52 protein-coding genes (1 of these 52 cut by a window edge) are annotated in these 57,671 nt (G+C 40.0%); 34 read left to right on the top strand and 18 right to left on the bottom strand.

Annotation, left to right across the window (positions count from 1 at the left end; translation table 11 throughout):
- From ABE099_RS18265 to ABE099_RS18225, 9 genes are all read left to right on the top strand, one after another.
- On the top strand, nucleotides 1-623 hold the 3' portion of the coding sequence (locus ABE099_RS18265; RefSeq protein ID WP_430032613.1) for a beta-glucosidase. The gene continues 1,420 nt to the left of window position 1, outside the view; the window shows 623 of its 2,043 coding nt (coding positions 1,421-2,043); its start codon lies off the left edge, out of view; its stop codon occupies nucleotides 621-623.
- A 53-nt stretch (nucleotides 624-676) separates the two neighbouring features.
- The gene (locus tag ABE099_RS18260; RefSeq protein ID WP_430032611.1) at nucleotides 677-2,035 is read left to right on the top strand and encodes a glycoside-pentoside-hexuronide (GPH):cation symporter; all 1,359 of its coding nucleotides are present in this window, start codon (nucleotides 677-679) and stop codon (nucleotides 2,033-2,035) included.
- A 74-nt stretch (nucleotides 2,036-2,109) separates the two neighbouring features.
- Nucleotides 2,110-2,616 (top strand): hypothetical protein, encoded by a 507-nt coding sequence (locus tag ABE099_RS18255; protein WP_430032609.1) that lies wholly within the window; start codon nucleotides 2,110-2,112, stop codon nucleotides 2,614-2,616.
- Between the two features lie 225 nt (nucleotides 2,617-2,841).
- Nucleotides 2,842-3,555, top strand: coding sequence for a beta-glucanase (gene bglS, locus ABE099_RS18250; RefSeq protein WP_430032607.1), 714 nt, complete (start codon nucleotides 2,842-2,844; stop codon nucleotides 3,553-3,555).
- Nucleotides 3,556-3,725: 170 nt separating this feature from the next.
- Complete coding sequence (locus tag ABE099_RS18245; RefSeq protein ID WP_430032606.1) at nucleotides 3,726-4,508, top strand: nitroreductase family protein; 783 nt, start codon at nucleotides 3,726-3,728, stop codon at nucleotides 4,506-4,508.
- Between the two features lie 498 nt (nucleotides 4,509-5,006).
- Nucleotides 5,007-5,555, top strand: a complete 549-nt coding sequence (locus ABE099_RS18240; RefSeq protein ID WP_430032604.1) for a pyridoxamine 5'-phosphate oxidase family protein — start codon at nucleotides 5,007-5,009, stop codon at nucleotides 5,553-5,555.
- A gap of 263 nt (nucleotides 5,556-5,818) precedes the next feature.
- Complete coding sequence (locus ABE099_RS18235; RefSeq protein ID WP_430032602.1) at nucleotides 5,819-6,088, top strand: CD3324 family protein; 270 nt, start codon at nucleotides 5,819-5,821, stop codon at nucleotides 6,086-6,088.
- Nucleotides 6,089-6,261: 173 nt separating this feature from the next.
- Entirely contained in the window at nucleotides 6,262-7,296 is a 1,035-nt protein-coding gene (locus ABE099_RS18230; protein ID WP_430032600.1) for a phosphotransferase enzyme family protein, read from the top strand.
- A gap of 24 nt (nucleotides 7,297-7,320) precedes the next feature.
- Entirely contained in the window at nucleotides 7,321-7,530 is a 210-nt protein-coding gene (locus tag ABE099_RS18225; RefSeq protein WP_430032598.1) for a hypothetical protein, read from the top strand.
- Between the two features lie 38 nt (nucleotides 7,531-7,568).
- Here the strand turns inward: ABE099_RS18225 and ABE099_RS18220 are convergent, their stop codons facing one another.
- Both ABE099_RS18220 and ABE099_RS18215 read right to left on the bottom strand, forming a co-directional pair.
- Nucleotides 7,569-8,645 carry a glycosyltransferase family 4 protein gene (locus tag ABE099_RS18220; protein ID WP_430032596.1) on the bottom strand — a complete coding sequence of 359 codons (1,077 nt, stop codon included), beginning with the start codon at nucleotides 8,643-8,645 and terminating at the stop codon, nucleotides 7,569-7,571.
- The gene (locus tag ABE099_RS18215) at nucleotides 8,642-9,868 is read right to left on the bottom strand and encodes a glycosyltransferase family 2 protein (RefSeq protein WP_430032594.1); all 1,227 of its coding nucleotides are present in this window, start codon (nucleotides 9,866-9,868) and stop codon (nucleotides 8,642-8,644) included. Before ABE099_RS18215 ends, ABE099_RS18220 begins: the two co-directional genes overlap by 4 nt.
- A 165-nt stretch (nucleotides 9,869-10,033) precedes the next feature.
- On the opposite strand from ABE099_RS18215, the gene ABE099_RS18210 reads away from it, so the two are divergent.
- Nucleotides 10,034-10,414, top strand: coding sequence for a hypothetical protein (locus ABE099_RS18210; RefSeq protein WP_430032592.1), 381 nt, complete (start codon nucleotides 10,034-10,036; stop codon nucleotides 10,412-10,414).
- Between the two features lie 72 nt (nucleotides 10,415-10,486).
- Here ABE099_RS18210 and ABE099_RS18205 read toward each other — a convergent pair whose 3' ends face one another.
- A complete protein-coding gene (locus ABE099_RS18205) occupies nucleotides 10,487-11,737 on the bottom strand; it encodes a sialidase family protein (RefSeq protein ID WP_430032590.1) in 1,251 nt (416 codons plus the stop codon).
- Nucleotides 11,738-11,914: 177 nt separating this feature from the next.
- On the opposite strand from ABE099_RS18205, the gene ABE099_RS18200 reads away from it, so the two are divergent.
- The 3 genes from ABE099_RS18200 (at nucleotide 11,915) to ABE099_RS18190 (ending at nucleotide 16,890) form a co-directional block, all read left to right on the top strand.
- Entirely contained in the window at nucleotides 11,915-12,682 is a 768-nt protein-coding gene (locus ABE099_RS18200; protein ID WP_430032588.1) for an AAC(3) family N-acetyltransferase, read from the top strand.
- A gap of 111 nt (nucleotides 12,683-12,793) precedes the next feature.
- Nucleotides 12,794-13,711: an HPr(Ser) kinase/phosphatase gene (gene hprK, locus ABE099_RS18195; RefSeq protein WP_430032586.1), complete on the top strand. Its 918-nt coding sequence runs from the start codon at nucleotides 12,794-12,796 to the stop codon at nucleotides 13,709-13,711.
- 92 nt (nucleotides 13,712-13,803) lie between these two features.
- Nucleotides 13,804-16,890, top strand: coding sequence for a glycoside hydrolase family 3 C-terminal domain-containing protein (locus tag ABE099_RS18190; RefSeq protein WP_430032584.1), 3,087 nt, complete (start codon nucleotides 13,804-13,806; stop codon nucleotides 16,888-16,890).
- A 100-nt stretch (nucleotides 16,891-16,990) separates the two neighbouring features.
- Here ABE099_RS18190 and ABE099_RS18185 read toward each other — a convergent pair whose 3' ends face one another.
- Nucleotides 16,991-18,679 carry a methyl-accepting chemotaxis protein gene (locus ABE099_RS18185; RefSeq protein WP_430032582.1) on the bottom strand — a complete coding sequence of 563 codons (1,689 nt, stop codon included), beginning with the start codon at nucleotides 18,677-18,679 and terminating at the stop codon, nucleotides 16,991-16,993.
- A 171-nt stretch (nucleotides 18,680-18,850) separates the two neighbouring features.
- Here ABE099_RS18185 and ABE099_RS18180 point away from each other — a divergent pair, with 171 nt between their 5' ends.
- Nucleotides 18,851-19,630: an SMI1/KNR4 family protein gene (locus ABE099_RS18180; protein ID WP_430032580.1), complete on the top strand. Its 780-nt coding sequence runs from the start codon at nucleotides 18,851-18,853 to the stop codon at nucleotides 19,628-19,630.
- Nucleotides 19,631-19,772: 142 nt separating this feature from the next.
- Here ABE099_RS18180 and ABE099_RS18175 read toward each other — a convergent pair whose 3' ends face one another.
- The 7 genes from ABE099_RS18175 to ABE099_RS18145 form a co-directional block, all read right to left on the bottom strand.
- Nucleotides 19,773-22,133 (bottom strand): M56 family metallopeptidase, encoded by a 2,361-nt coding sequence (locus ABE099_RS18175; RefSeq protein ID WP_430032578.1) that lies wholly within the window; start codon nucleotides 22,131-22,133, stop codon nucleotides 19,773-19,775.
- Nucleotides 22,130-22,522 carry a BlaI/MecI/CopY family transcriptional regulator gene (locus tag ABE099_RS18170; protein ID WP_430032576.1) on the bottom strand — a complete coding sequence of 131 codons (393 nt, stop codon included), beginning with the start codon at nucleotides 22,520-22,522 and terminating at the stop codon, nucleotides 22,130-22,132. The genes ABE099_RS18175 and ABE099_RS18170 overlap by 4 nt, the downstream gene beginning before the upstream one ends.
- 202 nt (nucleotides 22,523-22,724) lie before the next feature.
- Entirely contained in the window at nucleotides 22,725-23,420 is a 696-nt protein-coding gene (locus ABE099_RS18165; RefSeq protein ID WP_430032574.1) for a stalk domain-containing protein, read from the bottom strand.
- 47 nt (nucleotides 23,421-23,467) lie between these two features.
- Nucleotides 23,468-24,640: a hypothetical protein gene (locus ABE099_RS18160; protein WP_430032572.1), complete on the bottom strand. Its 1,173-nt coding sequence runs from the start codon at nucleotides 24,638-24,640 to the stop codon at nucleotides 23,468-23,470.
- Nucleotides 24,641-25,147: 507 nt separating this feature from the next.
- The gene (locus ABE099_RS18155) at nucleotides 25,148-26,638 is read right to left on the bottom strand and encodes a sensor histidine kinase (RefSeq protein ID WP_430032570.1); all 1,491 of its coding nucleotides are present in this window, start codon (nucleotides 26,636-26,638) and stop codon (nucleotides 25,148-25,150) included.
- Nucleotides 26,638-27,327, bottom strand: coding sequence for a response regulator transcription factor (locus ABE099_RS18150; RefSeq protein WP_430032814.1), 690 nt, complete (start codon nucleotides 27,325-27,327; stop codon nucleotides 26,638-26,640). Before ABE099_RS18150 ends, ABE099_RS18155 begins: the two co-directional genes overlap by 1 nt.
- Nucleotides 27,328-27,383: 56 nt before the next feature.
- The gene (locus ABE099_RS18145) at nucleotides 27,384-27,782 is read right to left on the bottom strand and encodes a RidA family protein (protein WP_430032568.1); all 399 of its coding nucleotides are present in this window, start codon (nucleotides 27,780-27,782) and stop codon (nucleotides 27,384-27,386) included.
- A 374-nt stretch (nucleotides 27,783-28,156) separates the two neighbouring features.
- Between ABE099_RS18145 and ABE099_RS18140 the strand changes: the two genes are divergently transcribed.
- The 4 genes from ABE099_RS18140 (at nucleotide 28,157) to ABE099_RS18125 (ending at nucleotide 31,829) form a co-directional block, all read left to right on the top strand.
- Nucleotides 28,157-28,855 carry a response regulator transcription factor gene (locus tag ABE099_RS18140; RefSeq protein ID WP_430032566.1) on the top strand — a complete coding sequence of 233 codons (699 nt, stop codon included), beginning with the start codon at nucleotides 28,157-28,159 and terminating at the stop codon, nucleotides 28,853-28,855.
- A complete protein-coding gene (locus ABE099_RS18135) occupies nucleotides 28,848-29,990 on the top strand; it encodes an ATP-binding protein (protein ID WP_430032564.1) in 1,143 nt (380 codons plus the stop codon). Before ABE099_RS18140 ends, ABE099_RS18135 begins: the two co-directional genes overlap by 8 nt.
- 75 nt (nucleotides 29,991-30,065) lie before the next feature.
- Complete coding sequence (locus ABE099_RS18130; protein ID WP_430032562.1) at nucleotides 30,066-30,932, top strand: M15 family metallopeptidase; 867 nt, start codon at nucleotides 30,066-30,068, stop codon at nucleotides 30,930-30,932.
- Between the two features lie 48 nt (nucleotides 30,933-30,980).
- Nucleotides 30,981-31,829, top strand: a complete 849-nt coding sequence (locus ABE099_RS18125; protein WP_430032560.1) for an EcsC family protein — start codon at nucleotides 30,981-30,983, stop codon at nucleotides 31,827-31,829.
- A gap of 120 nt (nucleotides 31,830-31,949) precedes the next feature.
- On the opposite strand, the gene ABE099_RS18120 is transcribed toward ABE099_RS18125, so the two are convergent.
- Together ABE099_RS18120 and ABE099_RS18115 are read right to left on the bottom strand one after the other, a co-directional pair.
- On the bottom strand, nucleotides 31,950-33,158 hold the full coding sequence (locus ABE099_RS18120) for a helix-turn-helix domain-containing protein (protein ID WP_430032558.1): 1,209 nt from the start codon (nucleotides 33,156-33,158) through the stop codon (nucleotides 31,950-31,952).
- A gap of 19 nt (nucleotides 33,159-33,177) precedes the next feature.
- A complete protein-coding gene (locus ABE099_RS18115; RefSeq protein WP_430032556.1) occupies nucleotides 33,178-33,927 on the bottom strand; it encodes a hypothetical protein in 750 nt (249 codons plus the stop codon).
- 238 nt (nucleotides 33,928-34,165) lie between these two features.
- On the opposite strand from ABE099_RS18115, the gene ABE099_RS18110 reads away from it, so the two are divergent.
- The 13 genes from ABE099_RS18110 to ABE099_RS18050 all read left to right on the top strand — a co-directional run bounded on the left by ABE099_RS18110 (nucleotide 34,166) and on the right by ABE099_RS18050 (nucleotide 46,152).
- Nucleotides 34,166-35,167, top strand: a complete 1,002-nt coding sequence (locus ABE099_RS18110; RefSeq protein ID WP_430032554.1) for a hypothetical protein — start codon at nucleotides 34,166-34,168, stop codon at nucleotides 35,165-35,167.
- A gap of 16 nt (nucleotides 35,168-35,183) precedes the next feature.
- Nucleotides 35,184-35,753 carry a 4Fe-4S single cluster domain-containing protein gene (locus tag ABE099_RS18105; RefSeq protein ID WP_430032552.1) on the top strand — a complete coding sequence of 190 codons (570 nt, stop codon included), beginning with the start codon at nucleotides 35,184-35,186 and terminating at the stop codon, nucleotides 35,751-35,753.
- A gap of 13 nt (nucleotides 35,754-35,766) precedes the next feature.
- Nucleotides 35,767-37,383 (top strand): AAA family ATPase, encoded by a 1,617-nt coding sequence (locus ABE099_RS18100; protein WP_430032550.1) that lies wholly within the window; start codon nucleotides 35,767-35,769, stop codon nucleotides 37,381-37,383.
- 12 nt (nucleotides 37,384-37,395) lie between these two features.
- Nucleotides 37,396-38,025: a DUF2997 domain-containing protein gene (locus ABE099_RS18095; RefSeq protein ID WP_430032548.1), complete on the top strand. Its 630-nt coding sequence runs from the start codon at nucleotides 37,396-37,398 to the stop codon at nucleotides 38,023-38,025.
- A gap of 79 nt (nucleotides 38,026-38,104) precedes the next feature.
- Nucleotides 38,105-38,461 carry a nucleotide excision repair endonuclease gene (locus ABE099_RS18090; protein WP_430032546.1) on the top strand — a complete coding sequence of 119 codons (357 nt, stop codon included), beginning with the start codon at nucleotides 38,105-38,107 and terminating at the stop codon, nucleotides 38,459-38,461.
- A 223-nt stretch (nucleotides 38,462-38,684) separates the two neighbouring features.
- Complete coding sequence (locus tag ABE099_RS18085) at nucleotides 38,685-39,710, top strand: ABC transporter substrate-binding protein (RefSeq protein WP_430032544.1); 1,026 nt, start codon at nucleotides 38,685-38,687, stop codon at nucleotides 39,708-39,710.
- A 302-nt stretch (nucleotides 39,711-40,012) separates the two neighbouring features.
- On the top strand, nucleotides 40,013-41,410 hold the full coding sequence (gene mmuP, locus ABE099_RS18080; RefSeq protein WP_430032542.1) for an S-methylmethionine permease: 1,398 nt from the start codon (nucleotides 40,013-40,015) through the stop codon (nucleotides 41,408-41,410).
- A 13-nt stretch (nucleotides 41,411-41,423) separates the two neighbouring features.
- Nucleotides 41,424-42,398, top strand: coding sequence for a homocysteine S-methyltransferase (gene mmuM, locus ABE099_RS18075; protein ID WP_430032540.1), 975 nt, complete (start codon nucleotides 41,424-41,426; stop codon nucleotides 42,396-42,398).
- A gap of 274 nt (nucleotides 42,399-42,672) precedes the next feature.
- Nucleotides 42,673-44,070 (top strand): DNA-binding protein, encoded by a 1,398-nt coding sequence (locus ABE099_RS18070; protein ID WP_430032538.1) that lies wholly within the window; start codon nucleotides 42,673-42,675, stop codon nucleotides 44,068-44,070.
- Nucleotides 44,063-44,209: a hypothetical protein gene (locus ABE099_RS18065; protein WP_430032536.1), complete on the top strand. Its 147-nt coding sequence runs from the start codon at nucleotides 44,063-44,065 to the stop codon at nucleotides 44,207-44,209. Before ABE099_RS18070 ends, ABE099_RS18065 begins: the two co-directional genes overlap by 8 nt.
- Nucleotides 44,210-44,420: 211 nt before the next feature.
- Complete coding sequence (locus tag ABE099_RS18060) at nucleotides 44,421-44,603, top strand: Spo0E family sporulation regulatory protein-aspartic acid phosphatase (RefSeq protein ID WP_430032534.1); 183 nt, start codon at nucleotides 44,421-44,423, stop codon at nucleotides 44,601-44,603.
- A 239-nt stretch (nucleotides 44,604-44,842) separates the two neighbouring features.
- Complete coding sequence (locus ABE099_RS18055) at nucleotides 44,843-45,181, top strand: zinc ribbon domain-containing protein YjdM (protein WP_430032532.1); 339 nt, start codon at nucleotides 44,843-44,845, stop codon at nucleotides 45,179-45,181.
- 248 nt (nucleotides 45,182-45,429) lie between these two features.
- Nucleotides 45,430-46,152, top strand: coding sequence for a suppressor of fused domain protein (locus ABE099_RS18050; protein ID WP_430032530.1), 723 nt, complete (start codon nucleotides 45,430-45,432; stop codon nucleotides 46,150-46,152).
- Between the two features lie 171 nt (nucleotides 46,153-46,323).
- Here the strand turns inward: ABE099_RS18050 and ABE099_RS18045 are convergent, their stop codons facing one another.
- Nucleotides 46,324-47,862, bottom strand: a complete 1,539-nt coding sequence (locus ABE099_RS18045) for a M14 family zinc carboxypeptidase (RefSeq protein ID WP_430032528.1) — start codon at nucleotides 47,860-47,862, stop codon at nucleotides 46,324-46,326.
- Between the two features lie 462 nt (nucleotides 47,863-48,324).
- On the opposite strand from ABE099_RS18045, the gene ABE099_RS18040 reads away from it, so the two are divergent.
- Entirely contained in the window at nucleotides 48,325-49,620 is a 1,296-nt protein-coding gene (locus ABE099_RS18040) for a GntP family permease (protein ID WP_430032526.1), read from the top strand.
- Nucleotides 49,621-49,681: 61 nt separating this feature from the next.
- On the top strand, nucleotides 49,682-50,824 hold the full coding sequence (locus ABE099_RS18035; protein WP_430032524.1) for a glycerate kinase family protein: 1,143 nt from the start codon (nucleotides 49,682-49,684) through the stop codon (nucleotides 50,822-50,824).
- Between the two features lie 124 nt (nucleotides 50,825-50,948).
- On the opposite strand, the gene ABE099_RS18030 is transcribed toward ABE099_RS18035, so the two are convergent.
- Nucleotides 50,949-51,971 carry a CdaR family transcriptional regulator gene (locus ABE099_RS18030; RefSeq protein WP_430032522.1) on the bottom strand — a complete coding sequence of 341 codons (1,023 nt, stop codon included), beginning with the start codon at nucleotides 51,969-51,971 and terminating at the stop codon, nucleotides 50,949-50,951.
- A gap of 300 nt (nucleotides 51,972-52,271) precedes the next feature.
- On the opposite strand from ABE099_RS18030, the gene ABE099_RS18025 reads away from it, so the two are divergent.
- Nucleotides 52,272-53,330 (top strand): LLM class flavin-dependent oxidoreductase, encoded by a 1,059-nt coding sequence (locus ABE099_RS18025; RefSeq protein ID WP_430032520.1) that lies wholly within the window; start codon nucleotides 52,272-52,274, stop codon nucleotides 53,328-53,330.
- Nucleotides 53,331-53,446: 116 nt separating this feature from the next.
- On the opposite strand, the gene ABE099_RS18020 is transcribed toward ABE099_RS18025, so the two are convergent.
- The 3 genes from ABE099_RS18020 to ABE099_RS18010 form a co-directional block, all read right to left on the bottom strand.
- Nucleotides 53,447-54,865: a sucrose-specific PTS transporter subunit IIBC gene (locus ABE099_RS18020; RefSeq protein ID WP_430032518.1), complete on the bottom strand. Its 1,419-nt coding sequence runs from the start codon at nucleotides 54,863-54,865 to the stop codon at nucleotides 53,447-53,449.
- Nucleotides 54,866-54,939: 74 nt separating this feature from the next.
- Entirely contained in the window at nucleotides 54,940-56,442 is a 1,503-nt protein-coding gene (locus ABE099_RS18015) for a glycoside hydrolase family 32 protein (RefSeq protein WP_430032516.1), read from the bottom strand.
- 194 nt (nucleotides 56,443-56,636) lie between these two features.
- Complete coding sequence (locus ABE099_RS18010; protein WP_430032514.1) at nucleotides 56,637-57,641, bottom strand: LacI family DNA-binding transcriptional regulator; 1,005 nt, start codon at nucleotides 57,639-57,641, stop codon at nucleotides 56,637-56,639.
- Nucleotides 57,642-57,671: the final 30 nt, after the last annotated feature.

The following is a 57,671-nucleotide window of genomic DNA, read 5'->3' as shown; positions in this document are numbered from 1 at the left end:
ATATGATTATGATCGAGGAATGGAAAGACGCTGTATCTGCGATTTTGATGGCCTATTATCCAGGGATGGAAGGCGGAACTGCGATAGCCAAAACTTTGTTTGGCGATGTGAATCCAGGTGGGAAATTACCATTTGTGGTGCCAACAAGCGAAGATCACCTTCCCCAAGTCGATTGGGATGCCCACGAAATTAAATATGATTATTACCATGGCTACACACGACTAGAAAAAGCGGGGATTACTCCTTCTTTACCATATGGTTTTGGCTTGTCTTATACTAATTTCTCCATTTCCAATGCGGAATTTTCAGTTGTACAGGATCAGATCAAGGCTAGCTGCGAGGTGAAAAATATCGGGGATGTAACAGGGGATGAGGTTGTACAGCTCTATATTGGCTTCTCCAATTCGGCGGTCGAGCGTCCTGTGAAGGTGTTACGGGGCTTTAAGCGGGTCACGTTAGAGCCAGGGAAAGCCGTTCATGTGCAAATCTCTTGTCCAGTTGAAAAAGTGGAGTGGTACAATCCTGCTACAGATGGGTGGGAATTAGAGCATATGGAATACGAGGTATATATCGGAAATAGTAGTGCACCGCAGGATTTGATCAAAGGAAACATTTCCTTATAAATCTCAAAAGTTCGAAGGACTTATATTAAGAAGTTCCCATTGGAGGGTGCATGATGGCAGCTAGAGAAGAATCGAATCAAAAGTTATCGTTATTGGAAAAGGTTAGCTATGGTTTAGGCGATACAGCGTCAAACTTAATTTATGCTGTTGTAACGACATATCTGACGTACTATTTTACAGATGTATACGGAATTGGCGCAGCAGCGGTAGGTACACTATTGCTAGTGGCACGCCTTGTTGATATGATAGATAGCCCAATTTTTGGCATCCTGATCGATAAAACAAATACGCGTTGGGGGAAATCACGTCCTTGGATTTTATGGTCCTGCTTTCCGTTTGCGATCGTTACCACGTTGTTGTTTATGGGACCTGAATTAAGTGCCTCGGGCAAACTAGCATATGCTTATATTTTTTATATTGCATCTAATGTGTTATATACGGCAGTCAACAACCCGCTAACGACACTGCTTCCGAGTCTAACAAGCGACATACAGGAAAGAACAGTCGCGAATAGCTTCCGTATGTTTGGTGGACAATTTGGTGGTTTGTTGGTTAATCTTACGTTGTTGCCGCTGGTTGCCTTTTTTGGGCAAGGGGATCAGCAAAAAGGCTTTTTTCATACGATGATCTTGTTTGGTATTATTGGACTGGTGATGTTTCTCATTACGTTCTTTAATACGAGAGAGCGTGTGCAGGACAAATCTGGGGGGAAATCGCTCCCTGTAAAGGAAAGTATCAAAGCGATTAAGGGGAATAAGCCATGGTTTGCAGGGGTATTGGTTGGCGTTGTGTTTTTTATTTTGTATGTGATTAAGCTGTCTTCGGGTATTTATTATATTACTTACAATTTGAATCAGCCAGATATGGTGACTACAGTGAACACACTGGGTTCGCTTACGTTAGTTGGGATTATTTTTGTTCCTATTTTATCTAGATCCTTTAGTAAGAAAACATTAATGATTGTGGGTATGGCGGTATGTATGCTTGGACAATTGACGATCTATTTGGGCGGACAAAATAACTTCATGTTGCTGACGGGAACCGTGATCGGAGCTATCGGTTTAGGTTTACCTGTTGGGCTGTTGTTTGCTTTAATTGCGGATACCGTAGATTATGGGGAATGGAAATCGGGCGTACGTGCACAAGGCTTGCTAGCTTCAACTGCCTCGGGGATTGCAATTAAATTAGGTTCCGGTCTTGGTGGTGCAATTCCAGCTTGGTTGCTAGCCTCTGGTGGTTATGTGGCGAATCAGACACAAATCCCGTCCGCACTTCATATGATTGAGCTAAGCTTTATTTGGATTCCAATTGCGTTATGTCTATTATCGATTTTGATTTTAGTCACGATGTACAAATGGGAGAAGCCACATGATGAAATTGTGGCAGAGTTGGAAATCAGAAGAGTACAATAAAAGCAATTCGCACAAGCAGTCAGCATCCTAGTCACGTACACTGAATTATAATCAGTATGCGAGGTGAGACATGCATGGCACAATCCGAGGTAATTCGGGCAAAAGCGAGACAGCTTCAAGGTCAACCCGTTCGTGTCACGTTGCATAATGGGGAGACGTATATTGGCTACATTGCAAATTGTTATGACAAAGGTGTAGTGCTGGCAGGGGTGGCTTCCCCTGTTCCTTCAAGTAGCGGGAAGAAAACTCACTCCAAAAATAAAAAGGGGAAGACACGCAGGCAAGCTGGTTCACGCTCTAGGGGCTCAAGTACTTCCAGATTGCCAAAGTCGTCAAAGTCACCATATTCATTACGAACTCGTAAAAAAGAAGCGCAGGTATCTGCATTGTTCCCAATGCTTGGCTCGTTATTTGGTGGATTCGGCGGTCTTAGTGGAGGTTTAAAACTATTTGGGATGATACAAAGGGTTTTTCCAGTAATTAAAATGGGCTATGGAATGATCAAATCAATTTCTCCATTTGTAGGCGCAGTAAAAGGTTTGATGGCACCAGCAACAGTAGAAGCCACAGATGCTGATTAATTAGACTACTAGTAAGCTAGAAACCCCCTTCACAAAGGGGGTTGTTTGTGTTTAAACAAGGTCTAATGATAGTTTGTACCTTAATAAATACTCTGTTTCAGATAAAGTCTTGTCTAGCTAATATCGCAACATCAGATACAATGAAAATACCAAGTATGGAAGCGCTTTACATCTGAGGTGAATGGACATGATACATGTTTGGTCAATTTCAAATGGAGGTGCAAAATGAAGAAAAAATCTTGGTTTACTTTAGTTACAGCAAGCATGGTATCCTTATTTTTTGCGGTTAATGTCTCAGCAGGGTATGTTTTGTGGGAACCACTCACCTACTTTAACCCCAATACATGGCATAAAGCAGACGGCTACACCAATGGTAATCCATTTAATTGTACTTGGCGTGCCAAAAATATTACATTTACGAATGATGGCAAGATGAGACTTGCTCTGACAAGCCCTAGTTATAATAAATTTGATGGTGCAGAGTATAGAAGTAACGATACGTATGAATACGGCCTATATGAGGTGAGTATGAAGCCAGCTAAAAATACGGGCATTGTTTCATCCTTTTTTACGTATACCGGACCTGCACATGGTACACAATGGGACGAGATTGATATTGAGTTTTTAGGTAAAGATACGCGTAAAGTTCAATTTAACTATTATACCAACGGTGTGGGTGGGCATGAGAAGGTGATTGATCTAGGCTTTGATGCCTCTCAAGGCTTCCACACGTATGCATTTGATTGGCAGCCTGGTTATATCAAATGGTATGTAGATGGTGTACTGAAGCATACAGCAACTCAAAACATCCCGAAAACACCTGGCATGATTATGATGAATATTTGGAATGGGATTGGTGTGGATGACTGGTTAGGTCCATATAATGGCGTGAACCCGCTTTATGCTGAATATGATTGGGTTAAATATACGAGTAATTAATCTCTTTATATGAGCTGTTAATGTGAAGCTGAAAATGAAAAGAAGATAAGTGCTGTTAGGCTGTCGAGAGAAATCTCGATGGCCTTTTCTAATTTAGTTAGACATCAGTTTTAACGTTTTGATAAAATAAGAGCATATATTTTGGATACTTTTTTGAAGGGGTGGCTGCTTTGGATTTTAATGACGTCATACATGGACATAAATCTATACGAGAATATCAAGATAAGGAAGTTAGCCAAGAGCTACTAGAGCAAATACTAGATGCAGGTATCCGCGCCTCTTCAAGTGGCAACATGCAGTCCTACTCTATTGTCGTAACAAGAGATAAAGAGCTTCGCAAGAAGCTATACTCCGCACATATGGAGCAATCCATGGTAGTAGATGCACCGGTACTACTAACCTTTTGTGCAGACTTTAATCGAATGAGAAAGTGGTTAGCACTAGAGGATGCACCGCTACAATTTGATAATTTCATGAGCTTTATGATTGGCGCAATAGATGCGACCTTGGTGTCACAAAACTGCGCATTGGCTGCCGAAAATGCTGGATTAGGTATATGCTACATGGGATCAACGCTTGCCAACTGTGATCAAATTGGACAATTGTTAAATTTACCAGCTAATGTTGTGCCAGTCGTCGGTTATTCCTTAGGTTATCCTGCGGAAACTCCTGCCTTGCGTGATCGTTTACCCAAGCATGGGATTGTACATTATGAACAATATCAGGATTATTCTGATGAAGATATTAGAGAAATTTATCGGGAACGTAATGAAAAGGGCTGGCAACGATACATGGATGTCCCTAAACTTAAGCAAATGACAGAACAATTAGGTTTAAAAAATCTTGCTCAAATTTATACGATAGCTAAATATACAAAGGAATCCCATCTTGAATTTTCCCAAACTGTATTGAACTATTTAAAGAAGCAAAATTTTATGAACAATGGAGAATAAACATAATTTATACTAGACTAGCTAAGCTATCTATGAAATTCTGATTAGAATTTTAATAGATGGCTTATTTTTTGTAAATTAAGAAGAATCACATAATGCTGTGAACAATGGCACTGTACTAATTCAGATTATGTGAAATAATTCTCAATATAAAGTTTTATATTACACAATAAGTGATTAGAAATTGATAATTAGTTGGAAATCATTAATTTAATTGAACTATCATATGGATTTGGATCTGAATTAGTCTTGCCGTGCAGTGGAGATGTCGCTGTACGGTCTTTTATTGTTTTGCGCAACATGAACCAGTAGCTGTCTGAATATGAATCCCACGTTCCAATGATAAATAGCGGAGATTGTTACTTTTTATTTAGAAACACTGTGTTTATGGATTGGATCTTTTCTTGATCTTTGGATATTTCAACCCAATCCATTCATTGCTATACTACCGTAATAAAGCCACTATATGCAATGTTGGTTGAGAGGAGCGGTTTGTAAATGCAATCAGTTCGTTATAAAAGTAGAGAATGTCTAGATCAGGAGAAAATTGAAAGCTTTCTTAAGCAGTCAAGAATTGGCTATCTGGGATTAGCAGATGGGAACCTGCCTTACGTTGTCCCGTTAAACTATGTTTGGGCGGAAGGAACGCTTTATTTTCATGGCGCTAGTAATGGTAGACGTAACGAGATTATGAGTGAAAATGCAGAGGTGTGTTTTACCGTGTGCCAAGAATATGGTACGATCACGGACCCCGTACCGGCTAAAACAGATACCGCTTATATGAGTGTGATGATTTTTGGAAAAGCAGAGCCCATTACAGATTTGGATGAGGCGACCTTCATGCTTCAAGAGTTAATCAACAAGTATGTTCCGGGTTATTATAATCGTCCATTGTCCAAACAACATGTAGATAAATATCGCTCCGCTGTTTTTGGTGGACCGGTCAAGGTTTATCGTGTGATTCCGTCTCAGATAACTGCAAAAGAAAGTGGAGTCGAAGAGGATAAAATGTATGATAAAGTGATGAGCGAAAAAACTAATTTATAGTGGGCGGTTGAACTTCCCTTCTCATTGTAATAAGGTAAGCTTAAATATAACGTGGTTTTAACAAGGAAGGAGCGCATTATGATTAGAATAATGGCAAGTTTTAAAATTAGCTCTATGCGAAGCAGGAACTACGAACGAGGCGGTAGTTGCATAGAGCAGTTTCATTTCTCCGCCTAATCACTTCATCGAAAATTTTGATTAAACGTTTGTAGCTACAGCTTCGCACCCTTAATTATGAATTTAATTATTAAGGAGCGAGCACAATGAAGTATCGTAATGCAGACGAAATTTTACCCAAGGAATTGCTAGCACAAATACAAACTTATTATGACGGGGGTCTAGTTTATATTCCTAAATTAGATAAGGTACGTAAGAAATGGGGCGAAAAATCGGGTAGTCGGCAGTGGCTGATTAGACGAAACCAGGAAATTCAGCGACGTTTTTCTAATGGTGAACCCATTGAATACTTAGCCGAGCGCTTTTATTTATCCTCTAGTAGTATTAAAAAAATTGTTTATACTAAAAGTCAGTGAGTAATGAAGCTTACAAAATATCCATCAAAGGGATGATTTTAGACCCCAGTTGGTTTTTGTAGGCTTTTTATTATATTTTTTTGGATAAAAAAGAAGTTAACTCATTTTGGGTATATCACTTCCATTCTGCCCTTTCTATACTAAATGTAATAAGAGTGAATGGAGGAATTATAGTGGTAGAGCGGGAGCAGCTTATAAAGCTTGCTGATAAGTTAATAGTGAATATTTTACAAAAATATAAGCTAGATGGTGCACATGTACAGTTTATTCAATTTTCAGAGTCGATTACATACAAAGTCCAGACGTTGGCAGGACAAGCTTATTTATTGCGATTTCATTTAGAGCCAATGAGGGAAGCAGAAATAGAAGCAGAGCTTCATATTTTACGTGTTCTAGGTGAGTTAAATAATCCTAATCATTTGGTTGTACCCAAAGCATTAATGAATGAAGAAGGACATTTGGTTACACATATTCATACAGATGAAGGGTGGAGCCCTTTGGTCACAATGATGCAATGGGTAGAGGGGGAGCCTATAGAACAGGAGCTAAGTGATCGTCAGATTTTCAAAATGGGTGAATGGTTAGCCACTGTGCATGAGGCAATGAAGAAGGCTGAGGTTGTGGTTGAAGCCAATATGCTATTAGCAAGACCTACATGGGGAATCGCTAGCTTTAGACAAGCAATGGAAAAGTTAGGACAATACTATAAACATTTTTTAACTGTAGGCGAGTGGTCGCAATACCAAACAGTAGGGGAAAAAATTATATCGCGTTTAGGAGAATTAGAAAATATGAATCTAAACTCCAATTCGGACTCCTTTGGACTTATTCATGGTGACGTCCATCTTGGAAACTTTATTGTTCATGGTGATCAGCCTTATTTAATTGACTTTGCAAGGTGTGGGTATGGTTACTATTTATATGATGTGGCTGGTGTAATGTTAGGACTGTCACCTGAGCAACGAAAGGTTTTTATAGAGGGATATGAGAAAGGCTGTAGCCTACCCACCAACTATGTTTCCCATATCGAATGCTTTTTTGTAATGCATATCATCGAAAATGGTGCTCACCACTGCACGAACCCCAATGAAATTCAAGGTATGTTGGATCAACAGCCCTATGCTTTAGCCTATATCAACAGTTTTTTGGAGGGGAAATCGTTTTTGTATCAGAGTATTACGCCTGTTCAAATAGAGGAAAAGAGTTAGCACTTTTTTGAGGGAGGATTTGAAATGGTGGCGACAACGGTTCAAGTTACGTTAACTGATAAAACGAATTGTCATATTATTAAAAATATGATTGGACAAAAATTTTGGGAAAAGACAATAGCTCAGCATACAAATGGAAGCTTTGTTAAACAAATTGCTTTAACCCATGATGGGGATAAGCTTATATTTTCATTTTGTAATCATCCATCCACTTGGAATCCACTCATGCAGTAAAGCACCGCACGCACTTTCCAGCGCGCGGTGCAAAGGATTTAACGACCTTGTTGTAGCTCTTTCAACATTTGAATGAACGTTTGTGCGTATAACGCTTTTGAGAAATGTTTTTTAATATGCTGTTCGGCAAAAGTAATCATTCGATTTCGCAAATTTTTATCTGCTAAAAGGGAGATGGCTTCTTTTTTCATCGTTATTTTGGAGTTGTGATCATAAAATTTCCCCGTTTTATTATGGAAAATAAATCTTCTTACCCCACCTGAATCTGTCGACAAAACTGGGCAACGACAAATCATCGCTTCGGCAACGGCATAACCAAAGCCTTCATGAGTTGAGGATGACAATAGAAAACCACCTGAGTCTCCAATTATACTTAAATAATCTGCCATCAATTCATGAGGTGTATTGGAGTAACGAATGACACGGTTTTTTAATGTAGGATGGGAATCTAAGATCTGATTGTATTGATCAAGCTCTTTTGGATCTGCCATTGTGTTATCATCAAATAACCATAAGTATAATTCAGGATATAGTGGAAGCAGCTCTGTTCCTAGCATTAAAAAGTCACGCACATTTTTATTCTTTTGAAGACGTCCCACCCAACCTATAATGGGGTAAGGCTTTTTGGGGTAAGCAGTATAACTAAAATTGTCCCAATCCAAAGGATCATCGAAGCTGTATTGGTGGATGGCTCCATAATTTAATTTCATTAGTGTTCTTAACCGTTCATCCTTCGGGTACATAATGGCGTTAACAGTATTATGAATTTCCTCTCTTGTAGCTGGAGTCAATAATAAATTTTCCTCGTGAGGACCAAGGCCTTGTAGCTCGAAAATGAGCAGACCTCTATAGCCCCGATTTCTAATCTCGGTGAGCAGCCACATATCTGAGCATACAACAATGACATCGTAGTTTTCACGGTGGATGATTTCCATCATCGCTTGGTGGTCATTGGTAATAAAGGTTTTAATATTTCTAATGTTGTGCTTGCCTTGGCCATCAAACTTATATAAGAGGTGTGTTTCAACACCATGCTCCGTTAATGCTTTACTCCGTATTCGATTTAATGTTTCCATTCCTCCACTAGGATTAAAGAAAATAAACAAGAGCTTCATAGCTTGTCACCTAGCTTTATCATTTTTTCCTCAAGGAAATATATTAATTTAGGTGTGCGAAATAATTCATTTGTTTGCATTGGGGCTAGGATATGTTCATTTCTGTATCCAATTGCACGGTTCTCTTTATTGTAGTAGGTAGACCAAATAGTTCCGTCTGCTCTTCTAAGCTCGTCATATAACACTTGTGTGTTCATAACATAATCAAAAGGGTTCAGGTCAAGCAGCATGGTGTAAGGCGTATTGATCTTTTTAGCTGTATATAGGGCAGCGGTGGTTTTATTCCAGTTAGGTAGCCACTCAAACATCGTACAAGGGTGGGGAATCTGCTGTAAAGTCGAAGTCACCTGGTAGTTGTCAGAGAGGTCGATAACGTGGCATATATAATTACTGAACACTTGTTCATACAGATCTTCAATGCGGGCTACTGCTTCAGTGGTTGCCTCAGAAAGTATAAACAAAAAGGTGATTTCTATCGGAATTCCTCTACGCACCCTAGTATTATGTCTTGTAAGATGATAAGCATGTCGCCACTTTCGATGTGCCTCGACAGATTTAAGCTGTGAAGAGACGCTAAAGGTTGAATCTACCCGATAATCCATGAGCTCGATTGGAATATATTTAATCTCACAAAAATCAGTAAGCTTGAGCCAATAATCATAATCTTCGATGGGGGCTAGGCTGTATCCACCTGCGACCATTTTTGCATACTTCGCTTTATACATAAAAGATACACCGATGATTGAGGAATCAAGTAAAGCTTCCTTAGGCTTACCTTGAAAGTTACGCAAAGCAGCAAGTGCATGCTCGTCATGAAGAGGTTGATTATGGTTGTCTATGGACTGAAATGAACTATACACAATGCCTAGCTCATCAGGTCCATTCTTAAGTGCCGTATACATAATTTCTAAAAATAAAGGTCTATATACGTTATCACTAGAAACCCAAGTCAAAAATTCAATGTTATTATCCTTATACAGCTCTGCAAATCCTATATTCAGGGCATGGGGTACACCTTGATTCCTTTCATAACTAATGATATTTACTCGGTGATCGTCTCCTATAATGCTTCGAATCAGTGGCTCCATCTCGGGTGCCCCATCAATGACAATCATGAATTTAAATTGTTGAAAAGTTTGGTTAAGTACGGATTGTAGAGCTGCCTCCAGAAATTCAGGTTTTTGCTTATAGACAGGCATAACGATTCCTAAATCGACCACCATATTCACCACTTCCATTAAGAGTATTAATTATAGTGTATTCGTCATTTTTTTTACTGCCTGTGCATATACCTTTTCCCCATTCTTTTAAAACAATTATATTAATCCAATCGTCCTTGATAGATTCAACATAATATACATTATTCATGGTGAGGGGAGGAAGCAGGCATGCCATTAACGACAGGGTTAATTACGAATACACGTGACTTTGGTACAGCAGCTACTAACGTGGTTGTGAACTTGGTGAATGAAAATATTACCGCAGGTGCTAGTGTTGAAGTGAGAATATTTTATGTGCTTGAACCAGAAGTAAAAATTCCACTTTATGTTGCAGGTATAACATTAGCAGCGAACTCTATTGCAAGACGTCTCTTTTTTGTTTCTGGTGTATTTGCTTATGAAGTTCAATTTGCAATAACAGAACCCGTGGCTGGAGAGGTTGTTGTGTCCACATTTGGCTTAGATGCATTTGGGAATTTGGTGCAGGAGCAGGGAATATTGCACGAGGAAATGCACACGATTACCAATCTTACTCCAACTGGTATTTAGTTGCTATATATCCAAGCTGAAAAAAGTAAGGTGGCGAAGTTTTTAGGCGTCACCTTACTTTTATGTGTCCAATTAAACAACGGGATCAGTATTAAATCCACTAAATATCGTCTGTGAGCCTGTAATTGTGTCCGTCCACACGCCAATATAACCATATGGTGTTACTGATTTGATATCGATATAATCTCCAATGAGCGTGACAGGCGTTGGGCTGCCTTCATTTGGATCAAAGGATTGCTGTGTCACTCGTTGATTAAAGAATGTCAGTCCTCCATCAATCGATCTTGCGGTGAATACATCTAGTAGAAAACCATCAATCCGATTTGTATAATAAATGACATTTACGACGCCTGCGAGCGGATCAACATCAATGGCGGGAAAGAAGTTTTGGGAACCAGCCGGTGCGCCTGTAATCGGTTGTGGTGTTGACCACGTTAGCCCCTGATCGTTAGATCGAGAAAGAAAAATATCTGAATAGCCTAACCTATAGTCCTGCCACACCGCGTAAACCCTCCCACTTGTGCTCAGTGTTGTTCGATCCACGCTGAGGTTAGGGAATGTCAATACTCTAAAGCCATATCCCGTTACTGGAAGTACAGTTGGAACGAGGACAACATTTGAGATGAGAGAAGCGTTTGAGAAGGAGGCTCCTCCGTTGGTTGAGGACCGTATCTGAAAACGAGTAGAGGGTGCATTGGTATTAATCCAACCACCATAGACGATGCCGGTTAGGCTTATGGTAACTGCTGGTCGTTCCACAATATCCAGTGGATCAGACATGAGAGTTGGTTGCATCCAAGTTGCTCCATTATCTATGGAGCGGTATAACATAAATGTAGATCTTGAATTTGCAGTAATGTTAAATTGGTGATTACAGCCCATATACGTATTACCTAAAAATGGACTAGACTGAGACGTATCGATTTCAATGATAGGCTCATCATTGTTAATATATTCACCATATCCAGGTGCTACGATGATCGGGGGTTGATAATTAAAGCCATTATCAAATGAACGATATACTACGGTTGTTCCATTTAATCCATTTGATGCAAACACATGTGCTGCAATAAAAAAATTGGTCGGATAACCATAAGCAACATAAGGGGCCTCCGCGCCAGCAAAGCCAGTGGGTAGAGGTAAAATTGTAATTGTCCAAGTCGCACCTCCATCTAGTGATTGGTAGGCTCCAATCATAGGAACTGTACCAACAATATAGACGGAGGTGGCCACCATAATATTTGGACTTAGTAGATTAACAGCGATACTTGGTTCAAATTTTGGAGGGCCACTTGGTGTAATCTGAAAGTTAAAGATAGGCATTTTACTTCCCCTTTCGCCAATATTTCCAATATCATACGCAAAAGGAAGTAGAGTAGTATGTATGTTTTGGAAACAAAAACCAAATCCTAGTACCACTTTGACAAATGTAGTAACCATGGTAGCATTGGCTCTATAGTCTTTTTATATCAATATACAGATTAGAAAGGGAGCTATGTTATGCATACAAAAGATAGTTTATTTCATCAATTTGAACAATTAGGGATTGACCAGGAAGGTACACTTCTCATTCATTCCTCTATGAAAAGCTTAGGTGAAGTAGAGGGCGGTGCGGATACTGTATTAGATGTTTTCACGCAGTATATGAAGGATGGACTTCTGGTCTTGCCTACGCATACATGGTCTTATATTAAAGCTGATAATCCTAAATTTTCTGTAACAGATTCACCATCTTGTATCGGTATTTTGCCAGAGTTGTTTCGCAAACGTCCCGGTGTTATTCGTTCTTGGCATCCAACTCACTCTGTGGCGGCATTAGGAAAAGACGCCGCAGACTTTACAAAGGACGATCATAAATTTGATACTCCTTGTGCGCGGGGCTCATCGTGGGGTAAATTACTGGACCGCAAAGCGACCATTTTATTGATTGGTGTGGATTTGAAGCGGAATACGTTTATCCATGGAGTCGAAGAATGGGTAGATATCCAAGGGAGAATGACAGATGGGCATGAGCAGCTCATTACCATTTTACCCGATGGGACGGAAATTGAAGTGCCTTCACGCAGACATTGTGGGCTTTCTTGGTCAGAGCATTTTTGGAAGGTGGAGGATGTGCTGATTGAGAAGGGAGCGATGTACATCGGCAAGCTAGGTGATGCAGAGGTACGTGTGTGTGATGCTGAAGCGATAGCTACGATTATTACGGAGATGTTAAGAGAAAATCCAGATTTATTTTCAGACAATCTTCCGCTTGCAACAGGAGAATAAACTCTTATAACGAATACACGTACGTAGAAAGAAGCATTTTAGAATCACCATCATGATTACGTGTGTTCTTCCTCATGCTATCATATAATTAGAAAAAGGAGGGAAAACAGCATGAAGACGATTACAGTCCGAAAAATAATTGATAAATTTCACTTAGAGGTACTATCAGGAGATAACTGTTTAGAACGGGAAATTGACCGTCCTCGTACACATCGCCCAGGGCTAGAGTTTGTTGGGTATTTTGACTTTTTTCCAACGAATCGTGTACAGGTGTTAGGACGTAAAGAAATTAATTATTTGCTCTCGTTAACTGTTGAGGAACGTAAACATCATATCGGCAACATAGTGAAATATCGCCCACCTTGCTTTATTGTAACGTCTGGACAACAAGAGATCCCTTTTTTGACCTTATTTTGCAATGAGGAGGGTATCCCTCTTTTACGTACCAACGAAACAACAACGGAGTTTATTGCTAAATTAGACAGCTACTTAGTTAAGGCACTTGCGCCAGAGATATCGATTCATGGTGTCTGTGTAAACGTATCTGGAATCGGCATCTTGTTACGAGGGAAATCAGGCATTGGGAAAAGTGAGACTGCACATACACTCATAAGGCGTGGGCACCGCTTTGTAGCAGATGATATTGTCGTGCTGAAAAAGCTAGGACCTACCACGCTCCTTGGCTCACATAACGAGACTACACGTGAGTTTTTGGCGTTACGCAGTATTGGCTTGATTAATGTGGTGCGTCAATATGGACGTCGAGCTTTTCAGGATGAGACACGAATCGTGCTTGATATTGAACTTGCGCCTTGGCGTGAGGATGCTTTAAATAATGAACTTGAGGTTGAGCCTCAATTTAGAGAATATTTAGGTGTAAAAATTCCGCATATTGAAGTCCAGCTCCAGCCAGGTCGTGATGTGGCAGGCTTAATCGAAGCCGCGGCAAATAATTGGTATTTGAAACAGCTTGGCTATAGTGCTGCTGAGGAGTTTATGGAGCGGATTAACAGTGAGTTTAATTCATAGGTGAAAACGCCTCTAATTTTTCGGGTAGCATGAACTAGTGATCTATTTTAAAATACGACATGAGGGCATCTACCCGAAGGAGGTTACATATTGTGAGTTCAGATACAAATAACAATACAAATACAAATGCATATCCATTTCAAAATCCTGCTCTACCGCTTGAAGACAGGGTAAATGATCTAGTGTCCCGTTTTACACTTGAGGAAAAAGTGGGACTGATGTTACAATATCAAATCGCCGTGGAACGGCTTGGCGTAAAAGCGTACAAACATGGCACAGAGGCGGCACATGGCGTAGCGTGGTTGGGTGAAGCCACAGGGTATCCACAGCCGATTGGACTTGGATGTACATGGGATACCGAACTGATGCAACGGGTTGGCAGTGCAATAGGTGATGAGGCACGGGGTTTTTATAAGCGTAATCCTGAGGTGAATGGGCTTACCTTGTGGGCGCCTACTGTAGATATGGAGCGTGACCCTCGCTGGGGGCGTACAGAAGAAGCCTATGGCGAAGACCCTGTATTGACAGGCAAATTATCCTCTGCATTAGTACAAGGTATTCAGGGAAACCACCCGAAATATATGAAAGCGGTTGCGACATTAAAGCACTTTATCGCTAACAATAATGAAATTGGACGTGGGGATGCTTCGGTTAGCATTGATCCCCGTAATTTGCGTGAATATTATTTGAAAGCGTTTGAAATCCCGTTTAAAGAGGGTGGCGCTCAGTCGATGATGACCGCGTACAATGCGATTAATGGCATTCCCGCTAACCTCAGCCCTGATGTAAAGGGGGTCGTGAAGCAAGAGTGGGGTATGGGCGGCTTTGTCGTTAGTGATGCCTATGACGTATCAGGTACGGTACGTGATCATGGCTATTTGACTTCCTATAAGGAAGCTGTTGCTCGGTCAATACGCGAAGGTGGAATTGATAGCCTTACCGATGATGGCGAGCTGATGAAGCAATCGTTACGTGAAGCTCTTGCGGAAGGTTTATTAACGGAGGATGACTTGGATGACGCACTACGGAACACATTTCGGGTTCGCTTCCGCCTAGGTGAGTTTGATCCAGCATCTCATAATCCGTACGCAAGCATAGATGAATCTATTATTATGCATCCTGATCATGCCAAGCTTTCACGCGAAGTCGCTGGCAAGGCGGTTGTATTATTAAAAAATGAAAATAACATGCTACCGTTATCTTCAGAAAAGCTAAAAAAGGTCTCTATCATTGGCCCTCTTGGCAACAATGTGTATCGTGACTGGTATAGTGGGGAGTTACCTTATGCCGTTACGCCACTAGAGGCGATTCAGCAAAGGCTGGGTGTTAATGAGGCAAGCACTGATAAGTATATTAGTACCGATTATGGTAATAAAAAGGTCGTTTCTGCAACGGGGACAGATCGCATTAGGCTCAAATCTACAAGTAACGGTAAATACCTAAAGATACAGCCTAATGATGATGCACAGCTTATTGCAAATGGACAAAATTGTGAGGAAGCGGCAGTATTTGAACTGACTGATTGGGGTTGGGGGAGTCATACGCTCATCGCCGAGCAAAATGGACGATATGTAACGACAGATGATCGTAGTGTTAAGGCGTCTGCGGACCACATCTGGGAATGGTTTACGAAGGAAGTATTTCTCGCACATTCTGTGGATGCAGAGGGAGATAAGATAGAGAGGAAGAGTGGTGAAGGAGATAAGATAGACGAAAAGATTACCTTTTCTACCTGGAATGATGTTCCCGTAACTATTCGTAGCGGTACTGGTGAGGTCGTTGTTGGTAGTGGTGCTGCTGAAGAAACAGCGAATGAGATTAACGTTGCAGGTGCTGCATCTGTTATCAGAGGAGAAGGTGAAATCTCCGCAGAGGTGTTTGAGGTAGAAACGATCACAGATAAATTTGTAGCAGCAAAAGAAGCGGCAAGTGAGGCTGAGGTTGCGATTGTATTTGTAGGTAATCATCCATTAATCAATGGGAAGGAAACGATGGATCGCCCTGATATTACGTTGCCAGAATCACAAGAGCAGCTTATTAAAGAAGTGATGGCCGTGAATCCAAATACGATTGTTGTTGTCATTGGGAGTTATCCATTTGCGATAAATTGGGTAGATGAGCATGTTCCTGCGGTGCTCTATAGCTCTCATGCGGGGCAGGAGCTTGGGAATGCGATTGCAGATGTATTATTTGGTGATGTAAATCCTGCTGGGCGCCTCAATATGACGTGGTATAAGTCGGTGGATCAGCTTCCCGCTTTTATGGACTACGATATTATTAAGGGCGAACGAACGTATCAATATTTTAAAGGCGAAGTGTTGTATCCATTTGGACATGGCTTATCTTATACGAAATTTAGTTATGATTCCATTTCTCTTGATAGGCAACAGTCGGATACTCTTACTATCACTGTATCTCTTACAAACACTGGGAATTGTGATGGGGAAGAGGTTGTGCAGTTATATAGTCATATGGAGCAATCTAGAGTGAAACGCCCATTAAAGCAATTGCTTGCTTTTCGTCGTGTTAAGCTTGTAGCAGGTCAATCGATTGATATCATGTTTACGATTCCCTTACCTGAACTAGCAATATGGGATGTGACACGTGAGCGCTTTTGTATTGAATCAGGTACTTATACTTTTATGGCTGGCTCGTCATCAGCGATTTTGCCCTTACACGTCACTTTTGAGCTAGAAGGTGAAATGAGTGAGGTGATTCCATCACGTGATTTGAGCCAACCTACTAAGGCAATCAACTATGATGACTACGAGGGTGTACAAATTGGGGAGTGTATGGATTCCGAGCATACTAAAAGCATTGCATGTATGGAAGACAGTGAAGCTCTGAATGTAAGAAGTGCAGTGGAGGTGCAGAAGCAAGCGGGATGGATCGCCTTCAAGGATGTTGATTTTGGCGATGGGGTGAGCCAGTTTAAACTGCGTGCTGCAAGTGCACAAGGACAAGCGGTAGCCGTTGAGGTTCGCTTCCAAGGTGTGAATGGGACATTGGTGGGTAAACTGGAGTTTACAGGTACTGGTGTGCAGCAGTGGCAGGATTATGTAATAGATCTAGAATATCTAGAACATATAGTAGAGACTAATGGGGAGTATGGAAGTCAGGACGTTTTTATCGTTATAAATGGATGTGCGGCGATAAGTACGATTCAGTTTTTAGCTTAACGAATAATACAAGATACACGGTACAAATAACTAAAAAACCTTCATCATTCTATGGGTTCAGTCCCTTTAGTAATAAGAGTGATGAAGGTTTTCTTTATATTTATACTTTAAATTTGCCGAGTGCAAGCTGAAGTGCCTGTGAAGTTTGTTCTAGATTCGTTGCGGCTTGTGCAGCTTGCTCAATCCCACTGAGCTGATTGGCATTCGCAGTGACGACATGCTGAGAACCTTTGCTTGTCTGTCGAGCAATATCTGTAATGTTGGTTACTGATGCCGTAATCTCCTGTAGTCCTGCTGACATTTCCTGAGAAGCCGCCGCCATTTCCTCAATTTGCGTAGAGATATTATGGTGAGTGAGGAGAATTTGCTGAAAGCTGTCTTGTGTTTGTTTGGAAATTTGCATGCCAACCTCTGCTTCCTGAACCATTTCCCCCATGGAAGCTACTGAGCGCGACATCCCTTCCTCCATTTGAGTAATGACCTCCGCAATTTTATCTGAAAATTCACCTGACTGCGCAGCTAGCTTTTGCACCTCAGAGGCGACGACTGCAAAACCAAGCCCATGCTCGCCAGCCCTTGCCGCTTCAATGGAGGCATTGAGTGCCAAGAGATTAGTCTGAACGGAAATTTGGCGAAGCATTTTAAGAATTTGAGAGATCTCTTGTGATTTCTCGTTTAGAAGTTGAATGGCTTCATCTGTTTCAAGTACTTTATGGTGAATATGATTCATCTGTCCAACAGTACTAGTGACAAGTTCTTTTCCAGTTTCCGCCTGACCCTTGGAGTATTGGGCAGAATCCGCAATGTCAGCAGCATTTTCTGCGATACGTTGTACACCAATGGTGACTTCCTCCATCGCAATTAAATTTTCAGCTGTGCTTTTTGTTTGCATTTCTGCCCCACTTGATACTTCCTGTATGATTGCCGCAATTTGCTTTGATTGCTGTTCAGATTGTTCTGTAATTTGTAAAATAGCTTTGGTTGCATCTGCCACTTGATCCGCAGATTCCATTCCATGCTGTATAAGCTGTTGCAAATTGCTTTTCATTTGATTATAGCTGCTCACCAGATCACCAATCTCATCATGAATTGGATCTGTGATTGAGGTCGTAAAATCACCTTGACCTGCTTGCTGTAATGCAATCGAGATTTTCCGAATTCTTTTACTCATCAGTGAGATAAATATAATAATTACAACGACAGAAATAACGATAGCAACAATCATTAGGGGTACAAAATATTGAATAAAGGAGCTAATAATAACCTGAATTAAATGTTGGGGTGCTGCTACAGAAGCAATACCAATGGTTTGGCCTTCCTTATTTTTAATAGGCAGATAAGCAGCTTGATATTTTTCACCGACGATATCTGCTTCACCATAATACTCCCCACCCTGATCCAAAACAATTTGAGCGACAGTGGGAGAAACTTTTGTTCCTACCGCACGTTTACCCTCTACCATGACGTTGGTTGAAATACGTTGATCCCCTTGAAAAAATGTGACTATATCGTCTGTCAATTTGCCGATTTCATCCACGATTTCCTCATTATCATTCATTTGAATTGAGCCCTTATAGAGCTTCCCATCTTGAATGGACCAATCCCCAGCATATTTATAGTTGAGGAATTCACTAACAAGCCGGAGATCACTTTTTGCCTTCTCACTTGCAAATGTTTTGATGCCTTGTCCCATTTGCTGAATGACAACAGCAACAATTGCCACAGAAAAAATGAGTAATACGCTAATTACGATAAGACTAATCTTGGTGCCGATGCTTCTCTTTTTCATGGCTAATCACATCTCCAGTTTCTGCAATAAATTAGATGGGGTATTATATTTTATAGATATTATCGGTCTAGCTAGGATCGTAGTTTATCGATTTTAGTAACAAACAACGATCCAATTTATTACAATGGTAATAGGCAATCATACCAACCTAAAAATAGGAGGGATAAGTAGATGGATAGAACTATATTTGAACAAATAGATGATGTTATTGAAAAAATGCAAGCGGTGATCGAACAGGAGTTACAGCAAAATCCTCACTTTTATGCCCAATATCCGATGGAGCTTTTAACGGAGGCCAATTCAAGGGATATTGAGGATGTCACTAAGCGCTGGACATTACCGGAACCTTACGTATATTTTCTCCAGCATTATGTTCCTCAGCGAGTCGGTTGGGCAACGGAGGATTATATCCACCTACATATTTTTGGTGCATCTGAATTGCAAGAGGGTCAAATCGGATATAATTATAATCCTGTAACCCAAGAGGTGATTGAAGATTGGCCTGCGCACTTTTTAGTGATTGCTTCAGATGAAGGTGACCCATATTGCTTGGATTTATCGAGGAAGGATACTGCTGTATATACTGCCTTGCATGGGCAAGGGGAATGGGATTTCTCTATTGCCTATGATAGTTTAGTAGAATTCCTCTATAGTACCCTGTTACCTAGGGGAATTGAGGCGTCTGATCCAACTGAGCTTGCGGATTATAAATACTATAAGTTATGGATTACTGGAGAAGGCACTGATCGAGTTAAGACGCTTTTATTTATAAAAAAGCTTAAAAATTGTAATGTTGCTGAGGCTAGAGCCTATTTAGCAGAGCTACCGTTATTAGTGTTTAAAGGAATTGAGCAGAGAGCCATGCAGATGGAGCAAGAGTTAAAAACTATTAATGCTGATTATAAGATGGAGCAGATTGGTTGGGAGGAGTTTATTAGGGAAGAGGTATAGGAAAGGATAGAAAAGCCTTCTTTATCTCATTTGGTTACGTGTCAGAGGAACTGACCTTATGAGATAAAGAAGGCTGTTTACCTTTTAAGTGGCAGTGTAGTTAGTTATAAGTGCCTTAAAGCTAGCTTTAATGAATAGTCACTTATATATTTTCCTCTTGCTGTAAGGAGGAAATTACTGCTTGGAGTAGTGCATCATAGTCAACATCTGGTTCAAAAAATGTAAATGAGACGGTGTAATAGATATCGTTTTGGTTCCAAATGAAATAAGTTGGGGTTTGCATTTCTTTATTTCCCTCACTAGCAGTTGCTATTCCACTATAAAAATACTTATCATCTGTGTACACTGAAATTTTTTGTCCGTCTAGCTCTAGGCTTCGCTGGAATGAAAGCTCTTTGGTATCAAACATGGGGTGATTGCTTTGCAGTAGCGAGATGCTATCATTTCCATCATATTCCTTTGGTTTATTAGAAGGATCAATTAAATAATAGCTATAAAGTGCATCACCAAGATAATCATAAAATATGCCTCTAGCATTATCATTTTTTTGTAATAGGAAAGCATGGACTAATTCAAAAGGTGTTTGCTTGATCTTAAGTGGCAGTTGTGCCTCAAAGCCAAGTATATTCCTGGCTGAATTAAGGTCGTCTGTATTATAAACAATAAATGAGTTCCCTTTACCACTGTAATCAACATGCTGAACCTGTTTTGGTGCTACAAAGGAAGAGACGATTTTAGCAAGATCACTTTGCGACAATACACCCTCTAAATTTGTAGTGGCATTGTTTTCTTTGTTATTGCTATAGTTGATCGCATAGGTTACATCTTGCTCCTGCCACACAAAGCTATATCTTAATATTCCATTTTTATAATTTTTTCGCTTTTTAGCTGTAGCTGGTAGCTCAGAGTATAAAACACCTGTGATATTACTAATTGTTACTGGTATCTCCTTATAGAGTGGGATATCAGATTTGGAGTGTCTTTCATAAGGTGCACCCCATAGTTCATTATGCTCCAGTAATGTACCTTCTCCAATAGCCGCTTTGATCTCAAAGGTCTCTTGATAGTTATTTTCTCGCTTAGTCATAAATGAAATATTCACACCTATGATAACATTGTCTAAACCTGTAAATTGTCTGCCTATGTTTATACCTTCAAAACGATAGCCCTCTGGAATGTAGTCGGGAACTTTATAGTCAAATTGTTTATATTTTTCCGCTTGTGCTAAAGATTTGAACCCCATTCCATGAAGAGGGCCTGCATACATACCAAACACATCAGGGTTATCTTTGGGTCCGAGGTATATATTTTTATCCTCAGCAGAGGACACTTCTTTTTTTTCCTCTTTGCTTTGCTTGTCAGAAGCGCTTGTAAGCAACGAAGCAGCAAGTACAATCATGGCTACAATAACTAAAGCCGTTAGTTTATAGCCTCCCTTTTTAAAGTTCGCAATCATGGTGACTCTCCTTTTCATTTCAGGCTTACGATTAAAAAATGAAGACAAATATACTTTTGGCTTAGCATTTGAGGTAAACAAGCGAAACATCATGAGCAGTGTTGACCCATAATGGATTACTTCCTCCTCCTCCAATTTGGATAACACACCAGTGTCACAAGCGATTTCTTGATCAGCACGCATTTTGTACACTGCATACCAAATGACAGGGTTAAACCAATGTATGCCTAATGCAATCGTCCACAGCTGATTCACCCACAAGTCTTTTCTTTTCGCATGCATAAGCTCATGTAGCATAATATAGGTGAGTTGTTTTGTGTCCGCAATTGCCACAATATCTTCTGGAATATAAATGTTAGGTTTAAAAAGTCCATATAGACAAGGGCTTCGTAGGTGACTTGTCTCATATACACCAATAGACTGCTTTACTCCCAACTGCTGCTTACATTGATCTAAAATATGAGTTAGCGCAGGGCTACCAAGTTTGCGAGAGCTTTTCATGGCTTGCCTAAAATGATGACTGCTTAAAACGTAATAAATCATTAGTAATACTAAGCCGCTTAACCAAACTATAGAGAATAACGTTAATCCACTTATCCCACTAAGTTTTTTCCCAACAGGTGTAGTGGAGTTCGAGTTTGAATTGGCTCCTGATGTCTCTGTAGAAGTAGCTTTAGTAGTGTCAGTCGTATTATTATCTAATGAAGATTCTGCTGGATTTGAGTTGGCAGATGGCGTTTTTACTTGGGAATGACCCACCTCTGCTTGATCTATCCTTTCCTTGTTCATCGTATTGTGATCACTATTTATAGTGGCAGATATAGTTTGTGGCAAATAATTAAATAGACTCCAACCACTTGCAGGGGCAATAGGCACCAAAAGCTTAATTAATAATAGAAACCAGATTGCATACATGACGATTGGATTAATACGAACACGTAATGCTTTACGAAAAAGCAATATAACGAGCACAATGATGATGGAGACTAAGGAATGAGTAAGTACCGTAGCAAAAGCTGACTCTAGTAAATCTAGTAATGCCATCATTTCCGTTTACGCTCCAATAATTGCTGTAGCTCATCAATGTCTTGATCTGACAGTGTTTCCTCTTCAATAAACTTCGCACATAACATGCCTGCCGCGCCGTTATACACTCGGTTAAGAAAGGATTTATTTTCGTTGTTTAAATATTCCTCATGTGTCACTCGGGGATAATATAAATAAGTGCGTCCCTTTTTTTCAAATTGGATGGCTTGTTTTTTATGTAGTCGATTCAAAAATGTTTTAATTGTCTGATCTGACCACTCCATCTGAGCTGTTAACTTCGAAATAATTTCGTTAGCGGACAAAGGAGATTGTTGCCATAGTAGCTTCATTACTTCACTTTCCGCTTCAGTAATATGTGGAATGTCCTTATTATCCCTATTGTTACTCATGTCACTCATATTAGTCACCTCTTCAACGTTTTGTTTACATCTGTAAACGATATAATAATTAAAGATTACACTTGTAAACGTAAACTTGTCAATGGTAACTTTGTACATAACTAATAGATAATAAAAAGCTCGACTACTAAAAAGCACATCGCTTTCTAGCAGCCAAGCTACAAGTTAAGTTGCCAATTAAGAGGCAGTTCAATTATTTCAACTTCGCTACATGCACAGCAACCTGCTCAATTTGTCCTTTACTTAATGTGTGGTCAGGAGAGCTAATCGTTACTGTACGATCATCTAACTGGAAGCTTAGCATTGGTGTATCAGAAGGTGTATACCATTTTGCTTTTACACCATTCGCTAGCGTGACCTCTTTGGCATCATAGCCGTCAGAATAATCGCGCGGAGAAATATTGACAATCATATGCTTGAAAATGTGGTTAACACCGTCACCTGTAGCCGCCGCCTTCACATAGCTGTCGTTTTGAGTCATTTGCTCAGGAACATACGGCGTTTCAAATGATTCAAACTTGGCATAAGCCGCTTTGATTTCTTTAATTTGTGCTGGGCTGTAATTTACCTTAGTTAAAGCGTGTACTTCACTGTTTCCTTTTTTGCCAGTCTCAATAACTACAGTATGACGCGCAGAATCAAAGGATACATCTGCCCCAACCATTTGGGAAACTGCACGTATAGGGACATAGGTGGTGTTTTGATACGTAATGGGTGCTAATTGCTTGCCATTCCCATCTGTCACATTACGTGCTTCTCCGTCTACCTGAAATGCAATTTCATGATTAAGGTATGCACTAATTTTTTCTAATTTCGTTCCTGCATAAACACCAGCCGCGCCAGTTAAAGTCATACCTACGATAATAGTAGCTAACAATGTTTTTTTCATGATGATAATCTCCTTTTTTAAAAAATAGATTTGTTATTTTGACTTATTTATGATTTAAAATCAACAATTTGTGTAACTGTCAGGCTATTTGGATCGTCAGCGGTAATCCCTAATTTCGTTCCATCAGGGCTCCAGCTTAAAGGGTAGGTTGGATAATAAGACAACCCTAGTGGTAACACTTTGCCAGTATTTGAGTCAAAAATATAAACTCCATTCATTCCACTTTTGTTTTCACTATAAGCTGCGAACGCTAGCTTACTTGAATCCGGCGACCATGAGAAATAGGATAATAGGTCTCCTTTAGCTAAAAATAAGCCCTTTGCATTTCCTTTGGTGTCGTATAACATGAGGTCGGATTGTGTTTTACCCGCTTCGACTATACTCGCCGCAATTTGTTTAGCGTTTGGTGATAGACTGAACTCATATACTTTGGGTGCAAGCACAGTTGGTTCTGGTACTGTAGGAGAGAATCGCTTTAACCGTTGCTCATTATCCTTGTAATAAATAAAGCCTTCACCTACTGCAAATTCATTAAAGCTTTCTACCTCATTATCCTCTAGCTTCAGCTTTTGCTTCGTTCCATCTGTTGAGATTTGCCAGATGTCTCCCTTATTTTCCATAGAGCCTGCGGCAAGGATGTAGGTATTTTCGTTGAGCCACCCACCTACTTCTAAGTAATTGCTTACCGAAATGGGGATGGTTTCACCTGTAGCAAGATTTTTAACTGCATTATCTGCGGTGTATTTATCCCTCCAAGTCTGAATGAAGCTATATTTTCCATCTGGTGAGTTGCTTTCCTTCACAACTGTTCCCTCGGTTTGGTTTTGTAGCCCTTCTGAGGCTGGAATGGGTTCACGTTCCCCTGTTTTCAAATCCACCTTAAACCAGTTATAGCTGTACGTTGCCTCCTTGCTTGGGGTTGCTTTACTTTTTAACGTTGTGACCATAATTTGCACCTCATCGGCAGATAACCATTTCTCTATGTTTGCGCCATCTAAACGATGAATGCGATTCACTGAAATTTCTTGATTAGCCTTAGTTCCTTGATCACCGGTGACAATGGTCAACTCACGTTTTTCTGTATTTGGCTTTCCCGTTAAATCTTTGCCAGCTTGTGTGTTACAGCCAGTTAAGCCAGTGAGTACAGACACGCAGAGCAATGCTGCTACAAATCTGATTTTCCTACGATAAAGGTGAAAGCTAAAGCTACTTTGCTTCATTTTCAGGTCTCCTCCGTTCTAACCATGTTCAGCTCCCCTATGGCTCTTAGTATAGAAAGACAATGTTGCATGAAAATATCCGGCTTGTATCGAACTTGTAAACAATTATCTAAAATTATAAAAAATCTAGGGTGTGTCTAAAAAGTCAGCAGGGAGTAGATATTGGTGAATTTTCGCTTCATACAAGGCACTTTTTCGCAGGCTTACCGAGGTAAGTCAAGGAAAAGTAACGCAGTAGGAGGCGAAAAGGCGGGAATAGATGACCTTGAGTGAGTTTTTAGATACGCCCTAATAAAGCTCAATCTGAAATTAGTTGTTGCGAGGTAAGTGAAACAAGCGAAGGGGCAGGGGGATGGTGTAGAAGCGCTAGCGTCCGCCTTTAAAGACTAATTTTTATCAAAACGAAAAATTATATTCAAAAAAAATCAGGGTTTAACAGCGGTTGAAGCCACTCCCTGACACATAGCTGCTTACCTCTTCTGCAACACCTAATTTTAGTTTTGAGCCTCAACCACTTGTATACAATGGAAGCTCTAATCTAAACAATGAACCTTCAGGGCTGGAGTGTACTAGGCTTATGTTGCCCCCTTGCTTTTGTGCAAGGTTGCTTGCAATCGCTAATCCAAGCCCTGTGCCACCCGTTGCTCTGGCGCGGTCCTTACTTACTGTAAAAAAGGGATCAAAAACTCGCTTTACAGCCTCTGGAGGGATGCCCATGCCTGTATCCTCGACCTCCACCGCCATATAAGCTGTGCCATCTGTGTGTTCTGCTCTATAATTGCGAAGGTGTACATGCCCACCCTCTTGATTATATTTGATCGCATTGTCTAATAAATTAAGCATAATATGACGCACATTATCGGCATCTGCCGATACTTCTCCGTCAATAAAGGAGGAGGTTATGGCAATATTACGTTGATCCGCCTTTCCTTGCAATCTTACTACCGTCTCCTCTAAAAGTGGCACAATCGAGATCACTTCTACCTTTGTTTCTAGCTCATAAATATCCATAGCGGATAGTTGGAGCGCCTTTTCCACAAGTGCAAATAATCGTTGTGCCTCTACATGAATACGTCCACTGGCATCGTCTAATAATGCAGGGTCGTCACGGTACATTGTTAAAAGGTCAGCGTACGCCATGATTGAGGTTAATGGTGTTTTCAGCTCATGACTAATATTACCGATAAATTGCTTTTGCTGTTGCTCTAGCTCCGTCAACTGCCTAATCGCTTCCATCAGCTTTTGTCTTTCCTCATGCAATTCACCGACATAGCTTGCGATACTGTCGCTCATATTAAATATGCCTTGCGCCAGTTCACCTAGCTCATCTTGTCGTTGTACGGATGGGGAAGCTAAATAATTCCCCTTCCCGATTTGTACCGTATCTTGATTTAACTGCTTGATGACATTAATTTGACGCCATAAATAAATATAGCCCATCAAAAAGCCGATCACTAACACTCCTGCACCCGCCAACATAAACAGGTCATAAATGCGGTTATAAAATGCATTTTGCTCAGCTATGGAGGCGTGAAATTGGACAGTTCCAAGCCTTTCCTCTGCATAATACAAGGGAGCAAGATACAACAGCTGATCTCCCTCAGTAATATAAGCAGCATGGCCTTGAGCCGTGGCTTGCAGCGCATCTGCTATATTCGCTTCGGGTTGGAAAGGTAACGAAGTGCCCACAAACTGACCATTTACATCATAGATCGTGACTGCTAGCCCACTTTGGCCCCCTAAGTCCACCGCCAACCGTTGACCACCTTGCTCCATAAACTGAGCTGGTGTAGCTTTATCCTGACTTAAATACTCTTCACGTACCTTCAGATTGGCAGCCGACGCTTGTCTGGCGAAGGACTGCTCCAGTCTCGTTTTCTGATCATCCTTAATCCCATTAAGCACGAGTACACTTAAACAAGTTACGATAAAGACAAGTAAGAAGGCGAGTAAGAGGGAAAGCTTTGCTTTAAGTCCTAATTTGAATTTGGTACGCATTAGCTTTTCTCCGTGCTTTTATAGCCAATTCCATATACGGTTGCGATTAGCCCATGAAAGTCACCTAGCTTTTTACGTAAACGCTGAATATGAATATCTACGGTTCTTGTCCCGCCATCAAAATCTATACTCCATACTTGCTCTAACAGCATTTCACGTGAATATACACGTTCAGGATTACGCATTAACAAGACAAGGAGATCAAATTCCTTTGGTGTTAAATCCAAGGGCGTACCCTCTAAAGAAATTGTTCGACTGTATAATTCTGCGGTAAGTGCAGAGAGCTTAATGACATCTTGATCCTTAGGTACCTCTTGGATACGAACCTGCCCGCCACGGCGCACCAATGCCTTCACCCTAGCTAAAAGCTCACGCATATCAAAAGGCTTGGTCATGTAATCGTCTGCACCTAGCTCTAAACCAAGCACTTTATCAACAATATCATCCTTCACGGTGAGCAAAATGATGCCTGGACGGTTTTTCCCTTCCAGTCTACGACATACTTCATAGCCATTTAAATGGGGCATCATCACGTCTAGCACCATCACCTCTGGCTGGAAGAGGGCAACCATTTTCAAAGCCTCCTCTCCATCCGCGGCGGTATCTACCTCATAACCTTCCCTACGTAGGGCGTAAGCAATGGCGGTAGAAATGCTACTTTCATCGTCTACAACAAGTATTTTGCTCATTTTGCTCATCGTCATATCGCCTCATTTATAGGGATAATTTAAAGGGATTTGTTGATTTAGACTTTTGCTGCCCATACTTCAATTTCAATTTTAATTTCAGGCAAGCCTAGCTCGGTAATGTAGCCTACCGTCATCGCGGGATAGTCATTGCCAAATAGCTTCTCCCACTCGGCATAAAGATAATCCCAATCTATTTTTTGTGTTGCCCATATGTTTACTTTAATTATGTTGGTAGCATCAAGTGCTTCGGATTGTAAAACGGTTTGAATATTTTGAAATGTATAATAAATTTGTTCATTCATTTGTTCGGGGAAACGGCCCTCTGGGTCTACGCCAATTTGTCCAGAAGTTACGAATAGCTCCGCATTTCTGGGGATTTTTGTAATATGGCTGTAATTTCCGACAGGAGCACTCATATTTGATGGATTTTTTCTTGTGATTTGGGGTTTATTCATTTTAAATTCCTCGCTTTTATCGTTTTTTTATAATCAAAAACTAGATTTTGGACAGACTCCACCCTATAGTTTTGATTTTAGAAAAAAACCGCAGTAGAGTACCCATAACCACAACCAATACAAGCTAGAACCTTCTTTTTCATAGTTACTGTACTCCTTTCTGCATTTTATGCGAAGATAATAATAAAGATTGTAGACGAATTTGGGGCTAGAGTCAAAATCCTTAAAACGCCAGCTAAGTGGTTTGATTTATCTGAACTAGTGATAAAATATTTAACATAAGCTTGGATGGAGACATCATGGTAGTTAGAAAACATTAGAAAACTAGGGATTGAAATTTACTATTGAATTTAGTTGTTGAGGTGAAGAACAAAGTGAAGCCAATTACGATTCTGATTGCAGATGATGAAGTAGAAATCGCTAATCTTGTCGCGTTCCATTTGGAAAAGGAAGGATACCAGACAGTCCAAGCGCATGATGGTAAAGCTGCGTTACAGATTATTCAATCGCAAGCGATTGATTTAGCGGTATTAGATATTATGATGCCTGAACTAGATGGGTATGAGGTAACAAGACAAATTCGCGATAAGAAATACGTATTGCCAATCATTTTTTTAAGTGCAAAAACATCAGATTTGGATAAAATTACAGGCCTCGTAATGGGGGCAGATGATTATATGATTAAGCCCTTCAATCCAATGGAACTAGTTGCTCGTGTGAATTCTCAGCTCAGGCGTGCAGCGATGTTTAGTCAAGATACCAAGGAAAGTAAGGCAACGATCGAAATCAGTGGGCTTATGATTTTTCATGATCAACATAGAGTTACATTGTATGGCAAGGAGATTGAGCTCACACCAAAGGAGTTTGATATTCTCTCCTTGTTGGCGGGTCATCCAAAGCAAATTTTTAGCGTTGAAAGTATTTTTCAGCATGTATGGGGTGAAGCGTATTTTGAGAGCAACAATACAGTGATGGTGCACATTCGTACATTGCGTAAAAAGCTAGGGGAGGACATCCATCAAGCTAAGCTTATTAAGACGGTATGGGGTGTGGGGTACACCTTTAATGGATAAATATCAAGGTCGTGGGGCATCCCTTCGTGGCTTCCGTTCCAAAATGATCATGCTGCTCGGTTTAAGTATGCTTTGCTCTGGAACAATTACATATGGGCTCTATAGATTATTGCAGTTTTTTTATAGAGATGTCCGTAGGGAGGACTTTTTAGCTCAAGTTCGCCGTATTATGTTTCAAATTGGGGATATCTATTGCTTTCTCATCATTTTTATTCCACTTGTTATTTTATTTTTCTTTTGGTTTTCTAAGCCTTACTCTGATTATTTTAAGCAAATTTCTACTGGAATACGTGCATTGGCAGATGGGGATTTTAACCATCGGGTTCACATTGAATCAGGGGATGAGTTTGCAGTCATTGCAGAGGATCTTAATTTGGCAGGGCTAAGGTTAGAAGAGGCGGTGTCACGCGGGGATTTTGCAGAAAGCAGTAAAGACCAGCTTGTCGTGAATTTGGCGCATGATCTGCGAACCCCGTTGACCTCTGTATTAGGGTATTTGGATCTAGTTATCAAGGATAAACAGTTGACAGAAGAGCAGGTTCAACATTTTATTTCGATCGCTTATACGAAGTCACAGCACTTGGAACGACTGATTGAAGGCTTGTTTGAAATTACGAGAATGAACTATGGGAAGCTGACAATTAAACAGGAGCAGGTAAATATAAGTGAATTATTGTATCAATTACATGAGGAATTGTATCCAGTACTTGAAAAGCATCATTTAACCGCTAGGCTGGAGGTTGAACCTCAGCTGTTGACTGTGGGGGATGGCGAGTTATTAGCTCGTGTATTTGAGAATTTGCTAACAAATGCCTGTCGTTATGGAAGTGATGGCATCTATGTTGATATTAAAGGGCTGCTAGAGGATGAGAGTTCTATTCGGGTTCAAGTTATCAATTACGGGAGTTCAATCAAGCAAGAGGATATTCCTCATATTTTTGATATGTATTTTAGGGGAGATCGGGTACGCTCGAGTCAAGGTGGGGGAACCGGACTTGGGTTATTTATTGCTAAAAATATTGTAGAGCAGCATGGAGGGACGATCGCTGTAACGAGTGATGCAATTTCAACCTGCTTTGAGGTCATCTTGCCGCGAAGTATAGTTAATCTAGATAATAGCTCCATCAAAATTTAAGAAAAACTTTATTTTTATCTCCGATTTTTTTAAACACTCTTCTTTATTCTTTAGGATAGGAAGGGGAAGATTGTTTTGAAAAAATTTTTATTTTTTAGTATTGTGTTGCTGCTACTAGTTGCAGGGGTAAATTGGGCAATAATTTTGTTTGAACAAGGTCAGTTTGATATAAGCTATTCGGATGAAAAACAATTTGAAACGAAAAAGGTAAAAACCATTAAGGTAGTACCGAGTAAAGAAGTACATAAAGGGGACTTATTACTCGTAAATAGGGAATACGCTGTGCATGAAGATGGAGTTAAAAAAGATATTGTGAATTTAGGAGAGCAAGATGATCTCGTGAATGGGTTTGTATTGCTTGATCGTAATACGTATTTATCCAAAAGAGTCGCTAAAAAGTTTAAAGCCATGATTAAAGATGCCGCTGAAGATGGTGTGAACCGTTTTGTTATAAGCAGTGGGTATCGTGATCTGAATAAGCAAGATCAGCTTTACAAGAAGCATGGGGCAGATTACGCATTGCCAGCAGGAAATAGTGAGCATAATTTAGGACTATCTCTGGATGTTGGTTCAACCGAAAAGGAAATGAAGCATGCAGACGAAGGGAAATGGTTGCAGGATAATGCGTGGAAACATGGCTTTATTTTGCGTTATCCTAGTAATAAAACAGAGGTAACAGGTATATTATATGAGCCTTGGCATTTTCGTTATGTTGGTCTTCCGCATAGTGCGATTATGTATAAAAATGATTGGGTACTAGAGGAATACTTAGAATACTTGAAAAGAAACGAGCACATTTCTGTAGAAGTTGAAGACAAACAATATGAGGTCAAGTATTATCCGTCTTCAAAAAAGGAGATTGAAATCAAGGTAGGTCATGAATACGATGTTTCTGGAGATAATATTGGTGGTATTATTGTAACGAATATATCAGAGAAATAAATTGAGTGAAAAATGGTCGTTAAAATTAAGCTTCGGAGGAAAATATGGATGTCTAACGCCAAATTTGTGCAATTTGAGACAGAAGAGCAATTACAAGCCGCTTTAAAGGAAGTACTAAAGTGGGAAAAGGAGCAAAACAGACTTATGATCTGGGATCGTATGTCTCGTTTGCCGTTTAAGCTGTTGGATAAGATTACACCTAAAATTATTCATCAGAAGATAGGCCAATTGTTGGATGAGCTCGGAAATTACATACAAAATGGCGGCAACTATTTAGTTGCAGGAGGCAAAGTCAATCGTATGCTTGCAAAAGCAAGTCATGAGGCAGGCGGTACGGAGGAACCGCCTTATCCACTTGCGGTGATGGATGAAGTGACACAGCAGCTATCTGAAAGCGCGCAGAAGGTTGCTACTGCGCAAGGTGCAACCATAGGCGTTGGTGGTATATTTACTTTGGCGGCGGATATTCCTGCTATGTTAGGATTGTCACTCAAGGCGATTCAAGAAATTGGCTTAGGGTATGGCTTTAATCCTGAAGAAAAAAACGAACGTATCTTTACAGTGAAAGTTATGCAATTTGCCTTATCTGATATTGTGGGGAAGAAGGCGGTATTAGAGGAATTAAGCTTACAAACCGATGGCAGAGGTGACTTAAGCCAAGGTGCTCATGTAGATGCAGCGATTTCTAAAATTCAAGGCTGGAAAGAGGTTATGACTGTATATCGGGACAGCTGGGGCTGGAAAAAGCTATTCCAGATGGTACCGATTGCAGGGATGCTGTTCGGTGCACGAAGTAACCGCAAAGCCTTAGGCGATGTTGCTGAGGCGGCGCATATGCTCTATCGGAAAAGAGTGATTTTGCAGCGATTGGCGGCGTTAGAGGAGCGGAAGCTTTGAGAAAGTAAAAACAAAACAGCGATCAAGGATAGGAGTAGTTTGGTATTACAATCATAGTAATTAACTACCGTATCTGTGTCGCTGTTTTTTTGATATAAACATATTTTTTTGTTCTTGGTACTAGTATGCTAATCCTTTGCTTTTTTCAGCAATGCTTGTAATATTGTTAATTTCAAAGTCTAATTTTTTTGTTACATACTTCTCAAAGAATTCAGTAGGTATCCCCGTTAGTTGATAAAAGAAAGGAATATCAACCTTCCAATCTGTGTCCATCATTTGAGGAATCGTTACAATTCCTTTAGTGATTACAAAATCGATTAAAGTTTTAATCTTCATTGGTTTTTGTTTTGTTAACTCTGCATCTAAAGGTTCTCGCTGTAAGTAGCCTTTTCGATGCAAAGCAGCATAAAAATTCCGATGCTCTTTAGGCTCCAATAAATTTAGATGCGCAGCTCTATACCCCAATACTTGCAGAGATGTTTTCCACTTCTTTTTTAAATCTAAATAGCTATCAGGTAGTGTGGGACGTATCACTTGCTCCATATCTTTACGAAACTGGGATTCTGGCAATAAAAATGCACCTGCAAATAAATTGGCTTCATTTTCAATAACTTTATGTTCTTTACGATCTAAGCTTGTGAACTCAAGTTGGTAATGAAGCAATAAATGACCTAATTCATGTGCAATATCAAAGTTTCTACGTACCGCGGAGCGTTTTAAATTGCCTAAAATAATAAAGGCTCGATTGTTGTTACTCCATAAACTGTAGGCATCAATCTCCTCGCCAATTGCTTTTTCAAATAAAAATACGCCACTTTTTTCAATTAGAAACATCAGATCCTCATTAGAATCGGGACTTAATTCAAGCTGCTTACGTGCTAAATCAGCTACAGTATAGATTTGAGTCGTTCGGTCGTCATTCGTTTGATTTAAATATTTAATTACTGCATCTCTGATCTGAACAATTTTAAGCGTTGGAATTGTAAGTTTTGTTGTAATGTAGTTAATAAAAGCATCTAAAAACTCCACATGTTTAGCTTCGGTTTGTGTTTTAGAGATTGCATTTAATACCTTGGAGCGGTAAGCAATATTTGTAATGTTAATATTCATAGGCGTAGCGCTTTTTGCTATCATATCTTCGTTATAAAAGTATTTACTCTTTACATGAAAAATTCGTTTAAGCTCATTTACAATTTGCATTTTTGGTGAGGTATACCCATTTTCATATTGCCAAACTGCTTGCTCGGTTACAGACAATAAGTCTGCGAGCTGCTTTCTTGAATATCCATGCATTGTTCGTAGGTTAGTAAGATTTTTACCAATGAACATGCTGGTTCCTCCTAGTTGATTATTTATAACGGTGGTCCTCTTCTTCTTGAATACCAATATCATACGCTGCAGGCTCTAAAATATCCTCATATCCTTCAGGGGCAATTATTTCTCTCTCATCATCTGTTAATTCTGCACCAGCGATGAGATAGGATAAGTCTTCAACTACATAGGCAATATTGTCATCTGGATTAGGTAAATAATGAATAATTTCAGCGATTTGATAGGCTTCATCTAGCTTGTAGGTTAAGATATGAAATTGCTTATATGATCTGAATGGCTTAAGCTCTTCATCTGCATATTTAGATGATACAAAAAAAGGAATTTCCATTTGTTCTATTATTTGCTGATTACTAACATATTGTTTTACAGCGGGGAACTTTAGACCATTATTTATTTTAGATAGCTCATGTAGATAGGTACGTGTTTTATTAGTCATTGTTTCTGTAGGTATCTTGGCTAAAGAGAAACAATCCTTATTAAAGTAAGCCGCATTTTTAATTAGAAAAAGAATTTTAGTCTCTCCATGTATGAATTGAAGATAATCCCAAGTTAAACCTGCTCTTGATTTTTTATATGTAAAACCATGTTGAATACATTCCTCTGCAATTTTACTTTCTATAAAGTTTCCTTTTGTCCAAGCAAAAGCAGAGCTAATTTTCATTTTTTCCTTTCGATCTTTACGATGATCGATGTATTCATGGTAGCCATTTACAATTGCGTCTACGATCATTTTACTGTACTCAGGATTGAATTTGTATTCCTCCATGTTCAACACTCCTGTTCGTAAAATATTCTGACTATTATTGTATATGATATATTCAAGTATTAAAATGATTTTTTTTAATATTTATAAAGTTTTGTTAAATAATAGTTGAAATAAATTTAGTAATGAAACAATTAGTAGCTAGCATTGAGAATTAATAACTATTTCCTTTATATGTATTGACATTGGATAAGTTTAGGTGATAAGTTGGGCAAGATAAGGCATAAAAAGGAGAATCAATATGGATTTTGAAAAGGAAGTCATTAAGGCGACAAGAATAGTAAAGCTTGCTGCTTGGGGGATTATTTTTATTTGTGCAATTGCAATAGTTGCAGCATATTCAGAACCAAACATTTTTATTCTACTAATATCTTTAATTGGTTTGATATTAGGAGTGATTTGTTTATTTAAGGCAGATTCATTCTATAGTAATGAAAAAGAATACATACCTGGAAAAGGGTTTAGGTTTTATAGAATGACAAAAGAACAGAAGCTTAAATATTTTACATATACAATATGGGGTGGATTAATATATTTGGCTTTTTCTTGGATATATAACGGTCATATACCAAGAAATTTTATTTATATGCTATCCTTACTTTTTTTCTTCCATTATTATACTAAAAGTAGAATTAAAGCACATGTACAAATTGATGATGCCTTGCTATATGAGTTAGAAGAATTAAATATTATTAAAAGCCAAGAACATGTAGAGGCGATATATAAAGACTTTAGTACTTGGAGTAGTGTGAATTCAGGCGAGAAAATAATTCTTGTTACAAATAAAAATTTGGTGTGCTTAATTATGGAAAACCGCGAAAATGCAGTACGAATAGATATTCCTCTGCGCGAAATTAATCGCCTTGGCATTGTTGGTTATGGCAGTCGTGGCAAAGGTCTAATATTTGCGATTGGAACACGAGATGGTAAGAACGTTCGCATTAAATTTGAGGGTAACAGTCGGATTGATTCTCCTGAGGAATTTACAAGATATTTTTTAAATACACTTGATAAAGTTTTAACTGGTACATACGCTCAAAATATTGAAGGACAAAATGCACGCCCAGAGATAGTAACAACTGCTAATAAGGCATTAAATCATGATCAAACTTTGAAAATGACCGAAACACCTCGAATTAGTATTAGAACACTAGATTTTAATGACAATAATGCCAGTGAGTCTGACGCTCAAACTGTAAATGCAAAATCAGATTCTAAACCCAAAAGGTTCCTTGATCTCTAAAGGAGGCTACTAGTTATTGAAGAAATTAATAAGAATTCATCATATCAATAAACACAGTCGTGTGAATGGACCAGGTGTTAGAGTTGTGGTGTGGACCCAGGGTTGCTCGCTTCGTTGCCCTGGTTGCTTTAATGAGGATACTCATTTAGTTGGGCAAGAGAGTCTTCTATGTGATCCTACCCTATTAGGTAAAGAATTAAGTTTATTGAATGTAGACGGTTTAACCATTTCAGGTGGAGAACCTTTGGATCAACCAGACTATGTCCTGGAGCTAATAAAGGCATTCAGAAGTGGAAATTCAGGTACCGTTTTGTTGTATACAGGTTATAAGATCGACTCCATTTTAAAAAATAAACGTAAATACAAAGTGATAATGGAATGTGATGCAGTTATTGCGGGACCATACATGCAGAATTCTACTGACATTTGGAATGGTAAGCGCTTAATACTTATAACAGATCGTATTTTGCCCGAAGAGCTTTCCCCGCAACGAAAAATTGAGATTACATTTGATCAGGAACAGAGACTTCATGTTTCGGGTTTTCCCACACATGAGGTTAATAAAATGTTGAATAGACTTCTGTAGGAGTGTGATCAGTGTGTTAACACAGTTTATGAAAGAAGCTGAATATCTAATTCGGGCTCGTTACAGTATCTTATACATTCGTACCCAAGAAGAAGAAAGAGCCCTAAGGGTTTTTGAAGAATTGAGCCTCAGTCTAAATAAACGCCTAGTAGTGTGGACAGCAGCTAAAGGGTTAATGACAGAGGAAGATAATATAGATAATAAAACGATGGATTTCAAGGCTGCTTTGGTTAAGGCAGAAGAGTTAGCTAAAGAACCTACCTTATTTTTATGGTTAGACTTACATCCTTTTTTAACAGGTCATAATTCAGCAGGTTATATTAGAAAATTTCGAGAGTTTTCTCAACGTATTCGCTCAGGATTCCCTTCTAATTCAATCGTTATATCACCTAAACTTGAAATTCCAATCGAATTAGAGAAGGAGGTTGCTGTACTTGATTTACCACTTCCAGAAATCGATGAGGTCAAAGAGATTATTTATGACTTTACAGGATTATATCAAGGTCAAATCGGAGTTGATATAGACCAATCTTCTGAGGTTTTGGAAGCATTAAGTAGAGCAGCTGTAGGGTTAACTCAATCAGAAATTGAAAATTGTCTTGCGAAGACACTAGTAAAAAATCGTCGTATTTCTATTGAAGATGTGTCTGGTATCCTTGATGAGAAAAAACAAATTATTCAAAAATCAGGAATATTAGAGTATGTAAGCACAGAGAATTTGGATTTAAAAGATATTGGTGGATTAGAGAATCTAAAGCGTTGGTTAATTAAACGTAAGGCTTCTTACACCGTTGAAGCAAGAAACTTTGGACTTCAATGGCCAAAGGGTGTTCTGTTGGTAGGTGTCCCTGGCTGTGGGAAAAGCTTATGTGCTAAAAGTGTAGCTGCGGCTTGGAAGATGCCTTTATTAAAATTAGATATGGGTAGAGTATTTTCAGGTGTACTAGGTTCCTCTGAAGAGAATATGAGATCAGCATTGGCAATGTGTGAGGCAGTGTCTCCATCTATTGTCTGGATTGATGAGATTGAGAAGGCCATTTCAGGGAATGGTAAAACGATAACTGACGGAGGAACCTCTCAGCGGATTTTTGGAACTTTATTAACTTGGATGCAGGAGAAAAAAAGTCCAGTGTTTGTATTCGCAACTGCTAATAGAATTGACCAACTGCCCACAGAGCTATTACGTAAGGGCAGATTTGATGAAATGTTTTTTGTTGATTTACCAACAGCAGAGGAACGGGCGGAGATTTTCAGAATTCATATAGAAGGTTTAAATCGAAAAGTTGAGAGCTTTGACATTCCTCAATTAGTGCAAGCTTCAGGAGAAGAGGAGTTAGGTGAGGGTGTAAGACTAACTGGATCTGAGATAGCCGCATCAGTTCATGAGGGATTAATGGAGGCTTTCCTACAAAAATCAGAAGCTGATCCGACAAGAGATTTAAGGACGGACGATATTATTAAAGCTATTAATAGAACAGTTCCATTAGCTAGGTCTCGTAGTAGGGAGATTGGCGAATTACGAACTTGGGCTAATGAGTATGCTGTACGAGCTAGCCTGATAAGTACATCCATTTCATCTGTATTAGGTATAACAAAGGAGTCTTCTGTTGGGCGTAGTATCGATTTCTAGGGGGGGACATAAATGAGTCATAGTACTACTTTTAATCTAATATTTAATGATAAACGATCATTATTTCGGGCTATGCGTAACCTGGGTCTTTCACCTGAAAATAGGGTATGGTCTGAATATAGTACTTATATTGGAAAGGTTAGTGGAATAGGCGGCGATTTAATAGGAAGATTGCTGACAGGAGCAAAAGATAATATTAATATTTTTTTTTCTGAAACGAACGAAGGTTTAAAACCTAATTTTGAATCTCATGAACTTACGCCCGAGGATCTACAAGTTCGTAGTTCTAAGCTTCTTCGTGATTTAAAATCAGAGTATTTAAAAGTTGTTGTGGAGTCTATGGTGAATACGATTCAGGACGCAGGAATTGAAGTAAGTATGAGTGCAGAAACTACTGATGACCATTGTTCTTATATGATTACTTTAGGAAATGTTGATAAATCTCTTATTGTTACAATGAATGAGTATGGGGTAATTGAGGAAAAGGTTGAAGGGGTGTTAGGAACTTCGTGTGTTGATCTGACGGAGAGTATTGAACAAAAGCTAACTGTCTCTCCTATATTAGATCGAGTGTGGACACATGAATATGATGTCACTATAGAAGATAAGCAAATTCAAGTTTTAAAACTAAATAATAACTAACAATGCAACGTATTAGTATTCCCCACCAATCTATGTTACGATTTACTTCTATATAGATGACGAGGAAGTGGAAATTAAATTGATTAACATTACATTGCCTGATCCTGAGGTAACGATTTATAAACAGGAAAATCCGCAGCTTAGCCATATTTATGGTTTTACTGATTTTCATTTGATTACGCGTGAAAAAGCAGGTTTTTTTATGTTCTATAATGAGCAAAATGAGCTGTTGTTTGCGGGTAAAGCACGTAAGCTAAGACAACGTATCAAAAAGCATTTTGAAGATACGGTATCTCCAATTAAAAATCACCGCAATGAAGTGTTTAAAATTGAGGTGTATATCGTGGATGATGCGGTAGAACGTGATATTTATGAGACGTATGTAGTGAATAAGTTTAGAGCTAAATACAATGATGAGAAGGTTTTTTATAAATAAACTAACATATTAAGTAGTAGGGGGGATGTATTTCCTCCTTATTTTTTTGCGTTAAATTGTAAAAAGGTAAATGATGTGGTCCTACACATTCCCAATTTTCCAATCGTAGGCTCAAACAAATTACGACTAAAAAAGTATTGCTAGTGTGGAGCGACCTCGTTATAATTACTTTATGTTTAAATGAGAATGAAAATCATTATTAAATATATAAGGGGAGTTTTACATGCTTAAAAACCGGTTTCAACATCGTTTAATCCATTTGATGTTGGTCGCAATTTTTTCTATAGCTTTAACGGCTTGCGGTGCGAATACAAATTCTGCTACAGATTCAACTCCAGCTACGAACCAAGGGGGAAATAATGCAGAAGATAAAGGAGAAAGCACTACACATCCTAATGCAAAGACAGTGGTTTATAAAGATAAATTAGGTGAAAAGAAAATTCCTGCACACCCTAAAGCGGTATTCACCGATCAATATTTATTCCAAATGTTGTCCTTGGATAGTGTACCGATTGGGGCAGTTAGCTATCAGGTTGAAGATATTATGGCGATTGAAACAAATAAAATAAGCAATGTAACAAATGTGGGAAGTCCCGTAAATATGGAAATGGTGCTGGCATTGCAACCTGACTTAATTATTACAGCAAATGAGGATTCTGTTGCCCAATATGAGCAAATAGCACCCACAGTGTTATTACCTTGGACAAGCTATGATGCATTTGGTCAGGTGGAGCAGATAGGGATTTTGTTAGGGAAAGAAAAGGAAGCCAAGGCTTGGATTGATGATTTTCACAAAAAAGAAGCCGAAGCTAAAGCCCAAGTAGCAAAAATGCCAGCAGCTAACGAAACATATTCTATCTTTGCAATTATGGGAAAAGACCAGTTCCGTGTGTATGGTGGGCGTAATATCGGACATGTATTTTATCGTTCTTTAGGCTTGCATGCACCGGCTGATGTCGAAAAACTGTTCAAAGGCAAAGAAGATGAATTTGTATTTGAAACTATTTCGCAGGAAGCCCTTCCTCAGCTAGCAGGGGATAACATTATTGTAGTGGTTTATGATACAGACGCAGATAGTGTTGAATCCTATAATCAGCTTATGGAAAGTAAGCTATGGAAAAACATCCCTGCGGTTCAAAAGGGGAAATTTGTTCGCTTAGATATGGACCATTGGTTTGGCTACAACTCCTTAAGTCTATCTTATCAGCTTGACAAGGCACTTGGAGTTGTTCAGGAGTTGCAAAAATAACAGGAAATAATAAAGAGGAAATAATAAAAGTGTAGCAAGTGCATTTATCGCTATATTGGGGTCCTGAAGGCGCATTTTGAGATGCTGCCCGAGTGGCTCCTTTTTTGTTTCATTTCTTGTTATCCAAATTATTCATGTTATTCATAGCGTTGGATGCTTATTACTAAAATTCATTGTCCAATTACAATAAATGCTGATATAGTAAATACTAGTTTGAAAAAACTCAAAAAAATCACATGTATAAATATACAGTTTAACGATAACAGATGTTATGAACAAGAGAATGAGGTGCTTGCAGACTTATGGAAGATCAGAATCATAATGGGCAATTTCAGCGTAAAATGCAGACCAGACATATTGTTATGCTATCGCTAGGTGGAGTAATCGGTACTGGGTTATTTGTCAGCTCTGGTTATACGATTCAGCAGGCAGGGCCAATGGGAACGATTTTGTCCTATTTGGTTGGTGCTGTTGCGGTTTATCTTGTGATGCTGTGTTTAGGTGAGTTGTCTGTTCATATGCCTGAGACAGGCTCGTTTCATAGCTATGCTGCAAAATATATTGGTCCAGGGACAGGGTATACTGTGGCATGGTTATATTGGTTAACGTGGACGGTGGCACTTGGTTCAGAATTTACGGCCGCAGGACTATTAATGCAACGATGGTTTCCTTCAATAAATGTATGGATATGGAGCGGTCTATTTGCCATATTAATCTTTTTACTCAACGCCTTAACCGTGAAGTTTTTTGCAGAATCTGAGTTTTGGTTTGCTTCGGTCAAGGTCATTACCATTTTATTATTTATAGTGATTGGTGCGGGTGCGATCTTTGGCATTATTCCGATGGCAGATGGTGGGTCTACGCCATTTTTCAGTAACTTTACTGCTTCGGGCTGGTTTCCAAACGGGGTATTTGGTATTTTAATGACGATGCTCGCAGTGAACTTTGCCTTTTCGGGCACAGAGTTAATTGGGATTGCCGCGGGTGAAGCGGAAGAACCTGAGAAAACCATTCCAAAAGCGATTCATACAACACTTTGGCGTTTGATTATCTTTTTTATTGGTACGATCGTGGTGTTATCGGCATTACTTCCGATGTCTGAGGCAGGCGTGACGGATAGTCCATTTGTAGTCGTATTAGAACGTATTGGTGTACCTTATGCCGCTGATGTAATGAACTTTGTTGTGTTAACAGCGATTTTATCTGCAGCTAATTCAGGATTGTATGCATCCTCACGGATGTTGTGGTCACTCGCAGATAAAAAAACGATTTCTCCTAAGTTTGCAAAGCTAACTACTAAAGGAATTCCACTTAATGCGTTAATTTTAAGTATGTTAGGTGGGGGCTTGTCATTATTGTCAATGTTGGTCTCACCTGATCAGGTGTACATTATTTTAGTTTCGATTTCTGGATTAGCGGTCGTTGTGGTGTGGATGAGCATTAGCTTATCACAGCTTTTATTTCGGCGGAGATATCTTCGGGAGGGACATGCTGTACAGGATTTAAAGTACCGCACACCACTTTATCCCTTTGTACCGATTGCTTCCTTTGTGCTGAGTTTGGCGTCGTGCATTGGAATTGCGTTTGACCCTACTCAACGAATTGCTTTGTATTGTGGGATTCCCTTTATCGTTATATGTTATATAAGCTATTACTTAACAATGTATATAAAAAAACGGCAGGTTACAAATTCGAGGTAAGGAGAAGTACGTTATGAGTAATGTGATTGACGATATTTTGCAAAAATATCCGATTATGATTTTAGATGGTGCATTAGCAACAGAGCTAGAGCAGCATGGCTGTAATTTAGATGATCCCCTTTGGTCAGCGAGGGTGTTATTGGATAGACCAGAAGTAATTTACGATGTGCATTTACAATATTTTCGGGCAGGGGCGGATTGCGCGATCACGTCTAGCTACCAAGCGACAGTAGAAGGCTTTAAGCGCAGAGGCATCTCAGAAGAGCAAGCGTTAAATCTAATTAAAAAAACAGTAGAGCTAGCAAAGCAGGCTCGGGATGATTTTTGGCAGGAATGGCAGCAGAAGGCTGGAGAGGCTACAAAGGCTGTAGAACAAGAAACCAGACCGAAGCCAATTGTAGCCGGCTCCATCGGACCTTATGGTGCTTATATGGCAGATGGGTCTGAATACATCGGTCATTATGGAATAACAGATCAACAGCTCGCAGATTTTCATCGTCCTAGAATGAAGGCATTAATCGAAGCAGGTGCAGATATTTTAGCTATGGAAACGATCCCCTCCTTACAGGAGGCTAAGGTATTGGTTTCACTATTAGAGGAATTTCCTGAAATGAGTGCTTGGCTTTCATTTTCAATGAAGGATGAGGGAAGTATTAGCGAGGGAACCTCACTCGTGGAATGTGCACAAGTATTTGAGGATCATCCCCAAATCGCTGCGATCGGTATGAATTGTTTACCTCATTCGCTTGTATTGCCAGCGGTTCAAGCATTAAGTAGCAGCACGTATAAACCGATTATTGTGTATCCAAATTCAGGCGAAACGTATGATGCGACAACCAAAACATGGCATCAAGCAGGACAAGAGTGTAGTGGATTAGGACATTTAGATGCCCAAGCCTGGTATGAAGCAGGTGCTAACATTATTGGCGGGTGTTGTCGTACATCACCTTCACATATTGAGGCGTTAGCGAAGGAATGGCGAGGGTAATGTAAAATATAAAATATTAAGGAGTTTTTAGCACCTTCTATACGGTGGTCTAAAGGCTCCTTTCGTTTATAAACACACTTAGAATTTTTTGAGTATTTTTCCAGTGGTATATTAAATATACAAAATTATCCCTATCTACATTCCGTTTGTACACTACTGTATAAGGATAGTTTATTGTTCGATTAATTCAATCTATGGTATAATCTTACAATACTAATATTGGAATTATTTTTGCTAGTTTTTTTATTAAGTTTTTATTGGAGTTGATAAAATAATGGGGGGTCAATTGGGTCTAAGTCTGTCCCTACACTCATGTATTGAAGAAGAACTAGAACTACAACAATTATCCCTTCAAGAATTAGCTAACAGGACTGGTATTAATCGTGGAGTATTAAGTGCTTGTTTTACAAGAAACCCTCCCAAAGCGTTATCTATTAAACAGTTAGATATGATTACTAGATGTCTTCATAAGGAAGAAGGCTGGTTATATGACTTGTATGCTAAAGAGTGCTTTAGTGAAAAAGTACATTGGAAGCAGCTTAAGCCTTTTCTTTTACGTTGTGTGGATTTAAATCGATATGATTTAATTGATAATATTTTAAGTTTATTGATGGAATCGCTTGTACATATTCCGGATGTTTTTGCTTTAGCAGAATCATTATATAGTGAAGGAAAATGGAGGGAATCTCTTCCATTTTATAGATGTGTATGCGAAAATGAAATTAAGCAACATTCTATTCGAATGGCTATGAGTCAATATCGCTTGTTCCGAACTCGTCTCGGTAGTGATTTGAAAGAAAATCATGAGGCAGCCATTCAATTTGCTCCTTATCGTCAACGTCTTCCTGAAAATGTTCAGCTTGATGCTTTCTTGCAACTAGCTAACGTGCATTTCACTTTGCAAAACTGGGAGGAAGTGATAAGTTATGCCAATGAGCTACAAAATTTAATAGAAGTTATTTTAAAACAGAAAAATAAAAGCGTTCGTAAAAGTAAAAATACTGAACCTTTTATTACGGATCGACATTTGGTTTTTTATTATGGACAAGCCTATCTGCTACAGGGTAATGCGTATGAGTGGATGGGGCAATATGAGAAATCAATACAATTTATAACCTATTATGAGGACTTGGGCTGGTTTGAAGATTTAGGTTATATAGGTAAGATTGAAGTTGATAAATTTAAAAGATTTGCACAAGCTAATCGTTTGAACTTAACCATTTTGATGGGTGATTTTAATTGTTTGAACCAATATGTATTGTTTTTGGATCAGCATCCTACAGAGTGGTTACCTAGTTTTTTAACGATTATTACCGCTTCTAATCAATTTGAAAAAAATATAGATCAAGAGATTAAACATTTTCAAAAACAGTTGGACAACATATTAAATTATAATAGTGATATTAATAATGGGTATTATGAGGAAACATTTAGTTTAAAAAGAAGAGCAAAGCTGTGTTATCAATTAGCAGTTTATTATTATAGAAAAAAACAGGTAGAAGTCGGCGTATCATGGTTACTACAAGCTTTTAAGTTGTCTATTGGTTCCCATGATCAAGCTTTAACCCTGCAATGTGTGGCTTATTTCGAACAATTTAGAAAATATCCACTTTCAAAAACCTTAATAACACAATATGACCTGATAATGAAAGGGGTAATAGAAAATGCGTAAATACTGGGCTTCTATTATAGTAGTAAGTATTTTAAGTAGTATGGTACTTATTAACTCCAACAACCCTGAGACTGGACAAAAACCAGTTTATCCCGTTGCAAAATTGATGTCTACAACATCTAATGGCGAAGGCTCTTAAGTTAGGGATAATATTATACTACAACTAAATTAGAAATCTGATGCGAAAACGGGGAACAGGATTAAACTCCCCGTTTTTTTGTTTTTCTTAATTCGTATCCTATGGGTATTTCTTTTGCGTTGATATATAAAATAGTATCAAAAATTTTTTTCAGAGTTGACTAACCCCATATAAAATAGGTTTAACAACTAAAATATGGGAGTAGAATATCATGCTTAATTTACGTGAGCTAATTGAACTAAGACGGGCAGAAATGATTCAACTAGCAGATGAATTTGGTTTCCTAGATGAGCGTGTGCTTGCTAAGTCTCAAGAGCTAGACCTACTTATTAATGAATTTGAGAGGAACAGAGTCAAAATTAAGATAAAAAATTGGGCATTTCAGGTCGGATAAAACTTTAAAAATAGATGAAATGTCCTACCATCATCTATAAAGTTGGATGAAAATATTTTAGTATTAAAAATAATATGAATAGTATAAGTAAAGTGATGTTGGGTCAAAGGTGTATCATCATGTACCCTAAGGTGGGCTTTATGTGTTGCATATGTTAACATAATATATACATAAAGCATGGATATGTACAAAAATACATACTCATGCAAAAATACTTGGAAAAATGGAGGGTACATATTATGTCTAACTTACCGAATTGTCCATCATGCAATTCTTCATATACTTATGAAGATGGCTTCAACTTTGTATGTCCAGAATGTGGACATGAGTGGAACACTGAGGATCAAGCGCAGGTAGAGGAAGGTCTTGTTGTAAAGGATGCCAATGGTAACCTGCTACAGGACGGGGATGCAATTACGATCATTAAAGACCTTAAGGTTAAAGGAAGCTCATCTACATTAAAAATAGGTACAAAGGTCAAAAATATCCGCTTAATTGAAGGCGATCACAATATAGACTGTAAAATTGATGGTTTTGGTGCGATGAAGCTAAAATCGGAGTTTGTGAAGAAGCTCTAATAAATATGAATTATATATGAATCCGAACGATTACGAATCTCTGAAATGATATGCTCCCATCAAAGTAATAGTAGATGTTTTGTTTTTTCTACTGTCTATTTTGATGGGAGCATATCAGAAATAGGGATCGTGAAAGAGTTCGGATTTTTCTTTTATATACACAGTGAGGCTTCGCTTATCGCTCCTATTCTAGCGTTATGATATGATAAAAAGGTAATTCTATCCTATTAAGCAAGGGAGCGGTAAGCATGTCCAACCCATCAGATTATTCTCCATCTGGAGCCCCTATTCTGCGACACACAGATCCTGAGCGTGAGTGGCAACCTGCCACATATTTAGAAGATGAATGGTTGGAAGCCATAGAGCAACACGCTGATCGTTATCTTGGCGAAAGTCAGTCGGTCTTCCATGAGCTTTTGTCAGACACGGTTCATATCGATGTTCATATCATCGCTCCAACGACGGAACGTAACTATTATACGTTGTACACTACAGGGATGAGTGCCTTGCCAATGCATACTCCTGAAGATGCACAGGACTATGAGTATGCGGAGCTAATGATATCCTTGCCCCCAGATTGGCCTTTGTTAGAAGAGAAGCTACAGGAATCGGATTACTATTGGCCGATTGAATGGCTGAAACGGCTCGCACGTCTCCCGCACGACTATGATACTTGGCTGAGTTGGGGACATACTATACCGAATGGTGATCCAGCCATCCCGATTGCTGACCATACAGACATGTGTGCCTTTATTGTGTTGCCTCCGATTATGGTTGATGAGGATTTCCTAACATTAGAGATGGCGGATGGAAAAACGGTTCACTTTTATGCTATTCTTCCTATTTATTTGAAGGAACTGGAGTACAAGCTAGAGTATGGTTTGGACGCTTTGCTTGATAAATTCGAGGAACATGATGTGAATGAAATTTTTGAATCCAATCGAATTAATACCTGTAAAGATATTTCCTAATAAATATCTTTCTAATAACAGAGGCTCATATAGAGAAGGATGTTCAATGCTTTTAAACCCTTATCTATATGAGCCCTTTTGGTGTTTTATTCCACTTGTGTTATTAGTGGCAGTTATCTCATTTTTTGCAATTGCGATGCGGGCGAACCAGTGGCTCTATAAGCCAGGCCTTCACTCATTTGGCACGACCGTACCCGACATGGATGGTTCTGCGGGAGCCATCGGCTCAGTTGCAGGCACTTGCGGATTGGTTGGCATCTCTGGCACAGTCGTCTCCGCAGGTTGTGGCGTCACAGATGGAGTTTCCGGCTGAACGGTAATTATCGCAGGACTTTCTAGGAATACCGCTCCAGTATCCGCCTGCACGTTTAGCGCTGCACCGGTTGTTTCGCTCACGAAGCGTACAGGCACGTAGATCGTGCCTTTATGGAGCTGCGGAGCGGCGGTTAGCTCAATCGGTTTGTCATCAACCCAAGCTTGAGTCTTGCCAAGCACAACTTTCAGCGTCCCACCCGTTCCCGATGCAGTGACGGATTTTGCTGTGCCATCCCAGACTGACTCGTAGCCGAGCCCAGTCATCAGTGGTTTATAGGCGACGTAGGTGACACCTTTCTCGTTGAACGCCGCAAGATCACCTTCAATCTGTTTGCCGTCCAGGAAAAGGGACACTGACTTAACCAGCGTTGGGTTCTTGGCAGCCCACAGTTTATAGCCCTCCTGTGCGATCCACAAGCCGACCTTCTTGTTTCGGCGCCATTCTTCTGAGAACACGGATACGGGCAGATTGGTCTCTCCGTTCTTGATCCCGATCTCCGGTGTGAACGCCGGACGGCCGAGCTTCTGGATAAACCAGTCGGTGTAACCTCCTCCGCCGCTGGAGTTATGGCTTGGACTCACCAGCGTATAGCCTGTAAACGATCGGAAAATATCCGCCAAACGCTTGTCGCGCGCATAGTTCGCGGCTGGCGTACGGAAATTCCAATACAGGATGCGCCCCGCCGAATGATAAGACACCGCGATCTCCGGATCGATTTCGTAGGTAAATGCGATCATCGCCTGATTCTCTTTAGCTGTCATTGGCGCCTTGCCCTTATGCCCCATCCAATGGGGATAAGTATAGTTATTGAGTATCTCTTTCCAATTTGCGTCGTATTGACGATTGGTATCGATTCCTTGCGCGTTCGCTTTCCAGCGTTTGAAGTTGCGACTTCCGTCATTCATGGCGATTAGCGCTTTGTGTACGCTAGTCGGGAACGATTGCAGTCCCGTCTGCTGAAGCGTCACTCCGTCAGGATTGACCATAGGGACAAACCAGATTTTCGTTTTGCCCAAAATGTCGCTTACATCATACCCTTCGAACTTGCGTCCTTCCGTATACGCTTTTGCGTATTGTTCAATCATGTACATGTTCAATGTTGTCGTCAGCCATTCGCGTGCATGGTGCGAACCGTTGATGAATACAGTCGAACGTCCCCAGCCTAGACCGACAGCCCAGATCTCGCGTCCGTACAATGTCTGGCCGATTGATTTGTATTCGATCAAATCTGGGTATTTTTCCGCCAATTTCAGAATATCCTGTGTCAATACCCCATATGTATACGTGACGGATGGATCGACGATATTCGCCTCCGCCGCACGTGATTTTCCCGCAGGCGCCAAAGTCAGCACCACGAGAATCAGCGCGATCAGCGCCAAATTACACTTTTTCATCACAACCCCCTATTTTCTCCCGTAATGTTCAGATTTCTCTACAAAGGCACGCTTTTTACGCATTTTCCTCTGTCTCTCGGCTCGGTTTGCCGATTCTCTACCTTTGTTCTTTTCGTGCTGTACCCCGCAGATTCCTGCGTTTTGGCCGTTTTTCCATAAAGTTGACACGATTACCTCGTGCTTGCTGGCGCTCTCCCCGTTTCATGTCGCTAGACAAAAAAATTGCCCCCTGTATTCCAGGAGGCAATCATCGTATACTTGTCGTTGGCTTACACACTAATTTTCATTTGCAACAATTTCTGCTGAGTATGATTCTCTTCTTTCTATTTTTTCGATTGAGTGTTGTCTCCTCCTTTTTGTGCAAATGCACAATATATTTCGTCTTTTCATCAATATTTTTTAGAACAAGAAAGCGCTATACTGTAAGCGTATTCAACATTTGGCATACAGGAGGCTACACAAATGGAAGGACTAACAATCAGTTGGATTGGTGCACTTGCTGGTCTAGCGATCGCAATCATTCTGATTTTGAGAAAATTAAATCCAGTTTATGCGTTGTTTTTAGGCGCGATTTTAGGGGCATTAATTGGCGGAGCGAATTTAGAGCAGACCGTTGCTGTACTCGTAAGTGGAACACAAAGTGTAATGGGTACAGTCATTCGTGTGTTAGCGGCAGGTGTGCTGGCAGGGGTGATGATGGAGTCGGGCGCCGCAGAGACAATTGCTCAAGCGATTGTGAAAAAGTTTGGCGGTAGCAAAGCGATTCTTGCGTTAGCATTAGCAACGATGATCATTACAGCAGTTGGCGTATTTATTCCCGTTGCAGTGCTTATCGTAGCACCTATTGCCTTATCTGTCGGGAATAAGATGGGCATTTCCAAGCTAGCCTTATTGCTTGCTTTGTCTGGCGGTGGGAAGGCAGGAAATATTATTTCGCCTAACCCGAATACGATTGCGGCTGCGCGTGGTTTTGGTCTTGATTTAAGTCATGTTATGCTTGCCGGCGTAATTCCTGCGATTTGTGGACTGATTGTTACGGTCGTAGTGGCATCTTTAATCAAAAATAAAGGGGTCAAAGTCACAGATCAAGAAGCGGTGGACAGCAATGTTGATACTTCAAAGTATCCACCACTTAGCAAAGCGATTGTGGCACCATTGGTTGCCGTTATCCTACTTATGATCAACCCAATTGGGTCGATTTCTGGTATTGAAGCTTTGGCAAATTTTAAAGTAGATGCGTTATACATTTTACCGATTGCAGGGATTGTAGGGATGCTTGCGATGGGACAAGGCAACAAAATTTTGCAATATACAACCTCAGGTTTAAATAAGATGACCGCAACGGTTCTGATTTTGATTGGCGCGGGCGGAATTGCAGGTTTGATCTCGGCATCCAACTTATCTACTCAGGTAGTAAGCTTGATTGAAGCATCGGGTATTTCCGGAACATTCCTTGCACCAATTGCAGGTATTTTGATGGCAGCTGCAACAGCTTCAACTTCAACAGGTGTTATTTTGACGACAGGTTCATTTGGACCCGCGATTTTAAATATGGGGACAGCGCCATTGTCTGCAGCGGTAATGGTACACACTGGGGCAACCGTCATTGACTCCTTACCACAAGGGAACTACTTCCACGTGACCGCAGATAGCATGAAGATGAGCATTAAACAGCGGATGGGCTTAATTCCTTATGAAGCGATGGTTGGGGGAACGATGACTATTGTGGCGACAATTTTATACGGATTTATTTTATAGAAAATTTGAGAATATGTGAATTTGAATATACGGTTTCTTAATAGATAGATGGGGTGAGAAGATGAAACAACCAACATTTGTTTTAGCACCAGATTCATTTAAAGAAAGTATGACCGCCAAAGAAGTCTGTATCGCCATGGAAAAAGGTTTACGAAAAGTGTATCCTGAGGCAAATTATGTCCATGTGCCGATGTCTGATGGTGGGGAGGGCACTGTGCAATCGTTAGTGGATGCATCTAACGGTACACTTTTTACCAAACAAGTAATGGGTCCTTTAGGACAACCTGTCGAAGCAAAGCTTGGCATTTTAGGAGATGGCTTTACAGGGGCAATTGAAATGGCTTCGGCAAGCGGCATCCATCTTGTAACAAAAGAAACTAAAAACCCACTCATTACAACGACTTATGGAACGGGACAATTAATTTTGGAATGCTTAGATCGTGGTATGAAGCAGATTATTATTGGGATCGGTGGTAGTGCAACCAATGATGGTGGTACGGGGATGGCGGAAGCTTTAGGTGCAAAGTTTTTAGATGAAAATGGAAATACATTGCCTAGAGGTGGCGGCAGTTTGGGCCAGCTTGCAACGATTGATGTTTCTGGACTAGATCCACGTTTAAATGATGTACGAATTATTGTGGCTTGCGATGTAACCAATCCATTATGTGGTGAGCATGGAGCTTCACATGTATTTGGTCCACAAAAAGGTGCGACACCTGAGATGGTGGCTCAGCTAGATCAAAGCTTGGCACATTATGCAGATGTGGTAAAGACACAACTAAACAAAGATATTCGTGACGTTCCAGGTGCAGGTGCGGCAGGAGGCTTAGGTGCAGGTTTATTGATTTTCACCCAAGCGACGTTGCAAAAAGGGATCGAAATTGTGATCGATTATACGAACCTCAAGGAAAAGCTGCAAGATGCAGACTTTGTCTTTACGGGTGAAGGTGGCATCGACTTCCAGACCAAATTTGGAAAAACCCCGTTTGGCGTAGCTCAAGCCGCGAAGTTGTCTGGCAAAAAGGTGATCGCAATTGCAGGCTACATTGGGGAAGGCATCGAGACGTTATATGAAGCAGGCTTTGATGCCATCTTTGGGATTGTTCCTGGTGCATTGGAGCTGGAAAAGCTACTTGCTGAGGGACCTCAAAATGTAGAGCGTACGTGTGAAAATATTGCGAGAGTGTTGAAGTGGACTAGCTAAGTAAATGAATAGCTTCTGATTAAATTGAAATAGATGATAAAATGAATAAATGACTCAGAAACACCGTATCAACCACAGGATTAAAAATCAGTCCTAATGTGGTTAGATAAGGTGTTTTTTAACACTATAGAGTAATCAACGCATGGACAAGCTGAAACAACTCCAGTACATTCCTTGGGTCTTTCCCTGTAACGGTATGGATTCGTTTCAAGCGATATTGAAGTGTATTCCGGTGAACATTTAACGCCTCTGCGGTCAGAGATACACTGCCGTTATGCTCAATAAAGCTACGTAATGTTTCCATTAGCTCGATATTGTCCTCAAGTCTACTGATCGGATTGCTGGTTTCGGACAAGTGTAAATGTGTGAGATGAACAAGAAATTCCACCTCATCGTAGGTCATAAAGGTTGCTTTCGGTTTTAGCGCAAGCATTACCTGCATACATGCTCTAGCTTGGTTATAGCTGTCTGCAATCGAGGCTTCAAGTCGTCCAGTTGTAATTATTGCATTAAGATCATCATGGTGAATCGCTGTAACTAGCTTAGTTAACATTGCCTCATTTTGCAGTAAAATAACACAGCCATCCTCCTCAAGCTGGAACCATGGATATTTCAAAATTGTGTTGTTTTTTAATGTATGAGGTGCGGGATACTTCACATATACGACCATCGTTTTGAGCAATAAATCAATGTTATAGGGGATGGCTTCCTTTTTTAGTCGTTGTGAATAAACACCGTAATGCTGGAGCAGTTGCTCTAAAAATGCATTGCGACGTTTGCCTTCATTGGCTAAGGTTTCTAGACGATTCCGTTGCTCGATGAGCAAGGTTACGGTAGTGCGTACTAGGTTACAGAAAGGACGAACCTCATCGGGATTGCCTGTAATCCCAATGATGCCAATCCGCTCCTGATCGATAATGATCGGCTCATTGGTGCCTTGACGTTCATATGTCCCCTCCGTCCACACCTCGACCATTTTCCCAGTTTCCAAAGCTTGTACAGCACCTTGATGTACCGTCCCGATCCGCTCCTGCTTTCCACTTCCGATAATAACACCATGCTCATTCATAATATTTATGTTATAAGGAATATCCTGCATCATTTTATCTACAATTTCTTGTGCTTGTCTCTGAGAGAGCTTGAACATTATTTTTCCTCCCAAATTGATCGTCTTAGTTCGTAATCTTAAATGCATATTTTGCTTATTTATTATTATTGTGCAAATGAATGAAGAAATAAAGGGAATAATACAAGCTAATTGTATTAGTGAAGTAAGGGAACAAGGGTAATTAATTTAATCTACTTGCAAAATATCGAAGAAGCAGGCATAATATAACCATAAGTATATGAAATTAAGTAAGTATCTAAAAATAATATAGAAAATAGCATTATAATTATTGCTTTTATTTAAATGCAAATTTATGCACATTTGAGGGAGGAAAATATAGTGGAAATCGGAATAAGCACCTTTGTTGAGACAACACCAGACGTAAATACAGGAAAAGTAATCAGCCATGCAGAGCGGATTCGTGAGGTAGTAGAGGAAATCATTTTAGCAGACCAAGTGGGCTTGGATGTATATGGGGTTGGTGAACACCATCGTAAGGATTACGCGGCTTCAGCACCTGCGATGATTTTAGCTGCGGCAGCACCTCAAACTAAAAATATTCGGTTGACGAGTGCAGTTACGGTATTGTCTTCTGATGATCCAGTACGTGTATTTCAGGACTTCTCTACGCTAGATGCACTATCAAATGGTCGTGCGGAGATTATGGCGGGTCGTGGTTCCTTTATCGAATCATTCCCTTTGTTTGGCTACGATTTGAACGATTATAACGAATTATTTGATGAAAAGCTACAATTGTTACTGAAACTACGAGAGTCTGAAAAGGTAACCTGGGAAGGCACACACCGTGCTTCGATTAACAATCTTGGCGTGTATCCACGTCCTGTGCAGGATTTGCTTCCAGTATGGATTGGAAGTGGGGGAACAGCTGAATCGGTTGTGCGTGCAGGGATACTTGGTTTACCCCTTGTATTAGCCATTATTGGTGGTAATCCTCAGCAATTTGCACCGTTGGTTGAGTTGTATAAACGTGCCGCAACAAAGGCAGGACATGATGCCTCTAAGCTACCTGTGGCTTCACATTCCCATGGCTTTGTTGGCGCAAGCAACGAGGAAGCCGCGGAGAAGTTTTTCCCGCCAACCCAAGCAGTGATGAATGTACTTGGTCGTGAACGGGGTTGGGGACACTATAGTCGTGCTAGCTATGATGCTGCAAGAGGGCCAGATGGCGCTTTATATGTCGGTGATCCAAAAACGGTAGCAGACAAAATTATTGCACTACGCAAGCATGTAGGGATTACGCGCTTTATGCTTCACCTTCCATTAGGTACAATGCCACATGAGGACGTGATGAATGCAGTCCGTCTGTTAGGTACAGAGGTAGCTCCACTTGTGCGTGAGGAAATTGCGGCTTGGGAAGCTAGAGGACAGCAGGACTAATCTCCATAAAACATATTTGTGCAAAAAATAAAACCTTCAAGCTCACATTAGAATGGGAATAGACCCTGTTCTAAGATGGAGTTTGAAGGTTTTTATCTTATTTTTACATATTAAGCTTATGCCACTTGCTTCTGCTGGTTTTGAGCATCCAACATTTTATCGCTATAGCCAAACAACCATGTTAATACGAATGCAGTCGCCATCGCGGCTAAGTTAGCCACAATATAAAGTGGGAGCTGTGAGTTCAAGTACAGCAATGTCCCAGGAATAACTGTGACGGACATACCTGTTGCAGCTAGTTGGAAAATGGAAGCTAGGAATCCACCCACTGCACCCCCAACCAATCCCATAATAAATGGCCTCATATATCTAAGATTCACACCAAAAATGGCTGGTTCGGTAATCCCAAGGAAAGCGGAGAAGGAAGAAGGTAGAGCAAGTGCTTTAAGCTTCTTGTCTTTTGTCTTCAGGCCCACCGCGAGACAAGCGGCACCTTGTGCTGCAATCGCACACGTAATAATCGCATTAAATGTATTTTTCCCATATTGCTCAAGTAACTGAATTTCTAAGAAGTTGAAAATGTGATGAACACCTGTAACTACAATAAGCTGATTTAAAAAACCAATTAAAAGACCTGCAATCCCAAACGGAAGATTGAGAAGATAAGTTGTTCCTTGCAAGATCCAAACCTCTAAGCTGTGGAAGATAGGTCCGATAGCAAAGAGTCCTAATAAAATCATAACTAGTAGCGTAACAAATGGAGTCACAATAAGATCAAGTGCCTCTGGTACACGTTTGCGTAGGAATCGTTCGAATTTGGCACCAAGTAAACCTACAAAAAAGGCAGGAAGTACTGAGCCTTGATAACCTACGACAGGAATAAAGCCAAACATCGTGAGTGCGCTTGCGGAACCATTTGCCACATCATAAGCATTTGGTAATGCTGGATTTACGAGCATTAAACCTAATACGATCCCAAGTACGGGACTACCACCAAAGACGCGGAAAGTAGACCAAGCAACTAATGCAGGTAAAAAGGCAAAAGCAGTATCCGTTAAAACTTGGGTGAACAATATAAAGTTAGGTGAAATATCCTGTGCCGTTAAGCCAAAGAAAGCAAGCATTTGCTCCTGCGTCAGCAAGCCACGTAAGCCCATAAATAGTCCCGTTGCCACAAGAACAGGAATGATGGGTACAAATACATCACCAAAGGTACGAATCGCACGTTGGAAGGCATTGCCTTGCTTTTTAGCTTGGCTTTTGATTTCTTCCTTTGTAGAGCCTGTAATACCTAGCTTTTCAACCTCTTCATAAATACGATTAACTGTCCCAGTACCAAAAATAATTTGGAATTGTCCTGAATTGAAGAAGGCACCCTTTACCTTGTCGATTTTATCAACCTGAGCCTTATCAATTTTCGCTTCATCATGAACCATAATCCGCAGGCGTGTTGCACAGTGTGCAAATGAAGCAATATTCTCACTGCCTCCGACCGCTTCAACTACTGCTTTTGCGATTTTTTGATTTTCAGACATATGAAAACCTCCCCTGTTTTAGTTCTGATCTGTGGTGACATTTACTCATCTCTACCGACTGACCTCTGACCTTGTTACCTTGTTTCATACTTCGCTGTGTGCCCTTGCTGGTGTAGCTGCCATATCGTAGCTTCAAGCCTTGCGGAGCCCTCTTGGGCAAAAAACTGGATACCTTCGCTTTGTGAGCTAGGAAAAATACGGCTTGTAAATACTTCCTCACCCTCATTTACAAATATTTCAACGGAAGAAACATCCACAAATAAATGCAAAGTAATCTGCTTACCTGTCAGGTCGCATTGCCTTGTTTCTTCATATTCGGTTGCAAGTGGTACACCGGAGGATGAACGATCTAAAACGAGCTTATGATGCTCTACGTCATAACGAATTACGGTATACTCGTTGTCCTTTGCTCGGAATATAATACCAACTTGCTCTGCATCTAAAACATCAAATGTACATTTCAATTCATATGTTGTTCCTGAAAAATGATCATAGCTTCTTGTGTGCGAAGTTAATGTATCATTTACGTGCTGAGCTTCTCCTTGACGTAAGCTTGCTAGTTCAGGAAGCGGCTGTTGAATGAGCTTGCCATCTTGTACAGACAATACTCTTGGTAAGGTTAGGCAATGTGCCCATCCATGTGAATCAGTTGGATAGCTAATGTCAGGTAACCCCATCCATCCAATCAATATGCGCCGCCCTTGACCATCTAGCAACGTCTGAGGAGCATAGAAATCAAAGCCACGATCTAGCTCTTGAAATTGGCCATGCGTTAGCTGTAAGGCATCCACATCTAAAGGCTTACCAATTATATACCCAGATTGATAAATATTATGGTAGTGATCACCTTGATGAGCTAATCCTTGTGGACAAAAGAGCAACACACCCGCGCCGTCCAGTTGGAAGTAGTCTGGGCACTCCCACATATAGCCAAACTGTTGTAAATCTGTTTTTAACTCCCCAATAAACTCCCATTGCTTCAAATCGATTGAACGATACAATACAGTACATCCTGTTAAATTTGTTCGTTGAGCCCCGATAACACAATAAAAGTACTCCCCTTGCTTCCATAGCTTCGGATCACGGAAATGGTCAGTATAGCCTTCGGGTACTTCAGGAATTACAGGCTGCTCCCATTTTGTAATGTGATTGTCTGCCTCCATCACTGCCATGCATTGATAAGGGTGGCGAACCCACTGTGCATCGCGTGTATTCCCTGTATACATCAGGTGTAGCTTACCCTCGTGTTCAATGGCACTTCCTGAATAGGCGCCATGTGAATCAAAGGGATCACCAGGCTTAATCCCAATGCCAACATCTTGCCAGTTCACACAATCCTGGGATTTCAAATGATACCAATATTTCATCCCATGCTCCGTGCCTAGTGGAAACCACTGATAAAACACATGATATTCACCGTTAAAATAAGATAGCCCATTTGGATCATTTAGCAAGCCTGTGGAGGGTTGAATATGAAAGACTTGACGCCAGTTGCAGTTCCTTACCAGTTCTTGTAGTCTAGCGAGCTCGCCAGGCTCTGCTTGCTCAAGCAACCGATATTTGTGTTGTTGTGTCATGTCATAAGCCCCTATCCGTATTAAGATTAGGAACCGGTTCCATGTTGTTCATATAAGAGTGCAAAAATTAGAAACAAACAAGGATAATGAAAATAGAACCGGTTCCAAGTGAAGTGTATAAAAAATAAAACTATTGATTAAACCTACCGGTTCCATACTTGGAACCGGTTTCAAACTGATTATAATGCATTTGTTTAAATTTTGTCAACGCTTTCTCGCGGAACTAATTTACATTTTGATGTTGTAATTTTGGGAACAGATTGTTGCTCCACAAGCCGTACTATGTTTTCAGCTGCTGTTTTCCCTGCCTCTCGATAGGCATATTCCACTGTCGTTAGTGGAGGATGGACGACTGCGGTGATGTCGTAATTGCCAAATCCAGTGACAGACAAATCATGAGGAATAGATCTTCCCTGTGCGTAGGCCGTGTTAATGACGCCAAGTGCGATATTGTCTGTTGCGCAGACGATAATGGAGGGGGAGAACTGCTCTAAAATATTTTCAGCGGCGAGACGTGCATCGCTCATTTTAAAGCTTGTTTCAAAATATCTTACATCATACTTGGAGGCTTCAAGATCCATATTCATTGCCTCTTGTACAGCTTGGTGGAATCCACTTTTGCGTTGCACCCCAACGGCGATATCCTGCTCAGTCACACCAAGATAAGCAATGCGATGATGTCCCTGAGAAAGTACATATTTACCAAGCTCATAGGCGGCATTGTAATCATCATGAATTAAGCTGTAAAGCTGAGGGTGTTGTTGACCAACCAAAAGAACTGGAATGCCAATGTCATCGATAGCTCGTAAATGCTCGTTCGTAATGACTGCAGCGAGTAGAATAATGCCAGCCACCTTCTGGCGTGAGAAGGCATACATCGCTTCAATTTCGCGTGAAGCGTCTTGGCTTGTATTTGAAATAAGCATCTGGTAACGCAATGCTCTTAACGTATCATCGATGCCAATTAAGGTCTGCGATGTTGCAAAGGAATCCAATCTTGGTACAACCGTGCCGATAATGTTGGTCACTTTGGCCTTTAAGCTTTGTGCAAACATATTTGGCACATAACCCGTTGCTTTTATGACCTGTTCAATTTGTTCACTTGTATTTTTACTAACAGAGCCACCATTTAAATAGCGTGAGACTGTGCTTTTAGCTACACCTGCTAATTTGGCGATATCTGCAATTGTATTATTCATAAAATCCCCCAACAACCCTTTAATAATCTG

Source organism: Paenibacillus turicensis (assembly GCF_050461185.1).
Taxonomy (GTDB): domain Bacteria; phylum Bacillota; class Bacilli; order Paenibacillales; family Paenibacillaceae; genus Fontibacillus; species Fontibacillus turicensis_A.
The sequence above is the reverse complement of the archived record's forward strand: the minus strand, read 5'-3'. Positions and strand labels throughout refer to the sequence as shown.

Bases quoted from the DNA above. Each gene is read 5' to 3' on its own strand.
- ABE099_RS18260 (WP_430032611.1), top strand. From the start codon at position 677: ATGGCAGCTAGAGAAGAATCGAATCAAAAGTTATCGTTATTGGAAAAG.
- ABE099_RS18255 (WP_430032609.1), top strand. From the start codon at position 2,110: ATGGCACAATCCGAGGTAATTCGGGCAAAAGCGAGACAGCTTCAAGGT.
- bglS (WP_430032607.1), top strand. From the start codon at position 2,842: ATGAAGAAAAAATCTTGGTTTACTTTAGTTACAGCAAGCATGGTATCC.
- ABE099_RS18240 (WP_430032604.1), top strand. From the start codon at position 5,007: ATGCAATCAGTTCGTTATAAAAGTAGAGAATGTCTAGATCAGGAGAAA.
- ABE099_RS18235 (WP_430032602.1), top strand. From the start codon at position 5,819: ATGAAGTATCGTAATGCAGACGAAATTTTACCCAAGGAATTGCTAGCA.
- ABE099_RS18225 (WP_430032598.1), top strand. From the start codon at position 7,321: ATGGTGGCGACAACGGTTCAAGTTACGTTAACTGATAAAACGAATTGT.
- ABE099_RS18220 (WP_430032596.1), bottom strand. From the start codon at position 8,645: ATGAAGCTCTTGTTTATTTTCTTTAATCCTAGTGGAGGAATGGAAACA.
- ABE099_RS18215 (WP_430032594.1), bottom strand. From the start codon at position 9,868: ATGGTGGTCGATTTAGGAATCGTTATGCCTGTCTATAAGCAAAAACCT.
- ABE099_RS18210 (WP_430032592.1), top strand. From the start codon at position 10,034: ATGCCATTAACGACAGGGTTAATTACGAATACACGTGACTTTGGTACA.
- ABE099_RS18205 (WP_430032590.1), bottom strand. From the start codon at position 11,737: ATGCCTATCTTTAACTTTCAGATTACACCAAGTGGCCCTCCAAAATTT.
- ABE099_RS18200 (WP_430032588.1), top strand. From the start codon at position 11,915: ATGCATACAAAAGATAGTTTATTTCATCAATTTGAACAATTAGGGATT.
- hprK (WP_430032586.1), top strand. From the start codon at position 12,794: ATGAAGACGATTACAGTCCGAAAAATAATTGATAAATTTCACTTAGAG.
- ABE099_RS18185 (WP_430032582.1), bottom strand. From the start codon at position 18,679: ATGAAAAAGAGAAGCATCGGCACCAAGATTAGTCTTATCGTAATTAGC.
- ABE099_RS18180 (WP_430032580.1), top strand. From the start codon at position 18,851: ATGGATAGAACTATATTTGAACAAATAGATGATGTTATTGAAAAAATG.
- ABE099_RS18175 (WP_430032578.1), bottom strand. From the start codon at position 22,133: ATGATGGCATTACTAGATTTACTAGAGTCAGCTTTTGCTACGGTACTT.
- ABE099_RS18170 (WP_430032576.1), bottom strand. From the start codon at position 22,522: ATGAGTAACAATAGGGATAATAAGGACATTCCACATATTACTGAAGCG.
- ABE099_RS18165 (WP_430032574.1), bottom strand. From the start codon at position 23,420: ATGAAAAAAACATTGTTAGCTACTATTATCGTAGGTATGACTTTAACT.
- ABE099_RS18160 (WP_430032572.1), bottom strand. From the start codon at position 24,640: ATGAAGCAAAGTAGCTTTAGCTTTCACCTTTATCGTAGGAAAATCAGA.
- ABE099_RS18155 (WP_430032570.1), bottom strand. From the start codon at position 26,638: ATGCGTACCAAATTCAAATTAGGACTTAAAGCAAAGCTTTCCCTCTTA.
- ABE099_RS18150 (WP_430032814.1), bottom strand. From the start codon at position 27,327: ATGAGCAAAATACTTGTTGTAGACGATGAAAGTAGCATTTCTACCGCC.
- ABE099_RS18145 (WP_430032568.1), bottom strand. From the start codon at position 27,782: ATGAATAAACCCCAAATCACAAGAAAAAATCCATCAAATATGAGTGCT.
- ABE099_RS18135 (WP_430032564.1), top strand. From the start codon at position 28,848: ATGGATAAATATCAAGGTCGTGGGGCATCCCTTCGTGGCTTCCGTTCC.
- ABE099_RS18125 (WP_430032560.1), top strand. From the start codon at position 30,981: ATGTCTAACGCCAAATTTGTGCAATTTGAGACAGAAGAGCAATTACAA.
- ABE099_RS18120 (WP_430032558.1), bottom strand. From the start codon at position 33,158: ATGTTCATTGGTAAAAATCTTACTAACCTACGAACAATGCATGGATAT.
- ABE099_RS18115 (WP_430032556.1), bottom strand. From the start codon at position 33,927: ATGGAGGAATACAAATTCAATCCTGAGTACAGTAAAATGATCGTAGAC.
- ABE099_RS18110 (WP_430032554.1), top strand. From the start codon at position 34,166: ATGGATTTTGAAAAGGAAGTCATTAAGGCGACAAGAATAGTAAAGCTT.
- ABE099_RS18095 (WP_430032548.1), top strand. From the start codon at position 37,396: ATGAGTCATAGTACTACTTTTAATCTAATATTTAATGATAAACGATCA.
- ABE099_RS18085 (WP_430032544.1), top strand. From the start codon at position 38,685: ATGCTTAAAAACCGGTTTCAACATCGTTTAATCCATTTGATGTTGGTC.
- mmuP (WP_430032542.1), top strand. From the start codon at position 40,013: ATGGAAGATCAGAATCATAATGGGCAATTTCAGCGTAAAATGCAGACC.
- mmuM (WP_430032540.1), top strand. From the start codon at position 41,424: ATGAGTAATGTGATTGACGATATTTTGCAAAAATATCCGATTATGATT.
- ABE099_RS18070 (WP_430032538.1), top strand. From the start codon at position 42,673: ATGGGGGGTCAATTGGGTCTAAGTCTGTCCCTACACTCATGTATTGAA.
- ABE099_RS18065 (WP_430032536.1), top strand. From the start codon at position 44,063: ATGCGTAAATACTGGGCTTCTATTATAGTAGTAAGTATTTTAAGTAGT.
- ABE099_RS18060 (WP_430032534.1), top strand. From the start codon at position 44,421: ATGCTTAATTTACGTGAGCTAATTGAACTAAGACGGGCAGAAATGATT.
- ABE099_RS18055 (WP_430032532.1), top strand. From the start codon at position 44,843: ATGTCTAACTTACCGAATTGTCCATCATGCAATTCTTCATATACTTAT.
- ABE099_RS18050 (WP_430032530.1), top strand. From the start codon at position 45,430: ATGTCCAACCCATCAGATTATTCTCCATCTGGAGCCCCTATTCTGCGA.
- ABE099_RS18045 (WP_430032528.1), bottom strand. From the start codon at position 47,862: ATGAAAAAGTGTAATTTGGCGCTGATCGCGCTGATTCTCGTGGTGCTG.
- ABE099_RS18040 (WP_430032526.1), top strand. From the start codon at position 48,325: ATGGAAGGACTAACAATCAGTTGGATTGGTGCACTTGCTGGTCTAGCG.
- ABE099_RS18035 (WP_430032524.1), top strand. From the start codon at position 49,682: ATGAAACAACCAACATTTGTTTTAGCACCAGATTCATTTAAAGAAAGT.
- ABE099_RS18030 (WP_430032522.1), bottom strand. From the start codon at position 51,971: ATGTTCAAGCTCTCTCAGAGACAAGCACAAGAAATTGTAGATAAAATG.
- ABE099_RS18020 (WP_430032518.1), bottom strand. From the start codon at position 54,865: ATGTCTGAAAATCAAAAAATCGCAAAAGCAGTAGTTGAAGCGGTCGGA.
- ABE099_RS18015 (WP_430032516.1), bottom strand. From the start codon at position 56,442: ATGACACAACAACACAAATATCGGTTGCTTGAGCAAGCAGAGCCTGGC.
- ABE099_RS18010 (WP_430032514.1), bottom strand. From the start codon at position 57,641: ATGAATAATACAATTGCAGATATCGCCAAATTAGCAGGTGTAGCTAAA.